We start from the raw sequence: 57,671 nt of genomic DNA, 5'->3' as shown, positions 1-57,671 counted from the left end.
GTAACCGGCATGATGACGAGTGTATTTATCTTTTCGCAGATAGGTATGATGGTATCGAGGTGGTACGTTGAAAAACACCGGGCTAAGAATAAACCGGTTTTTACAAAAAAAAGCCGGAAAATTGTCCGGATTTGGCAAAAGTTTGGTATCCAGGGTATTGCTTTTTTAACACCCGTTATATTTAGTCCGGTAATTGGTACTATCATGGCCACGGTACTGGGAGCCAGTCAGCGTCATATTTTATTGCATATGCTCTGGAGCGCTATTTTCTGGGGAGTAGCTTTTACTTTTGCACTTCATGAGTTAAGTCACCTTAATCTTCCATTTCTTCATCATAAATAATAAATATGCTTTGTAGCTGAAAAAACAGGTAAGAGTATAGTTCTCTTACCTGTTTTTTTTGCCCTAAATTTTTCTTCTCACACAAAAGTTACCATTCAGAATAATTTGCCTAGGTTTAATTACTAAACTTTTTGCTTTTCGGTGCCTCCCTGCGTTAAAGTATTTTAGTAAATTTTTTACCCTTTTCGATTCAGCTTTAGTTTCTTGTTAAACCGTTAGGGAAAGTCTGGCTTTCTTACATTTTACTTTAAAGATTGTTGTTGCTTGTTTTTGCCAAAAACCAGGTAAACAGTTCTGTATTTTCTGGTTTTGTATCTATTTATTTTTTAGCATTGGGGAGCCTTAGCCCGGAGCAACAGAACAGATGCCCGAGCTTGTATTATTTTAACTTTATAACTTTGCAGTTTAATTGCCTATGAATTATCGCAAACTTGGCAAAACCAACTTAAATGTATCAGTTCTTGGATTTGGTGCTTCGCCTTTAGGTAACGTGTTTGATGTAGCCGACGAACAAGAAGGCGCAAGAGCGGTGCATTATGCCATTGACCAGGGAATTAATTTTTTTGATGTTTCTCCTTTTTATGGTTTAACCCTGGCCGAAGAACGACTGGGTAAAGCCTTGGTAGGAAAACGCCAGGATATAATTTTAGCTACCAAATGTGGCCGTTACGGTTTACAAGATTTTGATTTTTCGTATAACCGAATTCTGAAAAGCATTGATGAATCGCTAACAAGGCTTAAAACCGATTATGTAGATGTTTTGCAACTCCACGATATTGAGTTTGTGGATAAGAGTCAGATATTAAATGAAGCTATACCGGCAGTTCAGAAAATTAAAGAATCCGGGAAAGCCCGCTTTATAGGCATTACGGGTTTACCGGTACGCTACCTCGCCGGAATTGCCCGGCAAGTAGAACTGGATACGGTACTTTCGTGGGCGCATTATAATTTGCTGGAAGATGAAATTAACGAAGAGTTAGTACCGCTTTCCAAAGAAAAAGGCTTTGGCTTAATGAATGCCGCCCCTTTAATGCAACGTATTTTGTCGGATGCGCCTTTGCCCGAGTGGCACCGCTCGCCGCAGGATGTTAAAGACGTGCAACCCAAACTGCTACAATTATGCGAAAGCTACGGCGTGCGGTTAAGTGATGTAGCCATTAAGTACGCCGTAGATCACCCGGCTATTACCACAACCATTGTGGGTATGTGGGAAGCGAAGCACGTAGAACAGAACATAAAAGCTCTGGATTTAGAGATTCCGGCTGATTTAATGGAGGAAATTTTAAAAATTGTAACTCCGGTAAAAAACCAGATGTGGTTCGAAGGCAAATCAGAAAATAATATCCCAAAATCATCTTCGGGGAAATAGAAAAATTTAAAAAATGAATATTGTGTAGTATCTACTGCGCTTAATGAGGAAATACTCTGCAATGGACTTACAACCTATTACTTACAACATACAACTTGCTAAACATGAAGGCTTTATTTTTAGTGGAACCCGGTAAAACGGAAGTAAGAACTATAGAACCCGTAAAACCAGCACCCGAAGAAGTTCTGTTACGGATTGGAATGGTGGGGTTCTGTGGCGGCGACTTAAATGGATATCGGGGTTTATTTGAATTGCAGGAGTACCCAAATATTCTGGGCCACGAAGTAGGGGCTACAATTGAACAAGTGGGCAACCAGGTACCGGCGGAGTTTAAACCCGGCATGCGCGTTACGGTTTACCCGTATTTAAACTGCGGTACTTGCGTGTCGTGCCGGAAAGGCCGCCCGAATGCTTGTCAGGATAATAAAACCATGGGCGTGCGCCGGCCTGGTGCCATGACGGACTACATCAGCATTCATTGGAAGAATCTATTTACATCTGATAAGTTATCGCTCCGGGAACTAGCTTTAGTGGAACCACTTACCGTAGGGTTTCACGCGGCCGCCCGGGGCCGGGTTTCCGAAAATGATACAGTAGCTGTAATTGGGTGCGGAATCGTAGGGCTGGGAGCGATTGCGTCTGCGGTTAACCGGGGTGCTAAAGTAATTGCCATTGATATTGATGATTCTAAAATGGAAATTGCTAAGAAGATAGGCGTAGCGCATACTATTAACACTACCAAAGTAGATCTGCACCAGGCTTTAGCCGAAATTACCGACGGCGACGGCCCCGATGTAATTATAGAAGCAGTGGGAAGTCCGCAAACGTATCGGGCCGCAGTAGAAGAAGTAGCCTACACCGGCCGGGTTGTTTGCATTGGCTATGCTAAAAAGCCAGCTGAATTTAATACGGGCATTTTTGTGCGCAAAGAAATTGAAATTCTAGGCTCCCGTAATTGCCTGGGCGAGTTTCCGGAAGTAATTAGCTACCTAGAGTCCGGCAAATTTCCGGTAGAGACGGTTATTTCAAAAACAGTTTCCATTGATGAAGCGGGCGCGGCTCTAGCCGCCTGGTCAGATAATCCGGGACCCATCACCAAAATAATGGTAGATTTTGAAAAGTAGAACTAAGTAGCCTTGCGGCTTAAGTTGTTATAAATATTAACTAAAGAATTCCCCATTTAAAACTTATAAATTACAACGTAGAACATCCTCCTTTCATGATAAAATCCTGCGTTACTATTGCCCTCGTTCCGCAAATAAAAACCGGACCTTGGATATATTGGGAAGATTTAGAGGCTAGCATTACAAAAGCAGCCCAACTTGGGTTTGATGCGATTGAGCTTTTTACCGCTTCGGCGGATGCCGTAGATACAACAACTTTAACTCAATTACTGGAACGTTCCGGTTTAAATTTAGCGGCGGTGGGTACCGGTGCCGGAAAAGTTATCCAGGGACTTACTTTAACCGATCCCAATCCGGAAATCCGAAAACAGGCCGTTGCTTTTATCTCGGATATGATTTTGTTTGGGGCAAAATTTAAAGCGCCCGCTATTATTGGCTCCATGCAAGGTAATGTAGCGCCAAGCGGAGACCGGTCCCAAACGCTGGAATGGCTGGCAGAAGGATTGACCACTTTAGGAAAAATAGCCGAAAGCAACGAAGTAAACTTAATCTATGAGCCACTAAACCGCTACGAGACGAATTTAATCAATAATCTGAGCGACGGCGCTAAATTTTTAAATTCTTTAAATACCCGGAACGTAAAGCTATTAGCCGATTTGTTCCACATGAACATCGAAGAAAGTTCTTTGCCGGAAAGCATCCGTAATAACAGAGCCGCTATTGGGCACATTCACTTTGCCGATAGTAACCGCCGACCAGTTGGCTACGGTCATACTTCGGTACCTGAAATTGCAGCGGCATTGCAAGAAATAAACTACGATGGCTATTTATCTGCCGAGGCATTTCCCTGGCCTAACCCGGACGATGCCGCCCAACAAACTATAACAGCTTTTAACCAATTTTTTAAAAATTAGTAAGTATTCAAACCACTCCCAAAATATGCAGCGATTTTGCTTTGCTTTAGACTTAGTAGATGATCCGGAGTTAATCCGGGAATACGAAAATTACCATAGCCCTGGTAACGACTGGCCCGAAGTAACGAAGAACGACCTAGATGCCGGCATTATTAATTTGCAAATTTACCGGACTGGTAACCGCATGTTCATGATCATGGACACCGACGATGATTTTACCTTCGATAAAAAAGCAGCATTAGATGCTACGGTGCCGAAAGTGCAGGAATGGGAAAAACTCATGTGGAAATACCAGGTGCCTTTGCCTTGGGCCAAAGAAGGTGAGAAATGGGTATTAATGGATCAAATATTCCAGTCCGGTGCAAAAAAGGCTTGAGTTTTTTACTAAATAAAAAAGCTGGTTAAACACTTCCATCTGTTGAACAATGTTTAACCAGCTTTAAAAATTAAAAATTTATCTAAACAGTAGCCTCGGCGTGGTGCCGGAGTTGTTCGATGGCGGCAATCATTAACTCGTTATCAATTTCGTGTACTTCTACCCCTTTGCCAATTTTAGTAAGCAGCATAATAGTTAACTGACCACCCAAGTGTTCGCGGAACTCCTGTAAACCGCGCAGTAAACTTTTAGGATGTGTATCATCTTCGAGGTGCGAAAGCATTTCGGGGGCAAATAATTCAAAACCAACACCGGTAATTACTTCCAGAATTTGTTTTAATTCGTCTTCGGTAATCATGCCTTTGAGATACGAATACGTTGAGTCCAGGGCAATGCCCATAGCAACAGCTTCGCCGTGGCGGATACGGTAATTACTTAATTGCTCCATTTTATGCGCCGACCAGTGACCAAAATCTAAGGGGCGGGAAGAACCTTTTTCAAAAGGATCGCCGCTGGCAATGTGCTGTACGTGCATTTCAGCGCACCGATGAATCAGGTACTGCATAGCTGGCATATCGCGTTCAGCCAGTTTATGCGTATTTTCTTGTATAAATTTAAAAAATTCGGCGTCTTTTATGAGCGATACTTTTATGGCTTCGGCAATACCAGCACGCCATTCCCGATGCGTTAAAGTACGCAGAAAATGAAAGTCGTTGATTACGGCAAAAGGCGGGGTAAAGGTGCCCAAGAAGTTCTTTTTACCGTAAGCGTTAATGCTGTTTTTTACACCTACCCCCGAATCATTCTGTGATAATACCGTAGTAGGAATCCGGATGTGGCGGATACCCCGGTGCGCAATACCGCATGCATAACCTACCATATCTAACAAAGCGCCACCACCAATAGCTAATACGTAGGAATGCCGATCGATTCCTTTTTCGTTAATGGCATCAATTACTTGCTCCGTGTAAATCGGATCGTTTTTACATTGCTCGCCACCCGGAATAACCATAGGCTCGGCAGCGAGTTGTAAAACATCGGCGTACTGCGACGTATAATTTTTTATATCCTGTGTTAATGTGGGAAGCGCTTCAGCTACGTGATGATCCAGGACAAATAAAACCTTCCGGCCTTCTCCACCGCCCGATGCAATTACATCACGAAGCAATAGGTTCCGGAGTGAAAATAAGTTTTCGGTAAAGTGAACAGTATAATTATACGTTACCTGAAATGTTTGCTGAATGGGGTATATCTGCATGAATAAAAATTCTAAAAAATGCCGCTTGCTTTACGGCTTGTTATTGTACAGATAACAAATTTAAAAATAAAAAAGTGGTTTTATAGGAAACGTTTTTTTAATTAAAATTTAATCTGCTAGCAACCGCTGGGTTTATAGTTAAGTAACAGCAAATTGTTTAGCCATAAACCGCGATACCGGAAAAAGCAATAATACTGCCAGTCCGTACAACCATCCTGCAAAGCCCGCTGCCAGAGTAGCATCCAGGATAATTAAAGATAAAACGCCGGCTTTTACCGCTAATCGTATTTCTTTTGGTTGCAAGGTTTTTACGGCTTTTAATAAGGGCAGCATTATTAAATAAGCAAAAAGCAAGGCAAAAGGCAAGGCCGTTATTAGAGAAAAGTGCGGTAAGAAGGTTAAAGCACCAATACTTAAAAAAACTAAAATGTATAAAGCCACGGTGGCCTGTAAAATAGGCCGGCTACCGCCATGCACTTCACCCCGGCTGATGACCGTTATATTGGCAATATACACAATCGGAATAAAAGCCAGATACCAGTAATGCTCCAGACTGGCCGTAATAGCGCTCATACCTAGTAGTAAATTGCCGCCCCGGCAAGCGCCCATGTTAATCGGCCCGAGAAAACCCTGGTGTTTGCCCCAGGCATCGTACAACAAAGCCAGACCAGCCACCACTGCCGCAATAATACCGCTGGTGGTAGACACGATAAAAGCCGCTCCAATGCCGAGAATAAGTAATAAAGCCCCCAGAATGGTAGCGCTGGCCTTCGAGGCTGCTCCACTAGGTATAGGTCGTTCCGGTCGCTCTATCTTGTCTAAATCCGCATCAAAAACATCGTTAAAAACTATCCCTCCGCCGTATAAACCAATGGTAGATAAAACCAGCCAGCCCAAGTCTGACGCAAGCGGGTGGTACAAAGAACCGTAAGCCGAACCAACTTCTTGCTGAATCAAGCGTACGGCGCCTGCTGCGGCAAAACCCGCCAAGATATCTGCCACAGCGGTAACAATATTAGCCGGGCGCATAAGCACCAAATGCGCAAAAATGCGGTTCATAAGCGAAAAGAGTATGAAAGTAGTAAGTTCTAAGTAATAAGTTTTACGTTTATCCTATTCCGGATAGAGCAAAAATTAGAATAAGCTTTATGCTGTAAATATTAAGTTTATCCTTTAATAAGCAAACTTAATATTTACAGCATAAAGCTTAATTACATGGCTTAGCGGATGATGTTAGAAGTAGGCGTATTCGGCTCATCAATACGAGGCGTTTGGCCCCCGCGTAAAATCGAACTTCCGGAAAACTTCTGACTTTGGTCAACTGGTTGCGCTTCGAGCCAATCGCTTTCCGGCATTTGTCCGCTTTGGCCAAAAGCAGCCAAGGCATTGCCGTAACTTACCAAACGCACCTGTTCTTCTGGTATCCCGCGCTCCAGCATTAAGGCTACTGTTTTAGGTACTGCTAAAGGATCGCTGATGCCCCAATCGGCCGCTGAGTTAATCATGATTCTTTCGGGGCCGTATTGCTTTACAATTTCTACCATGCGTTCGTTGCCCATTTTGGTGTGCGGGTAAATAGTAAATGCGGCCCAAAAACCCCGATCCAAGACGTCTTTCACGGTTTCTTCGTTGTTGTGGTCCACGATTACCATACCCGGATCAATGCCGTGCTCCAGAGCTACTTCCATGCTGCGCAGGGTGCCTTTTTTCTTGTCGCGATGCGGCGTATGGATTTGTACCGGCAGGTTTACATCTTTAGCGATTTCGAGCTGCAAGCGGTAGTATTTATCTTCAGCGGCAGTTTGGTCGTCGTACCCAATTTCACCCACGCCCACTACGCCTTCTTTGGCTACGTACAAGGGCAACAATTCCATTACTTGTTCGGCTAGCGCTTCGTTATTGGCTTCTTTCGAATTTAAACCAATGGTGCAGTAATGTTTAATGCCAAATTGGCTCGAACGGAAACGCTCGAAACCAATTAAATGGCTATAATAATCTTTAAAGGTGCCGGCTTCGGTGCGGGGTTGCCCCATCCAGAAAGCTGGTTCAATAATCGCCACAATGCCGGCTCGGCGCATAGCCTCATAATCGTCGGTGGTGCGCGAGGTCATGTGGATGTGGGGGTCTATTAGCGGGAAAGGACTAGTAATGTTCATATTATTTATATTATAAGATGATAAATAGATAAGAATCAGGAAAATTTAAAAAATACTTGCCTGAAGTTTAATTATACAGATTGAGCAGCTACGGCTTCGCCGATGGTATTCCAGGTAAGTTCGCCGCTGGCAATTTTAGCTTTTAAATCCGGCACCGTTTCGAGCATGGTTTTAGCCTCCGGAAAATTACTTTCAGCGCAAACTAAAGCAGCGGCTTGTTGTTCCAGTTCGTTGGGTTGCGTAAATAATTTCTGAATATCCGGCCAAATAGTTTCGTCTACGAACGGCCCTACGTTGCGCCAAACTTCCGGGCTCAGGGTACGACCGGCGGCCCAGCGTTCGTGAGCAAAATCCGAAAGCGTTTGCGTTAATTTTAAATTCCGGCGATTTTCTAGACCATAAATCCGGTACAAAGGCCTGCTGGTAAAAATAGATTTTAATACCAACTGGTTCCAGGCTTCTTCGGGCAAGTAATCGTGCGGATACGGATTCTGCAACGCTACGGCTTCAAAAACCAAAGTCATGTTAGTCCGCACGCCTTCGGCCATGCGTGGTACAAGTTTCTCCGGATAAGGCAAAATGGGCAAAGCAGCGTATAAGGCTACCAGCTCGTTTACATCGGCGGTGGCAAACAATTTATCCAGCGTTTTTACATATTCTTCCGGCGATTGGTGCGGCAACGATAAAGCTAATAAAGTACGGGCGACTTGGTCGGCCGTCCAGCCTTGGGGATTAAAACCCGGGCGTAAAGCTTCGGCAGTTGCTATATCGGTTTCAGTAACTTCTAATTTCTTTTTCCCAACAAAACGGGGCACCGTACTAAAAGCCTGGAAAAATTTGCTTTCGGTTTGCGCTTCGGCTAATTGTTTTTCGAGCCAGGTAATTCCTTGGGGCGTGGTGGCGCGGGTAAGAAGTTCCGTTAAAAAGTTTTTTACAGATTCTTGGTCAGCTGTTGGCATATCAGAAAAGAACAGTTTTAAGTGAAAGCAGCTTTTCAATGGTAAATGCATACGCATTTTGCCACCTAAAAGGTATTGATTATTTACTTTAGCACTTCAAATGTAATAATATTTACTTCATTTACTTTGGAACGGCAAAATATTAGGTTTCTTTTATATTATAAATGATCTTTATCATTGTCTTTAGGCCTGGGTTCAAAAACCATAAATTATTAAATTTTTTGATTTTTGAATCCTTCTGGTTAGTAAGCAACAGAATTAGTTTTGTGGTCACATAGCTGATTGAATAACTTTATTTTCTACTATGGCCCTACTATGGCGCGGAAGTTACTTCCGTGACTTACAGATTAATGCAGATAGGTAAACTTAAAAAGTTCTCGTTCGCATAGCAGCAGCAGTTGCTTTGATTGCTTAGTGGAGTTATTTCATTGCTTGGGTTCTGTTCTTTTTGTCTTGACACAAAAAGAACCAAAAAAGTCAAGACGCTAAAAACTCGCTGACCGCTCAAACAGTTTAGCGTCAGTTCTTGCACCAGGCAACAGCCGTTTGTTTTATAGCTAATAGAATTTTTAACATAAGTAAATGAAAGAATAATAAGGTTTACTTCTTTGAATTGATAGTTGTTTTTTAATTTAATCAGAGATTTAACCTTGTTCTTATACTCAGTACAGTTTTCTTCTTTTTAGAACGTTCCGGACTAGAAAGCAAAAAGCACTTACCTTAGAAAGTAAGTGCTTTTTGCTTTACTAGCCTGCATATAGATTACTATACCAGGTATTTAAAAAATTACTTTATAGGAGAGTAATCGGTAGGTTTCATGTAAACCGATTCTACTTTGGTGGTTAAAGATCCGCCGCCTTTTACTTCGGAAGCTGCTTTTACTTTAACCCATTCTGGGTCGTTCCGGAAAGCTTCAAAAGAGGCTAAACCGGCTTCCTGACTTTTATGCGCTAATAGATAAACCAACGTATTATCCGCGCCGGGCTGACCTGCTACCGGATGGAAGTAAACAATGTTCTCCATACCGTATTTACTAAACAAGCCCATGGTATGGTCCCGGAAACGGGCATCCAGGTTTACTAAGTTATTAGGTGTAGTGGTGTACGTACGCAGCTCAAAAGTACGCTCTGGACTAGCTTGCTTTAATGTAATAGCCGGCGAGTAATCGGTAGTTTCCATGAACAATTGGTCTACTTTGGCTACCAATTTGCCATTTTCTTCCGATTTAGAAGCTACTTCTTTCCACTCTGGATCGGAGCCGAAAGCTTGCCAGGAAGCATCGCGCGCTTCGCGGTTCGGGTAAGCCAGAATGTAAATCAGTTTATTGTCCGGATTTTCCAGCGGCAACCAATAGCCAATGTTGGTCATGCCGTGTTTTTCAAAAATCCGGGTAGTATTGGTTCGGAAACGGTTTTCCAGATCGGCTAATTTGCCTGGATGCGCATAATAAACCCGCATTTCAAAAATCCGGGTATCGCGGGCAGCCGCGGGCACAGCAGAAGTACCAGCGGAGGATTGTGCTCCCGAGCCAGATTTACAACCAGAAACAATTAAAATACCAGCAAAGGCCAGTAGTAGAAAAGAGTGCAATTTACGCATACGATTAAAAGTGTAGAAATTTAAAAATGAGCAGGTTTTTAAGTGTGAGCAAATTAATTACTTACTAAACTATGGTTGAAAAAAAACGAACCGGTACAAGTATAGTAATTATTCCGTTAGAAAACTTAGGCACGAAGCTGCTATTTATACTGATTTTTTCGGAGGTGAATTTTTGAGGCTGGTTCAGACCAACAGCCAATAAGCCAGGCCAGCCGCTGTAAATTGCATCGTTAAATTATCGAGCCCGTGGTTGCTTACAGATTCAATGGCGGCTCCGCCTAATCCACAAACTACGGCGGTTTTTAAACAATCCGGCAAAGAGTAGCCAATAAAGTAAAGCCCCATAAACGATACTACAATGCTCACAACTGCCACCGCCGCTGAACCTTCTAAACTGCGGGTGGCTTTTACGCCCAGCAGCGAAGGTACCTGGTAGCGGTGTTTGCCCCAGCGCGAACCCACCGGTTCTCCTACGGCATCGCCCCAACCACCCACTAAGTACCCGATAAAAGCAAATTTTAAAAAAAAGAGGTTAGATAAAACGCCGCCTAATGCCGTTGTTACCAAAGGGATTAAAATAAACAATGTGCGATGCGGTCGATCCGATTCGCGGGCCATTACCTCGTAAAACGAAAAGTTATCGCCTTTAACAACCGCGAACAACACAAATAAACTTACAATACTGCCGAACAAAATAACGGCGGGTAAGCCGTACTTTACCTGAAAAATGCTGGCAGTAGAAAAAATTAAAAAATGAAATATTTTACGCGTATAAGCCGTGCGGACCTGGTGCTGTTTTTTTAAATAAGAAACCAATATAGATACCACCAATACGTAGCCAAAGATAAATGGCCCCAATTGCCAGATTAATTCCGAAGTTGGAATGGCGCGGTTAATAAAGTTTTGCAGCATAATACAGCTCGGGTAAGTGCGTTTTATCGAGTACTTATTATGGAGGGTAGAAGTTGTAATAGATTGTTTAGACGAAAGGAGGACATGTTTTTCTTTGGAGTCTTTTCAAGCTTTACTTAGAGCCGGTGCCCGCCTCCATGCATTGGTGATATCTAACTGGCGAGCTTCAAGTTTTGCCTCCTGGCCGGCGGGCCTCGTTTGGCTCTTTCGCGCGGTGTATCCCTCCTTTCCTCGCTCCGCTGCGGAATGCCTCGTTCCTCGGCACCGGAAGTCTACAAGGCGCTCAACAGCCAAACTGGTGTCTTTGCTTTTAGCTTCTGCTGCTGCCAAATTGGAAGTAATAGGATTTGTCTTTAAGCAGAAAAGGCAGGTATTCTGGTGGATACCTGCCTTTTGTAGAGTTACGTAGAGATAAATTTTAGCGCCTTGGTTGGTGTCTTCACCAAACAACTGTGTTCTTAAGCCTGCAAGAAATAAATTTTTAAAAAATTTCTTTAGCGATGGCCGCGGTAGCTTCCGATTTACTCATGGTATAGAAGTGCAGGCACGGAACCCCAAACTGTACCAATTCTTTGCATTGCTGCGTAGCCCACTCAATACCTACCTGGCGAACAGCTTGTGGCGTTTGCGCTTTATCAATGGCCTGCACCAAATCATTAGGAATATCGATGTGAAACAAATTAGGCAACATGCGCAACTGGTTCTTCACGGTAAGTGGTTTGATGCCCGGAATGATAGGTACGTTGATGCCGTTCTCGCGACAAGCTTTTACAAAGTTGACATACTTTTGATTATCGAAAAACATTTGTGTGATGATGTACTGGGCGCCCATGTCTACTTTCATTTTTAAAAATTTTAAGTCGATTTCCAGATTGGGGGCTTCGCTGTGCTTTTCGGGGTAACCGGCTACTCCGGCGCAAAAATTTGTAGGAACCGGGTTCGCAATATCTTCGTCGAGGTAAAGGCCTTGGTTTAGGTTACATACTTGTTTTAGTAGTTCAGAGGCGTACGCATGGCCATCGGGGTGCGGCCGGAACTGGGTTTCGGTTTTAATGGAATCACCGCGTAATACCAGCACGTTATCAATGCCCAGAAAGTTAAGGTCCATTAAAGCGTTTTCAGTTTCTTCTTTGCTGAAACCCCCGCAAATAATATGCGGCACGGCATCTACATTGTATTTGTGCATAATAGCGGAGCAAATACCAACGGTACCCGGCCGTTTGCGAATACTAATCTTTTCGAGCAAGCCATTTTCCCGTTCTTTAAACACGTATTCTTCGCGGTGATAGGTAACGTTAATAAACGGCGGCTTAAACTCCATGAGCGGATCGATGCCGTTGTAAATAGACTGAATGCTGGTACCTTTTACCGGCGGTAAAATCTCAAAAGAAAAAAGCGTTTTTTTCGCGTTTGCTATATGTTCGGTTACTTTCATGTCGGGAATTAGGAATCGGGCATTAGAAATTAAGAATGGCCTAAATTGTTGTTATAGTAACAATCTTCCAGCAATTCTAATTTCTAATTCCCAATTTTTAATTTATTTAATTATCGTACCCCAAGTTAGGCGCCAGCCAGCGTTCGGCTTCACTTAAAGTCATGTTTTTGCGCTTGGCGTAATCTTCGGCCTGGTCTTTATCTATTTTACCTAAGCCAAAATAACGCGCTTTCGGGTGCGAAAAATACATGCCAGATACTGCCGCAGTTGGGTACATGGCCATGCTTTCGGTTAAGGTAATGCCGGTATGTTTTTCGGCTTGCAGCAGTTCAAATAAGGTAAGCTTTTCGCTGTGCTCGGGGCAGGCCGGGTAACCGGGTGCCGGACGAATACCCTGATATTCTTCAGCAATTAACTCATCGTTGGTCAATTGTTCCTGCGGGGCGTAACCCCACAATTCTTTCCGTACTTTTTCGTGCATTAACTCGGCGAACGCTTCGGCCAAACGGTCGGCCAAGGCTTTAATCATGATGCTATTGTAGTCATCGTGGTCGGCTTCGTATTGGGCAATCAATTTGTCGATACCGAGTCCAGTTGTTACCGCAAAGCCACCTATGTAATCGTTTAATCCGCTTTCTTTCGGAGCAATAAAATCAGCAAGCGCTAAATTGGCTACGCTGCCGCCCTTCTTGCCTTGCTGCCGTAAAGTCCGGAAAGTTACCTGGCTTAGTTCCCGGCTTTCATCGGTATACACTTCAATATCGTCGTCGTTAACGGAATTTGCCGGGTAAATGCCAACTACAGCATTGGCTTGCAATAATTTTTCTTTTACTACTTTTTTAAGCAGTACCTGCGCATCTTCGAAAACCCGCACGGCTTCAGCTCCTACTACTTCGTCCGAGAGAATTTTAGGATATTTTCCGTGCAGTTCCCATGCCTGGAAAAACGGCGTCCAGTCGATGTAATTTACAATTTCGTTGAGCGGATAATCGGTAAAAACCTGAGTGCCCAGTACTTTAGGCGTGTACACGTCTTCGGCGCGCCATTCAATCGGAAACTTGTTAGCGCGGGCTTCGGACAACGTCACAAACTGCTTGTCTTTCTTGCGGTTCAGGTAGCTGTCGCGCAGTACTTCGTATTCAGCCTTTACATTTTTAGCGTAGGCTTCTTTTTGTTCGGGTTGCAACAGGTTCCCTACTACGGGTACCGTGCGCGATGCGTCCAGTACGTGTACTACCGGTCCACTGTAATTCTGATCAATTTTAACGGCCGTGTGCGCCCGCGAAGTGGTAGCGCCGCCAATAATGAGCGGTGTTTTAAAATTCAGTCGTTCCATTTCTTTGGCTACGAACACCATTTCGTCCAACGAAGGCGTAATTAAACCGCTTAAACCAATAATGTCCGCGTTAATATCGATAGCCGTCTGCAAAATTTTATCGCAGGATACCATGACGCCTAAATCCACGATTTCGTAGTTATTACAAGCCAACACCACACCTACAATGTTCTTTCCGATGTCGTGTACGTCGCCTTTTACCGTAGCCAGTAATACTTTACCGGCATTCTTACTTTCGTCGCCGGGTTGTTTGGCGGCTTCAATGTAGGGCAGGAGGTAGGCCACTGCTTTTTTCATTACACGGGCACTTTTTACTACCTGTGGCAAAAACATTTTACCTGCCCCAAATAAATCCCCAACCACGTTCATACCTGCCATTAACGGGCCTTCGATTACTTCCAAAGGACGAGCGTATTGTTGACGCGCTTCTTCAATATCAATATCAATGTAATCGGTAATACCTTTTACCAGCGAGTGCGTTAAACGTTCCTGCACAGGAGCGTTGCGCCAGGCTTCGTCCTTTACAATTTCTTTGCCTTTGTTTTTTACTTTTTCGGCGTGTTCAATTAAACGCTCAGTGGCATCGGGCCGGCGATTAAACAATACATCTTCTACTAACTGAAGCAGGTCTTTCGGAATTTCTTCATACACTTCAATCTGGCCGGCGTTCACAATGCCCATGTCCAAGCCCGCTTTAATAGCGTGGTATAAAAATACCGTGTGAATCGCTTCGCGCACCAGATCATTACCCCGGAAGGAGAAGGAAACGTTACTTACTCCACCGCTTACTCGTACGCCCGGTAAATTTTCTTTTATCCAACGGGTAGCATTAATAAAGTCGATGGCGTAATTGTTGTGCTCCTCCATGCCCGTAGCCACGGTGAGTATATTGGGGTCGAAGATGATGTCTTCGGCCGGGAAGCCCACGTCTTGGGTGAGTATGTTGTAAGCGCGCTGGCAAATTTCGATGCGGCGTTCGTAATTGTCAGCCTGACCTTGTTCGTCGAAAGCCATTACCACCACGGCGGCGCCGTAACTCAAAACTTTGCGGGCAACTTCTTTAAATTTTTCTTCGCCTTCTTTTAAGCTGATGGAGTTAACAATGCCTTTACCTTGCACGCATTTTAAACCCGCTTCAATTACACTCCATTTGGAGGAGTCAATCATGATGGGGACGCGGGAAATATCGGGCTCGGAGGCAATTAAATTTAAAAAATGAACCATGGCTTTCTCCGAATCGAGCATGCCTTCGTCCATGTTCACGTCAATAATCTGAGCGCCATTTTCAACTTGTTCGCGGGCAATGGCCAAAGCTTCTTCGTATTGCTCGTTCAGAATTAAACGGGCAAATTTCTTGGAACCAGTTACGTTGGTGCGTTCGCCAATATTTACAAAGGTAGAGCCTTCAAAAATAGTGAGTGGTTCCAGACCGCTGAGTTTAGGCAAGGGCGGCAATTGCGGAATGGCGCGGGGTGGGTATTTAGCGGCTTCCTGAGCAATAGCTTTAATGTGTGCCGGCGAGGTGCCACAACAACCACCAATGATATTTACAAAATTATTTTCCAGAAAGTCATGAATATGCGCGGCCATTTGCTCCGGCGTTTCGTCGTACTCGCCAAAAGCATTTGGTAAACCAGCATTTGGGTGCGCACTCACGTAAAATTTAGCTTCTTTAGCCAAGGTTTGTAAGTGCGACCGTAATTGTTTGGCCCCTAAAGCGCAGTTTAAGCCTACACTCAATAAAGGTAAATGCGAGATGGAGAATAAAAATGCTTCTACCGTTTGACCTGATAAAGTCCGGCCGCTGGCATCGGTAATCGTACCCGATACCATAATCGGAATGCGTTTACCGGTACGTTGCGAGTATTGGTCAATGGCAAACAGCGCCGCTTTCGCGTTGAGTGTATCAAAAATAGTTTCTACTAACAAAGCATCAACACCCCCGTCTACCAAGCCTTCTATCTGGCCAGTGTAGGCTTCTACTAATTCGTCGTAAGTAATAGCCCTGAAAGCCGGGTTATTTACGTCCGGCGACATGCTGGCCGTGCGGTTGGTCGGGCCAATAGAACCAGCCACAAAGCGCGGCTTGTCCGGATTTTGCGCGGTATATTCATCGGCTACTTCCCGGGCAATTCTAGCCGACTCGTAATTGAGTTCGTACACTAGGTCTTCCATGTGGTAATCGGCCATACCCACGGTAGTAGAACTAAAGGTATTGGTTTCGGCAATATCGGCGCCGGCGGCAAAGTAATTAGCGTGTATCTCCCGGATGATATCGGGCCGGGTAATGGATAGTAAATCGTTATTGCCTTTCAGGTCGTGCGGGAAATCCCGGAAACGTTCGCCGCGGTAATCTTCTTCGGTGAGTTGGTAGCCTTGAATTTGCGTACCCATAGCGCCATCCAGCACCAGGATGCGTTTTTTAACTTCTTCTTCTATGCGTGTCATCGTGTTATAAGCAAAAAAAGATTAACCCTTCTGGAGGGCGTAATTTTTTGCTTATCAAGAGTTTTGAGCTGAGTTTTTCAGGCGGAAAGCCTTTTCTACCCTCATCTTCCCCCACGGTGTGCACCGTTCGGGGCTGGAAGTAGCACCCTGCCAGCCAGGGTTGCTAAGACATCAACGGGCCAAGTCCCTCCGTCTTTCTTGATAAGTTTGGCAAAGATAACACGCTGATTTTTATTGTGCAAATACCAGATGTATTTATAAATAATAGGAGCTTAAGGTATATTCTTGTGAAAAATTTAAATATCAGGCTAATATTAACAAATTAACAACCGCATCAGACTTTTGATTTTTTTAATTATGCTACCAGGTAAAAGGTTAAACTTAGATGAGATTGGACAAACCCGGAATGCTATTCAATCTGTTTGTAAAATAGAGGAAATAAGCCCCGAATCAATAAAAGAGGCTATCGTAATTCGAGGCTTATTTTCAGGAAGCTGGCATAATAATTTACTCAATAAGTAACTTGCCGCTTTGCAGTACCTTACCATTGTCAGCTAAAATCCGGTAAAAATAAATTCCGGTGGTAACGGGCGGTAGTTTAATGCGGGTATTGCCGGCGTTTAATTTGGTTTGCAGGATAACCTGTTGCAGGGCATTATACAGCCGGTACTGCACCCGGGGTACCTCGAGTTTATTCTTTACCCAAACAAAGTCCCGGGCCGGATTAGGATAAGCCGTAAACAACTCACCTGTGCCTGGGTCAGAGATGCCAGGGCCTTCCCCAAGGCCGCCGCTTACTAATGGGGGTGTAGCTACCAGAGTAAGGGTAAAATCTTGCTGGATTAAAATGCCATTTACTTCGGAAATACCGCGTAAAACTAATATATACGGCTGGCTTCGTCCCCACGATTCTTCGGGGTTTAAGGTTATTTCAGCTAAAATACCATCTTCCGTAGCAATGGTGTCCATTGGTATAGAGGCAGAATCAAAAAATAACTCGGAGTAAGCATACAGGTTTTTTGCCTGGCCGGTAGTTTTGTATTTTACTTTTATTTTAATAGGCTGCCCAGCAGTAAGAAAGATCTGGTTTTCATCGGTAATAGATAATTCCGAACGGTTTTCGATGGAGAAGGAATGAGTGAAATTATCCGGGGCGGGAGTAACGTTAATAATAAAATCGCGCATAATGGTGCCCACCAGGAGTTTGTTCCGGTATTCGTTTACACGCACCGCAAAACTGTATCTTCCTAATTGCTCCGGTTTGTCCCAGATAAATTCGCCGGTTTTTGCGTTAATACTTACTTGCGGTGGTAAGGTGTAGCCTTTTACATTTTGTATTAGGCCAATGCCATTGTCGTTTAAAGCGCCACTTAAAGGAGTTATAAGTTCGTATACTAAGCTATCACCATCTAAATCAAAGGTAGCCAAACTGTGCCGGAACGTTTGATTTTGCACCGCGCACGGAATCATACCCATGATAAAAAGCTGTGAATGGTTTGTAACATCAAACGGATCGATTGAGAACTGCGCTTTAATGGTTAAAGCTTGCTGATCAGAATTAGTAAGATTAACTATATTATTGGTACGGCTAGGGGAATAGTAAACTGCTGTAAAGGTGCCTGGTCCGGAAAAAGTATATTCAAAGAAATACAAATTTTGATAAATAGAACCACAGGAATTAGAGATCGCGATTTTACTTGTTCGGGCGGAAGTAATTTTAATTCCATCGCCTAAATACAAGGTAGCCGCCGGTTCGTTTGCCTGACTATTCCTGTCAGTAAAAGTTACCAACTTAAAGAAATAGCGGAGCGGGTTAGCTCCAGCCGTAGTATCGGCTTGATAGGTAAGCTGACCACCCAATAAATGCGTAGCCTTGGCGGGTAGAACCACCAGGAAAAATAACAGCAAACAACCTGATAAAAAGCGGAAAGTAGCAGCCATAATTTAGTAAAATTTAGAGATAGTAGTGCCTTGTTACTATTAATAAAATAAAACTGCTTCCCTCTTAGTCAACACCAAGACCTTTACTAGAAAACAGTAATAAAAATAATTCTGGTTAATACTAAATTAAAAGTGTAATCACTGCACCAAGGAAGAAAAAAGTCTGTAATGATTTTACTTAATGTACTTTATCTTGTTGATTTACAAAGAAGTAAAATGCTTTCTGGTTATCTTTTTTATTCCTGTTAGGTAAGTTTAGTAAAAGCAATTATTAGTGCTTATTGTAATTCAAGATCGAAACACTATTTACTATTTGCCACCAGGTTAGCCAACGTAGAGTAACCTTAAAGCAAGGAATTTATTTCTTCCGTTTAATATAAAAAGCTTAGGTTGAAAATAAGCTATGCCTGGGCTATGAGGTAAGAATTAGAGGAATCCAAGTAGCTAAATAGCTAACGGATAAAGTACTAGAAATAAGGTAGGTTTGAAAAAAATATTTAGGGCTGGGTAGGTTCTACGTGAATGAGTACATCGTACACCGAAGGTTTCTGGCGCATAACTTCGGCTTTTACCGCGTGGGCAATATCGTGTCCTTCACGTACCGATAAATCGCCATCTACAATAATATGTAAATCCACGAAATACTCGAAGCCCATTTTACGAACTAAACATTTATCTAAGCCTTGTACTTGAGGAACTTTAGCCGCAATAAGGCGCACTTCGTTCGCAAACTCAGAAGGAGGTGCCGCATCCATGATTTCGGTAAAAGCCGGCATAAAAATGCGATACGCATTTATAACAATTATCGCTGAGGCAATAAGAGCCGCCCAATCATCGGCGCTTTCGTAGCCTGGCCCCCCGATTAAAGCAATAGCAATACCAATAGCAGCCGTTAAAGAAGTAATAGCATCGGAGCGGTGGTGCCAGGCATCCGCTTTTACCGCCGCACTTTCTATTTCGGAGCCTACCCGGTTGGTATAACGGTACATGCCTTCCTTTACTAAAACAATAATTACTAAAATAATTAAGGTAAAGGGTTCCGGCGTAACGTGGGGCGTAAGAATATGTTCCACGCTTTGGATGGCAATAAAAATAGCCGCTGCAATTAAAGATAAAGCTACTACAATAGCTGTTAAGGGTTCGGCTTTACCGTGGCCGTACGGATGGTTAGAATCTGGTTTTTTAGAAGCCGCTTGCAAACCAATCCAAACAATAAATGAAGTAAACACATCTGAAGCCGATTCAATGGCATCGGCAATAAGCGCGTACGAATTCCCAAAATAACCTGCTAAGGCTTTTATAGCTACCATGCCCAGATTAGCTATAATACCCAACAAGGTAGATCGTAAACCTTTTTCGACGGGATGAGCAGAAGTGGTACGCGGTTGGGTCATGGGTGTTTATTCCGGAGCAAGGCAAATTTGGTTACAAAGGAGTGCAAAGGTAAGCTTTTTTATTTTCAACCGGGAAGAAGAGAGAGTATTTGATAAGCTTATAAAAACCTTGCTCCGTAAGATAGATAAGGCGGCGCATTACTCAGGAAAAAACTACCTGAATTAGTAATTCACAATTGCCAGAAATAGCAGAAATTACATTCTCGGATATCGTATTGTACTTTCCAAAAATATGACGCAAGTATTCATCCTTGATTCTTTTAGTAAATCCGGATGGTAGTGTTATTTAATTGTCCCAGCTCGCTGACGAATACCCGCCTTTACATAAGCAAATTACCTGATCCGTTCAAAGATCAGGTAAATAGAAATTTAGTAAGATTGAATAGCCGCACGGAACTTAACCAGAAATAAAATATTAAATAAGGGAAATGCCTTTTATTGGCGGATGTAAACTAAGAGCCGGCGCTTATTTGTTTAACCATGCCCGAGATACCGTTCTTTTCTAATTGCGCTTTCACTTCTTCGGCTTCCGAGCGATTGGTAAATTTTCCTGTTACTACCCGGTGTACTTTTTTACCATTTACGGTATCTTCGTTCATGATAGTGGGTAGCTGTTGAGTAAAGTTTTTGATTTTATTGGAGTGCAACTTAGCCTTATCCGGATCGGCAAAAGAACCGGTTTGTATAACAAAGTAATAATTTGTAAGAAGAGGACTTGCAATGGGAGTAAGTAATTCTTTTTCTTCAGTATCATCTAAGGCCATTAAATCAGTAGCCTCTTCATTATTTAATACCTGAACTCTTACCTTACTGGTACCCGTTACATTTATCCGGCGGGCAGCAGCTTCTGATAAATCAATGATATGGCCTCTTCTCCAGAAACCACCCCGATCGTTTATACGCACCACAACGCTTTCATTGTTGGCTATATTGGTAACTTTTACTTTGGTGCCGAAGGGGAGAGTATTATGGGCGGCGGTCATTTCATTTTTATTAAATCTTTCCCCGCTGCTGGTTTTTCTGCCTTGATGTTGAGAGCCGTACCAGGTGGCAGAACCCGTAACGGATGAACCTTTTTTTTGAGCAAATCCCTCGCTCGTCAGGCCACAAAAAACGATAATAAGAAGGCTGAATACATAAGGTAGTTTGTTTAACATCATGTCTTCATTAATTGGTGTAAAAACAAAGATAGAATAAAATTTTATAAAAACTACATTATAGCCCTTTTGCGTGGCTTTGTGAAAAGGGACGTGGTAGATACGGCACTTTTTAGATAGCGCATTGTACGGGTTTAAATCCAGTATTTTTATTAGATAAGAGCTATTTAGAAGCTTTTTTAAGGTAAATAGCGCCTAAGAAGTAATCTTAAACGTACTATTAGTATTCTTGTAAAAAAAGTAAATTTATTTTATAAATGAAGAATTTGTCTGGTGATAACGCCAGATTTTATCGGCCGCTTTCAGTTATAAATCTATGGATTTTGGTAAAGTATCGCACCCTGAAATAGTAAATTTCGAATTACCACCTGCTTCTCCGGCTACTCCAACCTTATTGGCGCAACTAACCCATGCTACTTACCTAAAACCGAAAATTTATTTAGGCTGTCCTACCTGGGCGAATAAATCTTGGTTGGGAACCTACTATCCGGCCGGATTATCGGCCAAAGATTTTCTGCCTTACTACAGCCAACAATTTAATACGATTGAATTAAACACTACTCATTACCGTATACCCGACGAAGCTACCGTAGCTAAGTGGTGCAATGCTGTTACCCCGGAGTTTAAGTTTTGTCCCAAATGGCCCAAACAAATTAGCCACGAGCAGGAACTACAAGGCGTAGAAAGTGCCACAGAAGCTTTTTGTACCGCTTTACTGAACTTTAAAGAAAATCTGGGAGTATCGTTTTTGCAACTGCCACCTAATTTTGGACCAAATCAATTTGAGGTATTAGATAAGTTTTTAACTGGTTTGCCGCGGGAAGTTCCATTGGCGGTGGAGTTACGCCATCCGGCGTGGTTTACCGACCAGGTGGCGTTTGCGGAATTAGGCGCTTTATTAGAAGCTTGCGAAGTAAGTACAGTTATTACGGATGTGGCTGGGCGCCGCAATGTGCTGCACCAACGCCTGACTACCGCTACGGCTTTTATTCGTTTTAATGGGTATTTGCATACTGCTACTGATTATGCCCGCGCCGATACCTGGATAGAACAATTAACTACCTGGATGGAACAAGGCTTGCAAACTCTGTACTTTTTTGTGCACTACGAAGAAATTATTCATTCGCCTAAATTAATCCGGTATATGTTGGAGAAATTGGCTGCGGCGAGCGGCGTACCAGCCGAAGGCGCTAAACCCATTCCGCAACCAGTACAGGGCTCTCTTTTTGACTGAATAAAAAGCAATCAGATTTTAAAAGTGTGAGTATTGGTTGGTATTAAATCTGCTGCATTAGATAAACAAAAAAAGGAGTCAATTTTACATCGACTCCTTTTTTTGTTCTTCAAGAAAACTAAAAAACTACAGTTTAAATAAATCGTCTTTCAGGTTCTTGTTAACTTCTACGCTTTGCACCGTGGTACTGATAAGTTGGTTGCCGGCGTGCAATTGGGTTAAGTACGGGAATTTTATGCCATTTACATCGCGGTAATCGGTTACTTCGGTTACCTGGGTGGCGTTGCCTAAATCGGTAGCGGTAACCACAATTTCGCGCATCTTTAAACCAGTTTCTAAATCATAATACTGAAGAAGGTGCTGACCGCTCGGTAATGATAATTCTAAGCGATAGGCCCGACGACCATTGATTCGCTCCAAAGTAGATAAGTTTTTCTTTACACCTAAAGCATTATACCGCAAAAAGTTGTTCAGGCCGTATTGTATTTTTTGCTCCTGTACTTCTTCCGGGCTCATTACTTTCGTACTGTTCTGACTTATAACTTTGCCTTTGTTACCATTAATAATGGTTCTCTGAATTTCCAGATCCCCTACTTTAATAATTTGCACCATTTTATCCGGACCTTTAAAGTATTGTGTATAAGTTAAATTTGCCCCCGTAGAAGTAATGGTGCTTTTAATAGTCATGTCTTTTACTTTATCCAGATTGGCGCGACCGCCTAAGGCTTGCACGTAGGCATCTAACACTTTATCTGCGGTAGCTCCAGCGGGCAATGCCAGAGTAGTACGCTCGGCCTTTTCGCCCAAAGGTGAATAATATTCTAGGGTTCCATCTTTGTCAAAGCGTTTAATGCGGTCTTCTATCTGGTCGGCGTTACCAACTACCAAAATAACTGTCTGGTCGGGGGTAATATATTTTTGAGCTACCTGCTGAATGGCTTCGGGAGTTACGGCTGCTACCTTTTTGAGGTAATCGCGGTAATAATCTTTAGGCAAATTGTAACGGGCCGTATTAATCGCAAATAAAGCTACCGTATTAGGGACTTCCAGAGAGCGGGCAAATTCACCGGTTACAATATTCTTGGTTTTTTGTACTTCCTCGGCACTGGCCTTTTCGGTACGCAAACGGTTCAATTCAAACAAAATCTCCTGTACGGCACTATCGGTTACGGCATTGCGCACGTTGGTACTCGCCGAAAATTCGCCAATGTATTTACTAGGGGATAAATCGGAATAAGCACCGTACGTATAGCCGTGTTTTTCGCGCAGGTTCTGAGTTAAACGCGAGAAACTACCGCCCAATAGATTATTTAGAACGCGGCTGGTAACTGCATCTTCCGAGCCTGGTTTTAAATTAGCTGTATTCGCTACCGAAATAACGCTTTGCACGGCTGCTGGTCTATCGACAATGGCCACGCGCGTTCCCGCAGCCGGAGTTGGAGTAGGTAAAGTGCTGCGTTTAATTTCGCCTTTTTTCCAGGAACCAAAATATTTCTTTACCAAAGATTTAGCTTCTTTCACCGAAATGTCGCCCACAATGGCTAAATAACCTACATTGGGTTTGTAGTAAGTATTATAATATCCCTGAACATCGGCTAAAGTAATATTATTAATCGATTGCTCGGAAGGAACCTCACCAAACGGATGATCTTTGCCATACAGCAAAGAGCTACGCACCAAACCTTGGATTATATTAGGGTTTGCTTTAGAATCTGCTAAACCAGATAAGGTCTGTTTTTTAATTTTATCCAGTTCTTCTTGTTTAAAGTTAGGGTTGAGCACTACATCCGAGGCCAATTCCATTAATTTATTCAAGTGTTTCTTTAAAGATGAAGCCGCCAAACCGTTGGCCGAAGGAGCTAAACTAGCTCCAATGTAGTCAATTTCTTCATCGAGTTTTTCTTTGCTGCGGGTTTTGGTACCGGTACGCAGCATAGTGCCGGCAATATCTACGTAGCCGTTTTTATCGCCTTGTACAATAGGATCATTATCTAACACCAGCGATAGAGAAACGACCGGTAGTTTATGATTTTCGACTACAAAAACTTTTAAACCATTTTTAAGTTGAAACGATTCGGCTTGCCCTATTTGGATGCTGGGAGCCGGACCGGGAGGAGGCGGGGTTTGATTTTGCGCTTGTAACGCCGATGAAAAAAATACAGAAAGAAGTAAACCGAAAAATATGCGTTTCATTTTTATTTAATTGAGTAATGAGAAGGCTCTCCTGGCAGAAGAACAAGAAGGCTAAGAAGAGCCAAATACTTTTGCTAAAAATTAATTATTTGATTTTGGTAAATAGTGCAATACCACCCGATTCTCGCGGGTAAAATATTGGTTCGCTACACGAGCCAGATCTTCTTTGGTTACTTTTAAAAAGTTTTGCAGCTCGGTATTAATCAAATTGGTATCCTTGTAGAACAGGTAGTAATTGGCTAATTGCTCCGCCCGGCCGGCGGCCGTAAAGTTTTTCTGCACAAAAGTGTTTTCTATTTGGTTACGCAGCTTCTGAAACTCCTCTTCGCTAATTTGTTCTTTCTTTACACGTTCTATTTCGGCATCCATGCTTCTTTCTACTTCATCAATGTTTACCCCAGCGTTAGCTACGGCAAATGCCAGAAATAAACCTGGGTCTTCGAGCTGCATCGGAAACGCACCCACGTACACGGCTTTTTGCTGTTGGTCAACTAATGCTTTATTCAGGCGGGAGCTTTCGCCACCAGTAAGCAAGTTGGTGAGCATGGTAATAGCGTAGTAATCCGGGTTGGTTTGTTCCGGAATATGGTAGGCTTGTACTACGGCTGGCAACTGAACATTATCAAATACAATCTCGCGTACTTCCTGGGTTTTAGGTTGTTCTTTTACAGTTAACCGCGGAATTTCTTTTGTGCCTTTGGGGATGGGGGAGAAGTATTTTTGAATTAACTCTTTGGCCTGGTTAATATCTATATCGCCGGCAATACTTAGGGTAGCATTATTGGGCACGTAAAAAGTTTTGTAAAAATCAATGAACTCACTCAGCGAGGCCTGATCAATGTATTGGGCGGAGCCAATAGGAACCCAACGATACGGATGTTCCGAAAACGCATTGGCAAAGGTTTTCTCCAGAATGGTGCCGTAAGGCTGGTTATCAATGCGTTCTTTTTTTTCTTCTTTAATTACGTTACGCTGGGTTTCCACGCCAGCCTCGTCAATTTTGGCGCTCCGCATCCGCTCCGATTCCAACCATAAGCCCAGAGCCAACTGATTAGAAGGTAATACTTCGTAGTAATACGTGCGGTCCTGGGTGGTATTCGCGTTAAAAGATCCTCCTGCGGTTTGTACTAAGTTGGCATACTCTCCGCGTTTAATATTTTCGGAACCCTCAAACATTAAGTGTTCAAAAAAATGGGCAAACCCGGTACGGTTCGATTGTTCGTTTTTAGAACCTACGTGGTACATTACCGATACAGCCACAATAGGGGTTGATTTATCGGGTTGCAGAATTACGTGCAAACCATTATCTAAGGTATATTCAGTAAAGTTAATCTTATTGCTTTGCGCCTGCGCCAAAAAAGCTGTGCAAAGCAACAGACAGGTAATAAATTTTCTTTTCATAAAAGCGTTGGAATAATTAAAAATTTAAAAGTGGGCTGAAGATAAATAAATTAGTATTGTAGCTGATAGTTCTTCGGGATTGGATGGGAAACAAATTTACACAAAAGTGTATTTATTTACGCATAGCATAAAGTGAGTAAAGTTTAAAAATAGTGATTAACTCAAGTAATTTCAAATATTTAAGCCTGGATAGATTTGTCTTCGTAAAAAAAATAATGATTTAGTAGTCAGAAACGATGGTGAATTTTAGAAAAAGATAGGGTAGATCTATATAAATTGCCGGTTTACTACCAAAGGAAAAGTAATTCCGTTTACTAAACGGGAATAGTTAATTTTCCTTGTTTTACAGCAATAATATTTTTATTCTAATTATGAATACTGAAGAAAATAATCAAAGCCAGATAGAGCAGTTAAAGCTAAGCCAAAGTCTTAACCGGCGAAAGTTTATTTTTAAATCGGCGCAGGTAGCGGCATTATCCCTGGGTTGGGGAATGTTAGGAAAGCAGAAGGCGCTAGCGACTGAAAGAAAGGTCTCTCCGGAATTTTTGCCTGATAAATCGCCCTTACCCGCTGGCAAACATCCGGATTTAATACTATTAAGCGATAAGCCTTTAAATGCTGAAACGCCGCCGCACCTACTCGACGATGCTATTACGCCGGCGGATAAATTATTTATTCGGAATAACGGTTTGGAGCCCACTAATATCGACGTAAAATCCTGGACTCTAACCATAGACGGGGAATCGGTGAAAAAGAAAACTGTATTTACCCTGGAAGACCTGAAAAAGAAATTCAAGCATTATACTTACCAACTGGTGCACGAATGCGCGGGCAATGGTCGTTCGGAGTTTAGCCCAGCCGGCAGAGGAAATCAATGGACTACCGGAGGCGTGGGTTGCTGCGAGTGGACAGGAGTACGCTTGCGCGATGTTTTAGAAGCGGCTGGTATAAAAGACGATGCCGTGTATATTGGTTATTACGGAAAGGATACCCACCTGAGCGGTAAGCCCGGTGAAGTGCCTATTTCGCGGGGAGTACCCATGCGTAAAGCCTTAGAAGACGAAGCTTTAATTGCCTGGGCTATGAACGGAAAAGATATTCCGGTCGTGCACGGCTATCCGTTGCGGGTACTATTTGGCGGCTGGCCGGCTTCTACCAGCGGTAAATGGTTAACCCGTATTTCTATCCGCAATAAAGTACACGACGGCGCTAAAATGAATGGCCATGATTACCGCTTACCTATTCACCCGATTGCGCCCGGCGCTAAAATACCGGAGGATAACGAGCATTTCCGGATAATTGAAGCCATGCCGGTAAAATCGTTAATTACTTACCCTAAAACCGGAGCGCAAGTAATTGCCGGAAAACCTTTAGAAGTGCGCGGTCATGCTTGGGTAGGTGATTTGCAAGTGAAGGAAATGCATGTTTCTATTGATTTTGGGGCTACCTGGCAAAAATGTAGTTTAAAAGAACCGCGTAACCGCAATTGTTGGCAACATTGGACTGCTCAAATAGATTTTCCGGATAAAGGGTACTACGAAGTTTGGGCTCGTGCTACCGATAGTAAAGATAAAATGCAGCCCATGTTGGTACCCGCCTGGAACCCGGGTGGCTATTTAAATAATGCCTGCCATCGTATTGCTGTTCAAATTATTTAAGCATTTAGATGCAGGCAGTAAAACAGGATAGGAAAGAGAAGGAATAAATATGAAAGAAATAAATTATCAAAGGCTTAAACCGAAACTAGCTCTATTTTGGGCAGCAGCTTTACTTATAACTTTATCTAGTGTTACAACCAGCCATTCCAGGGAGCAAGAATTAATGCCCCTTAACGGTTCTATAAGTCGTACGGAAACAGTAAAAGATAGCCTGGACACTAAAACCGGTTTAGTTTTAGCTCCCGGCTTTGCAATAATAAGTACTACTTGTGTTCGGTGTCATTCGCCCAAGCTGATTACCGAAAAGCGGGCTACTCGCGAAGGATGGCTCGCTACTATCCGGTGGATGCAACAAACCCAAGGTCTGTGGGATTTAGGTAAAGACGAACCGGTTATATTAGACTATTTAGCTAAAAATTACGCACCTAAAAACGAAGGTCGCCGGCCTTTGCTTAAAACGCCGGAATGGTATAAACTAAATAATTAAACAATAAAGAAAAGAGTAATAATCCGCGAAGAAGGCATTCTCTCCTATGGCTTCTTCGCGGATTATTTAATTTTTTTATGGCTATTTAAGTCAAATCAAATGGCAATAAGAAAAAATAATTTACTAATTCAATCTCCGTTACTTGTTAAAATTAGATAGTCACAAATAACTGACACCAGGTTGGTTATGGAGCACTCGCTAGCGTTCTGGTCTTGGCAAGTTGTCATGGTTCCATGGACAAAGTCGAAGAAAGGAAGAACAAGTGCGAGAGAATTAAATCAGGCCTACCAACAGCAAAGCATACTAGCTACTAGCAAAGTCGCATTAGTACTGCTAAACGGAAGTTTGAAAAGCTTTAAAGTAAGAATTTTAAGATACCTGAAACAAAGTAGTATTAGTTCACCGAAGCTAAAGACAAATACATTTTATGCTGTTTGGCCGAAATGGCTCCTGCTAATTGCTGATTGAATTGGTCTTCAATCAGCAATAATTTTTTGGCCTTTATTTCCGGATTATTCGCGTACATTTCTTCTACTTCCTGAGTAGCTACTAGTTTCTGAAAAGTAATGTTTTTAACCCGAATATAATCGGCTTCATTTAACCCGATTTTAACCGCTAACTGGCGGGTTTGATCAATTGCCTGAGTTTTTAAGCGTTCTTCATTCCCTCTATCTTTTTTTACAAAAGTAAACGCAGAGGCTTGGGCAATCGTGAAGGATACAATCAATAAGGCGGTAGTAAAAAATTTCTTCATTGGTAAGTTGGTTGGTGTTTGCTGGTAGCGCTTGTTACAGAATAATCGGGTAATTCTTTATTTAGAAAACAAGGACCAAAACAAGTAAATTAAGTATTGCTTTTTGGTAAGAGTAATTGTTCTGGTCATAATAGAGTTATTTAAATCTTTAATTTTTATGGTTTAAATCCTAAACATTATATTATCCATGATACTGCTATCAGCACTTATATAATATTTGTAATAATAAATATAGTGTAAAATAGATGAATATATTTATTAAAGTCAATATATATTCAACTTATTTTATATTTAACTGGATTAATTTAGGTTAACTGCTTACTTAACTCGCTGAATTAGTGAATCAAGCCGACGAATGAAAAGAAGCTACCAGCCTAAGTTGTTTCTTATTTTATCTTTCAAAAATGAAATTATAGTTATTAATCTCTTAGCGGGGAGAAACAGGAACAATCGATTTAGTAAAAAAGAATAGCAATTTAAAGGCAAAGAATCCTCTTTAGTTTTTCGGAAAAGAGTAATTGTCATTCAGTTATTCAGGGTCAGAATAAAATCAGCTACGTTTAGTAAATAATTTCTAATAAGGGAGGTTTTAGCTTTAAATTTATCTTACTACTTTAAGCAATTGATCTTTAAAAATTACTGCATGAGAGTAGCGCTTTGTTTATTGTTACTGTTTTTGCCGGTGCGCCTTTGGGCGGCAGATTCCGTAAGTGTTGTTTCGCCGGATGGAGCCACCCGAGTAGTCGTTGAGAATAAAGATAAGCTGTATTATGCTGTTTATTATAAAGATAAAGCGCTGTTGTTGCCTTCGGCTATTAAATTAAATGTAGCCAACTTATCTCCCCGAACCCATAAGCTAACTGTCAAGAAAACTTCGGTACGCACGCAGCAATCAACCATTGAGCCACCGGTACCGGAAAAGCGAAAAATTATTCCGGATGTTTACCGCGAACTCACCGTCCGGTTTCAGCAACCATTTAGCTTAATAGTGCGCGTTTATAACGATGGAGTAGCCTGGCGGTGGCAAACCCATTTTAAAAAAAGTATCCAGATTGAGAGTGAACTGGCCGAATTCAATTTCCCGGAGTTGGAAGAAGTATACTTTTCGCCGGTAAAGAAACGAGACGATGCGGATATCTACCATACCAGTTTTGAGGAGCTTTATCAGGCTAAACCCCTGGATAGTATTACTACCGAACACCTGATTTTTACGCCTACTTTAGTTGCCCCGGAACAAGGCCCAAAAATCAGCATTACCGAGTCAGATTTAGAGACATATCCTGGCATGTTTCTGCGGGGTACCGGTAAAAATAAATTAACCGCCGATTTCGCGCCTTACCCGCAAGAAGAAAAAATTACTGCCGGCGAATTTCCGCAAGCCATTGTTACCAAGCGGCACAACTTTATTGCCCAATCAATTGGCAGTCGTTTTTTCCCGTGGCGGGTGTTATTAATTGCACCCGAAGACAAAGATTTACCCGTGAACGATTTGGTTTATCGATTGGCTTCGCCTTCGCGGGTAAAAGATGTTTCCTGGATTCAACCGGGTAAAGGAACCGACGAATGGATAATCGGGATTAATTTATTTAATATACCATTTAAGTCAGGAATAAATACGGCTACCTACAAATACTATATTGATTTTGCTAAACGATTTGGTTTTGATCGGATTATGATGGATGCGGGTTGGAGCGATAACCAGGATTTGTTTAAAATTAATCCGAACCTGAACATGAACGAGCTGACCGCATATGCCCGCGCCCAAGGCATTAAAATATGTATGTGGACGCTTGCTCTAACGTTAGAAAAACATCTGGAACCTGCCTTATACCAATTTAATAAATGGGGGGTAGATTTTATTATGACTGATTTTATTGACCGCGACGATCAGAAAGCAGTTGATTTCTATCATAAAATTGCTGCCGCTTGTGCGAATCATAAAATTATGCTCATGTTTCACGGAGCATTTAAGCCGGCTGGTTTTACCCGTACCTGGCCCCACGCGCTTACCCGCGAAGGAGTATTAGGTTCCGAATTTAATGGTTGGAGCCACAAACCTACTCCGGAACATAACGTGCAATTGCCTTTTATCCGGATGACGGCCGGCCCGATGGATTATGAACCCGGTTTACTGGATAACGCTACCGCTAAAACCTTCCGGCCAATAAATGAAAAAGTTATGTCGCAGGGAACGCGTTGCCATCAGTTAGCCATGTTTGTGGTATACGATAGTCCTATGCAATTCTTCTCCGGTAATCCTTCGCAAGGGCTCTTGGAGCCTGCTTTTATGGAACTACTGGGCAGTATTCCTACGGTTTGGGATACTACCAGAGTACTGGAAGGCAAAGTAGGCGATTTTATAATAACGGCACGTAAAAAAGGCGCTGATTGGTACATCGGCGGCATGACCGACTGGACCAACCGGCAATTTACTGTAAATCTGGATTTTTTACCTGCTGGCACCTACGAAGCTACTATTTGCGAAGATGGAGTAAATGCCGACCGTTACGCTTCTGATTATATTTTACGTACTCAAACCGTTTCTAATACTAGTTCGCTTCCTATTAACATGGCACCGGGTGGTGGTTATTTGGTTCGTTTACGAAAAAAGTAAAATTATTTTTAAATTACAACTTCAGAAACTTCTCCTGGCGGGTTTGGCGGCCATCGGCGTAAACCAGCACGTAAAGCCCTGGCTGCAAGCCTGAAACATCTAAATCAATTAAATCGCTGTTTGCCTGATAGGCTCGGTTATAGATTCGGTGCAACCTGCCTACTACATCGTACACGTAAATTTGTAGCTGACCACTTTCCTGGGTTACGTATTGGAGCCACAAGGTATTGCCCTCTACTGGATTGGGAGCAATGGCTACACCCGCTTGTACTTCCCGGCTAATACGGGCAATGGGCGAATAAGCAAATATTTGGTTGGCACTAACCACTTTTAACCGATAATAACTTACGCCGGGCAAAGGTTTAAGATCGGAGTACGAGTAAGGAGTAGAAGTGCCTGAAACGTTAATGGTGCTTAGTTCGTGCCAGGTAGCGGCATCTTTGCTGCGCTCCACCACAAAATAAGCAGCCGAATTATTATTGAGAGTCCAGGTGGTACGTACTTCTGTTTCGGAAATTACTTCGGCAGCAAAGGTAAGCGACTCCGTTGCAGGCGAACAATTAGTAACTGGTTGCGGAATCATGCGGCCCGGACCACATTGGTTAGAAATTACGTTTTGAGCCATTGTAAACTGACCCCCGGCAATATCGGTACGGGCATCCAGAATGCGGTTTTCCTGGCCGCGGTTTACGGCGTAGTGCATAACCGTGCCAGGTTTGATAACGTGGTTTAACTGATGACCATGGCCCATTTCGTGCAGCGTAACTGTTTCAAAATCTACCTGCAAGGATTGCGGCGAAGCAAGACTGTAATTCCAGCGGGTTGATTGATTAAAAACTACATCCATTTCGGCCACCCGCCATTGGTCAGCCGTTTCATCACCGCAGCCGGAGTACCTACTAATACAGCGGGCCAGTACTCCGCGGGGCAGCTCATCATCCTCATCGAAACAAACTAAATTAATATCATCATCGGCAGCAACGGTTTGAGAAGCCACTGTTCCGGTGTTCCAGTTAATGCCCGTATGGCACGACCAGGTATTTAAAGCCCGGGTAAAGGCGCTTTTAGCAGGTTCATTCTGGGCAAAATCAGGAGCAAACTGAAAAGTATAACCGCCTAAACCATTGCTATTTACTAAACGAGGCGAAAACAAGGCATCCTCATGCACTACCTGCGATATAGAATATTCAATTACCAGGCGCTGAGTGCTGTTAACAGTAAGTCCTTCATTATTAGTAATTTGAATATCGCCGCTACCCGGAGTATTATTGCTTCCATTCTTGCCCGGTACCCGCACCTGGATTTCCGTATCGGTCCAGAAGATGTAATCGGCCGCCAGAATATCAATAAAGCTGCCGCCACCATCATCAGCATTCCGGAACTGCACCGAACCAGCACCGCGGGTACTACCAAAATTTGATCCCCGAATTGTAAGCAAACTACCAGTACCAGCCGTAAGGGTATCCGGGGTAAAACTGCTGATAGCCGGTGCAGCCTGGGTACGCAAAGCGCCTGAGGGTGCCTGCGTATTGCTAGATCGGTTGAGACCAGGCATTTTTACGGAAGGATTCGGGCGAATACTTTTAAAATTAGGTTGGGTTACTTGCCGCAGAGCCGGGTACAACTCCTGCATGATAGTAGAATAAGTTTTAAAAGGCTCCGTGGCTTGCTGAGTAAGTACATTGTACCGGATAAAACCTTGTGAACTACTGTAAACCGTGTATAAAGCTTGATTTTGGCTAGCTGGTAATACTTTAGATGGAGCCGGGTTCAGGAAGAAAATACCCTGATCATTGGTTTTTAACTGTAAAGTACCGGAAAAAACGTGGTACGAATCACCTAGTTTACCCCCCTCGGTAACAATGGCCAGAGTTTCGGGAGCACTCCCTTTTATTAATTTATAAAGTTGTAACGTATGGCGGGTGTATATATTTCGGTGCGCCGCATCCCAATACGCCTGCTGGCCTATTACTTCGGCTTCTACAATTAAACTGGCTTCGCGGGAGCGTTCTTCTAAAGTAACCGGTGTTAGCAAGCAGGTTTCCTGGCCGAAACCAGCCAGCGGTAGTAGCCAAGCCATGACCACGTAAATCCAGAAATAAGCTTGCCAATTAATATTTATGAAGGATTTTGATTTTTCGGAAACAGAGACCGGCATGAGCAATAAGTAGGTTAAATTAAAGTAAAATACTTAATATGCCTGCCCTAATGGCGAGCATAAGTAAAGCCAGCTTTATAAAGTTAAAATACCTGTGCCTTAAAATATTGTACGTACGATAGATTGACAGTAAAAATAATAAAGCGTCAAAAATAAGTAAATTATACTAAGCAGCACCGCAATAGATTCGGGAAAATCAAGATTTAATAGCGGATTATATAAGATAGTACCCTTAAAGAGTAGAATTAAAAAGTAATAAAAGTAATTAGAGGAGATTAGATGCTGGGTAAAATGTCTTTTTTTGCGCAAGCAGGCAAATTTTAGGTTAAGTCAAAAACCAGTATAAAGAGGAACATTAACAGCAATACATTTTTGTAAAACCAGGGCGTTGGTTCTTCTTTAAAGTAAGATATAAAGATAGCTCCTCTCTGCAAAGTACGGCAACGCTTGCACCAACATATTAAAACTCAAAAGGAGAAACGTTGGGTTTCTCCTTTTGGGCAAACATTAACTATTAATAAAGCTATCTTTAATCTTCGTTGATGTTGATAGACTGGTTAAAAGAACCTGACCAATCTTTCCGGTCCGGGAAGAAGAGTTTTTTATATTTTTCGAAAACGGCAGCGGGTTGTTTTACGCCGTTCAGAGTAAAGCCATCCTGATTGATGTTAATCGAAAGATTTTTACTATTCTCATCAATCAATTTATCTTTTATTAACTCTTTCTTTATTTTTTCGAATTGCGCAGCCCTAGCTCTGTGTTCTTTTTCCCGCTCTTTATGCTCTTTCATCCGAATTTCGTGTTCTTTCATTCGGGCTTCATGTTCTTTTAACCGTCTGCCTTCATCTGCCTTCATGCGGATAGCGAGCTCTTTCATGCGGACTTCCTGTTCTTGCATGCGCTTTTCGTTTTCTTTAGTTTGTAGTTCCAGGTGTTGACGCATGCGGGCTAAATGATGCAGTCTTTCTTCTTCGGCACGACCGACATTAGCCGCGTGTTGCCGTAGGGTTGTGCTATCTGCATCAGAATTATAATAGAAAAAGTGGCCTTTTCCTTTTCCGGTATATACTTCCACTACTCCATCTTTGCCTTCGTCGCCGTATTTGCGGGTAGCATCTTCTCCTTTTAAAATGTTAATTCCCCGGATATTATCATCGGTAAGTCCCGGAAGCGAATTTTGGCCTTTGGCTTTGTGTGTTTTTTTGCCATCAATTACCACCAGGGTTTTATCTGTTACCTCATCGGAACGTAAGTATTCTAATGGATTTTTTACCTTAGCGGGAAAAGGCGGAACAGGTGGAACAGGTGGAATAGGAGGAAAAACCGCATATACAGGTGATGCTGGGGGCACCGGGGGAACGGGTACATCAGAAAAGTGATCGAAATCGCCGCTATAAGAGAAAGAAAGCTGGTTGCGATCTAATTCTAATCTTTCTAATGCCTTCTTGGTTTTGGCTAATTGCTGCGGTACGGCGGCGGGTTTTAAAACCGGCGCTTGCTTGGTAGCTTCTAAGGCAGCATCAATTTCTTTCCGGAAATCGGCAATGTTGGCTTTTGGTATCTTTTGGCCGTCTACGTAGAGCTCGGTAATATCGCCTTTTTTATTTTTTATAATTACCAGATCACTCTTTTTACCACTTACAGAATCAGTAAGGCTGAGAATGGTAGCTTTTAAATTACCGGCTGCTTCCTCGGGTTGGGTAGCAAGTACTTTTTCGGGGGCACTTACTTTTGTTAGAATGGGTACGTTTACTTTTTTTACTGTTTTAACCGCTACATTAAAACCAGCTACGGCACTAACCGAAATAAGCGTTAAGCCAACAATAAGAACGCAAGCCGCCAGAAAACCTTCCGAAAAAGTAGGCCGGCGACTAGGTTGCTGCACCAGCCGTTTAATGCGGCCAAGCAGAGAGCCATCTTTACCGGCAAAAGCTAAAGTTAAACGCGGAGCTTTTACGGCAATGGTTTCGAGGTTAGCCAAAGCCCGGGCGTAAACAAGCGGATTACCACATAAAGCAATGGCCTGATCGTCGCAGCAGTTTTCGCGTTCTACCCGCACGTAATCGCTCATCCACCAAATTGCCGGATTAAAGAAAAACAAAATTTCGATTAAAGTCTGCAGCATGTTTAGCAGGTAATCTTTCCGGTAAATATGAGCTAGTTCGTGGGCCAGAATAGCTTCTACCTGGTCGGGGCTTAGACTGGCAATGGTACCAAAAGGTAATAATATAATAGGCTTTAAATAGCCAATTACCAACGGTGTTTTTACTAAAGCCGATTCAAATAATTGTACGGGCTGATTTACGCGCAGGCTTTGCGCCATATTTGCTAACCGGGTATTCCAGGTGGTTCCTAAAGCATACGTTTTGTAATGTTTTAACCGTTGCACGTAAGCCAAACCACCTAAAAATTTCAGTAGCATGGTTAGCATACCCAGCAGCCAGATAAGTACTACTACCGGTAAATGCTTACTGAAATAATACTTAAAATTTACTAAAATAGCCCCCCGCAGCACCGATTTTGCACTACCAGGATTTGAATTGGTTATAGCCGATGTTGTTTTGTCGGCCGGGTTATTTACCAGTGGCTGCGTAACTTTTTGGGTGGGAATAGTAACTGTAACGGGTTGTTGTACCTGCTGATAAGTACGAATAAATGTAATACCGGCTATAGCCAACGTGGAGAATAATGCGGTGATTGCTACGGCGTAACGAACCCGGGCCGAGTGGCGATGCAGCAAGATCATGAGTACCGATAAAGTTACGGCAATTAAAGCACCTTGCCAGAGTGAGTGCAGAATGGTCCAGCCTAGGGCTTCTACCAATCGGGGAGTGATAAATGCGGGTAAGTAATTCATTTTTGACCCCCTTCCAGTTTATCTAATAAATGGCGGATTTGATTTAACTCATCTTCGGATGTGCGATGATTGCCCAGAGCTTGTAACACTAACTTACTCGCCGAGCCCCGGAAAGCTGTGTCCAGAAACTTATCGAGTAGTTGTTTTTGGGTATCTTCTTCGGGGAGCAAAACCTGGTATACATGGGAGCGGCTACTTTTATCGGCGGCGATAAAGTTTTTCTCGGCCATAATTTGCATGATTTTGAGCGTGGTTGTGTAACCGACTTCTTTGGATTCGTTTTGTTTCTCGTTTACAAAGCGTACCGTGTTAGGTCCGTGTTCCCATAATATTTGCAGGATTTCCAACTCGGTTTCGGTGGGTTTTACAGGTTGATTATCAGCCATAAATAACAATGTTAAAGAGTGAAGAACTACTTTGATTCAAACATATACGAAATAATTCGTACTTCCAAATAAATTATACGAAATTTTTCGTACTTCTTCGCCTACTTTGATTTGGACGTTTTATTAAAGCTGATTTTTGATTGACTTACCTATGGCGAATAATGCTTTTACAATACTATCATATCCTGTCTTTTACACTCTTAATCAACCAGAATAAAACTTCTGCTGAATAAAAAGTACTTGAACTCTTTTTTAAAGTATTCCTCTACCCAAGCACATGCTTCTTATTAACTACCTACCTTAAATAGGGCAAAAACTAAATTGACCTATTTTAAGAAACTTGCTGTGTTTTTAAAAGCTTATGTTAGTGATGTAATGCTTTTTACCTTTTTAGTAAACAGGTATTTGTAAAGGCGTTTTACCTTTGCCTGAGAAAATTATTAAAATAGCGTTCATTAAATTTTATGAAGAAATTTTTACTATTCCTAGTGCTGATTGCTGCTGTAAGTGGTTATTTCTATTATCAGAATCTAGTATCTAGCCCTAAGTATTCTTTATTGCAGGCCCACGAAGCTCTGCAAGACCATGACATGCCTGCTTTCGAAAAATACGTGAATGTTGAAAGTATTACCGGTAATCTGGTAAACGACATGTCGAAGCAGAAAGGCTGGATCGGTATGTTAAATCCAGGAAGTATGGTGTTAAAGCAAGCTTTGCAATTTATGAAACCGCAATTAGCGGGAGTGGCCCGTAAAGAAGTGCAGAAATACGTAGAAACAGGTTCTTTTGCTAAAGATCCAAGCCGGGATAAAAAAGTAGATATTTCTTTTAATGGTTTGTGGAACAAAGTAGTAAGCGAAGACAGTCAGTTTAAAGGAGTAAAATATACCCGCGAAGAAGGCGAAACAGCATTGGTAGGCTTAGAATTTACTCAACCTCGTTACGATACTACTTTGGTGTTGGAAGTGAAAATGCAGGACAAAGGCGACTACTGGCAAGCTACCGAAATTACTAATACTAATGACATCCTAAAAGGCGTGGCTCGTTTGCAAGCACAAAAGCTGAAAAAGAATTTGTTGGATTAATATTTTGGTTAGCTCTGATTTATAAAACCAATGAAATTGAAATCTTACTTTTTACTTGTTGTTTTAGTTTGTATCTTTTTTGTAACGAAGGGACAGAATATAAAATCTTTGGAAGCTGTTTCGAAACAAGATGCTAATCCGGAAAACCAAGCAATTATTTACGGGAGTTTTGTGCAAAGACTAGGCTTTAGCAGCGGCGGGTTTGCGCAGGATATTCGGATAATGAACGTAGAAACTAAAGAAATTTTTAGCTTCCGGGTTAAACCAATATTTAAGTCAGCGAAAGAAAATGCTTTTTGTTTTTACATTAAGCCAGGTAGTTACAAAATCCTGAATTACTGGTGGACGGAAAGCAAATGGTATGGTGGAAAAATGTTTACCGAATATATCTTCAAAGGCATAGAATCATCAAAAGTTGCGGATAAGCTTAAAAAAGGAGAAATTCAGGTAAACAATTTAGAGCAATACTCCTTTAGAGTTACGGATAGTTCCGTTCATTATTTAGGCACCTGGCATTTTGATAAGGAGCTTGTTTCTTTTAGTAATAACAAGGAGCAATTAGATATAACTATCCAAACAGAGTATCAAAAAATTAACTGGGTTCAGGCTAAACCAGAAATCCCGGAATAGTAAATAATTAAATCATAATACGTATATCCATGTAAAACCTCTTGCTTACTAAAAGCAAGAGGTTTTTGTTTATTGGCATAGTTTAATCCGGTTTGTGAAGACACAAACTGTGGCGTAGTAGCAGGCCGTTTATAATTGCCTAAAGCCTGCTGTTAGTGCCCTTGCTGCCAACTTTTGCGTGGCTAAATACATTAACTTTGAGTTAGAAATTGTATGCTGCCAGATATAAGTTCTGTTGTAGCTGGTTTAATAGCTGCTAAAAATAAGTTGCAGGTGTTGCCATAAATACGCGCTTAACATCCAAACGCCATAAAAAATTAATCCCAGCAAAATCAATAAGGTTAACCCAATCAGAATGAGAATACCGGTGCCACTGCCCGCGTGTTTACCTTCCTGATAATGGCGGCGCAGCAAGCGCACGTTCCTATCATTGGCTTTGTACACAAAATCAAAGATGTTCCCGATTAACGGAATACTGCCGATTAAGGCGTCCAGAAAAATGTTAATCAGCATTAAAACAACTACTTTCCGGCTAACACCGTGTCGAGCCATGGTAAAGACCAAAGCTCCCGAAACCGCGTATGTAGAAAGGGTGCCCGCTAAAGGTATAAAACCTAAAATAGGGTCTAAGCCAAATTTAAACTGGGTACCAGGTAATCTAAATTGACTGTCCATTAAACGAGCCAGGGATTCTACCCATTTTAAGCGCTCGTCAGAAAGTGTGGTGGTTGTGGTTGGTGTGGGCCGCATTTTTACTTTAACTATTTATCTTTTATAACGTTTTTTGTATCGCAATGGCTGAAGCATAAACCACAAGGTTACCTGCCTGGCTTACTTACTTTATGAAGCAACTACTAACATCTGTACGCATTACGTTTATAACCGGAAATATTTTTTTAAAATCGTTATCACAAATACTTTTACTTTTTAGCTTTTTATTGGTTACTCCGTTAACCAAGGCCAGCACCGTCGCCGACTCTAGTTCTATTAATCCTTCTAAGCTGTTTTACTTTATTTTCGATAACGATGCCACGTTTAAGGTAGATTATTATTATACGCAAGGAATTGGCGTTGTGCATTACAATCCAAGTTTTCGGAAGTCGTTGTTAAATAAAGTATTACTACAGCCGGGTAGTGCCTACGCCGAAAAATTTTATGGCCTGGCATTTAAACACGATAGTTTTACTCCAACTAATATTCGCGATTCTAACCTTCGAATTGGGGACCGTCCGTATGCTTCTTATATGTTCGTGAGTCAACTGGCGGGTAGTACTCATAAAAGTAGTCACGAAAGATTTATTAGTTCTCTTGATTTAGGGGTAATGGGGCCAGCCACCGGAGCGGGTAAATTTCAACGGGTAATTCACGAATACCTGCACCATGGGATACCACAAGGATGGAAATACCAGATTAAAACCGATATAGTTTTAAATTATAACCTGGAGTATCAGAAAGGGCTCGTGCATACCCAACCGCTGGAATTGATTGGCGAAGGAGGAGCCAGTTTAGGTACTTTGTACACCAATGTGAGAGCAGGCACTTACCTGCGATTTGGTTGGATGAATAGTAATTTCTCCGACTTAGGCATTAGTAACAAAACGGCTCGTAGCCAGGAAAACTTACGAAAATTTCAGTTTTATGCCTTTGGGCGGTCGCAAGGAAAGCTGGTAGGATATAATGCTACCATGCAAGGCGGAATTTTCAATTCAAATAATATTTATACCTTGTCAGCCAAAGAAATTTCCCGTACGGTGTTAGAAAGCCAAGCTGGTTTAGTTTGTATTATTAAAGGCTTACGCCTGGAAAGCGCCGTAAATTTTATGTCCCCGGAATTTAAAGGCAGCCGTCGCCACAAATGGATGCACTTTAACGTGGGCTTTGCTTTTTAGACACTGGATGTTAGATACTAGATACTAGACGCTAGACATTAAACTGTTAAATACAAGATAATTATTTTAGTAAAATTTCCATAACACTCAGGCCGGTTTAGAATATCTAAAGTCTAGTGTCTAATATCGAGTGTCTAACTTCTTACTTCGGCTCGTACGTACGAACAATTTCTTGCAGGTATTTAAAAAAGGGAGCGGCAAATTCTTTGCGTTTTAAGGCAAACTCCACGTTGGTTTTTAGAAAATCGAGTTTATTGCCAATGTCGTAACGTTTCCCTTCGATAGAGCAGGAGTACAGTTTTTCGGAATTTAGTAAATGCAGCATGGCATCGGTTAGCTGAATTTCATTGTTTTTCCCTTTGGGTGTTTCTTCGAGAGAACGGTAAATTTCGGGCGTTAAAATATAACGTCCAGCAATGGCCAGATTGGATGGGGCTGTTTCTACGGCTGGTTTTTCAATTAAAGTATTTAATTCCATAATGGAGTCGCTGATATTCTGGCCACCCACTATGCCATACCTATTTACTTTATCGTGCGGCACCACTTCCACGGCAATTACGGTAGCCTGGTATTGCTGGTAAATATCAATGAGCTGTTGCGTAACCGGAATAATAGAATCGATTACAGTATCGCCGAGTAATACCGCAAATGGCTCGTTGCCAGTGTGGCTTTTAGCGTGATAAATAGCATCGCCTAAACCGTTAATTTCTTTTTGGCGAATAAAGTAAATATTAGCCATTTCAGATAAACGGCGCATTTCTTTGTACAGCGCTTCCTCGTTTTTTTCTTCCAGGCGTTGTTCCAGCTCAAAGCTGCGGTCAAAATGATCGGCAATAGCGCCTTTGCCTTTGCCGGTAATAATTAAAATATCTTCAATGCCGCTATCCACGGCTTCCTGCACCACGTACTGAATGGTAGGTGTATCAATAATTGGAAGCATTTCTTTGGGCTGCGCCTTGGTAGCCGGCAAAAAACGGGTGCCGAAACCGGCTGCGGGTATTACTGCTTTTTTTACCATTTTATTTTTAGTCCATAGTCCATGGTCGGCAGACCACAGCTTGTAAATGTTTAGTATAATATTAGACGATAGTCAAGCTTTGAATCTTTAAATGTTGAAGTGTTAAATGGTGTAGAAAAACGTACAGCGTAATGCGTTTAACCTAACGTTAAAGAGCCTTTCAACTTTCCAACCTTCCAACTTTTAAACCTTTAAATCTTTAAACCACCGTCGGTTTTATAACCCGGGCGTTTACCTTGCGCATTTCGGCAACGAGTTTATTTAGCATGTCGTCGTTTTCGTATATGCCAATTACTGAGCCGCCAGAACCCGTAAAAGTAGCCGAAGCACCGCATTTTCGGGCAGTATTAACCAACTCCATATTGCTATCGCTAATTTTCATAATCTGGCAGCGCTGATCAAAATTCTCGTTCATTAGTTGGTGCAGGGCGGTATAATCGCGTTCGAGCAAAGCCGTTTTGCCCGCATCAGCGAGGCTGGCAATTTGGTTTAAAGTATTAATTACGTGGGGGTCGCCTTTATCGTAACGGGTTTTAATGTCGTTCAGCACTTTGCCCGAAACTTTACCTAGTTCCGTTTTATAGGCAATATATAAGTTAGGCAGCAAATCGGGATCCAATGGTTCGTACAAGCCGTGTTTTTTCTCGGCAATTATATGCTTATCAAAATTCATGTACACGCAGCCCTCATACGTTTGAATAACGCGGTCCTGTAAACCTGCATTAATGCCTAATTCTTCCGTTTCTACGGCCAAGGCCAGATTAGGTAAAATCTCCTGCGGAATATGAACGTTATAAAACTGCATTAAGCCCCGCAACGTGGCAATAATTATGGCGCTACTGCCTGCTAACCCAATCTGGCGCGGAATAGAAGAATTATACCGGATAGTAAAGTTTTTATTGTCGAGCTTTATTTGTTGCTGCTGGCAGTATTCCACAAATTTTTTAATAGCTGCTTTCAATAAGGGTGCGCCGCCGTGGTAACCCGTTAAGTTTACCTGGTCTTGTAACTGAAATATATTTTTAAACTGATTAATGTCTTGGGGTTGAGGCTCAATTACCAGTTCCGGCGTTTGATAAAGTAAAATATGAGCACCAAAATTTTTAACAATCAGCGAAATTGTTTTACCAAAATAACCATCCGAGGGATTTCCTAAAATAGCGGCTCTGGCATAAGCGCGGGCTTCAATAATCATATCGTAAATAGCAGTATAAATAACCGGAAGCAGAAAAGTACTACAAAAGAGCCTAATTTACCGAATAAAATCAGGTAAAAATATTTTTGAGGTTTTTAATAAGCTACGGCGTAAAAAGCAAAAGCACGTAAAGTTGATAGTAAATCGAAAGTAAAACAGAGGTTTTTTCTTGTAATATTATGAAAATGCGCTAGTTAATAACTGTTGATTAATTTTAATAGCTTCTAAAGCTACCTATTTTATATATTTTATTCTCCTATACTGGTGTATTTAGTAAGTACTCCCACCGATTGGTGCAGTTTATAAGTAAAAAGATAAAAATATTAAGATAGAAGCTAGTAGGTTTTTATGTAGTTAAACAATTGAATAACAATAAAATACTACAATAATCTCCATAATATGTGTAATAAATAAATTTTGTCCAGTTCCTTAACAGAAAAAATAAAAATAAATTTATTGTTTATTAAAAATTTTTATTACTTTAATCCTATTATAATGTACAGCAAATAAGAATTGGCTGGTACTAATGACTTTCTTCTCTCCCCAACTACACCATCAGGATACACTAAAACCAGTGTTCTTGATTTTTGTAGCTATTTAACAAGAAATACTATGCTAATTATAAGAAAATTATACTGTTAATTAAAATTCTACCCTTCTTTCTTAACCTCAATTCTTAACTAATTTCTAATTATTACAGAATTAATTATTATTATCATGGAACAGGCTTACCTCTATTTCTTACGCAGAACACCGCAATGGTTTAAGATTTCTCCTGCACTTTTATTAACAGGGCTACTATTTTTTCAAGCTACTTTTTCTTATGCTCAATGGACCCGCAAAGCCGATGCTCTTCGCAAGCGCTCCGAGTGCCCCAGTGTATTGTACAAGAATAAAATTTACATTTTTGGGGGGTTTGGGGAGTATCCCAATTTTGAGCCAGCCAGCGAAGTATACGATCCTGCCGCAAATAAATGGACCTTACGAGCTTCCTTTCCTTCTGGTAAAGCAGTAAGTCACCAGGGAATAGTGTTAGTTGACGATAAAATCTGGCATATTGGTGGGCGGGCAAGAGATACTAACGGACCAGTAACCAGCCAGGTAATTATTTACGATATTACGAATAACCGGTGGCTAAATGGTCCGCAACTCAAAGATCCGGCTACGGGAAGTGCTTTGCCTCTCGGTGGTGGTGGAGCCGCCTTAATTGGCCGAACGATTCATGTTTTTGGAGGATTTGCCCCTACTATTTGCGTAGATCAAAGTAAATACCACTTAACCTTAGATGTAGATAAGTGGTTAGCTAACCCAAGTTCTACTAAATGGGAAAACAAAAGTGCCCCTATGCCTATTCCGCGTAACCACTTTAGTACCGTTGTGTTGGGAGGTAAAATATATGCTATCGGCGGCCAATACCGGCACGATTGCGATGCCACCGAACAAGTTTACGTTCACTCATACAATCCGGTAACCAATGCCTGGACCCGGCTTACTAATTTACCCGCTCCGCGTTCGCATGCAGAAATGGGTACTTTTCCGGTAGATGGTAAAATATACATGGTGGGTGGGCAAGGACCAGGAAATGCAGGACAAAATACGGTATTTGTGTTAAACCCAGATGCTAACAATGGCCTTGGTTCCTGGACAAATGCTACTCAGTTTAAATTGCCGAGTAACTATTTTGGCATGTCCGGGAAGGTGGTTGGTACTAAACTAATAATCTCGCATGGAGCATTAAATGGTAGTGTTTCTAACGAGCGCAGAGAAACATATTCGGCCTCTTTTACCCGTAACACTTCCTATAAGTTTGGGTTTGTGGCCAAGTGCTTGAGCAAAGCGGTAAATTCTAATACCAAAACCACCATCAAGAATTTGCTTTATACCATTGAAGGTCAAAAAACCTATAGCTTATCTTCTAATGCCAGTTGGCTAAAAATATCAAAAAATGCTACCGGTTTAGCGGTTCCTACCGGAGTAGATATGGAAGCTATTATAGATGCTACCAATTTAGCAAAGGGCAGTTACTCGGCTACTATTACAGTTAGAGGAACCGGAACGGGTACTACTTTTACCAGCGCCAGTTTTTGCGTAACCGTAACCGTAGGTGGTGGCAGCACCACTGGTCAGCGTATAATTAGCTACACTTTAGTAAATGCCGATACAGATAAAGACATTCAAACCATTTCCAACGGCGCAATTGTAAACCTGGCTAACTTTTCTACTAAAAACTTAAACATACGGGCCAATACTAATCCTAGTACGGTGGGTAGTGTAAAACTGGTTTTAAGCGGTGCTCAATCCCAAAATAGAATAGAAAATGGTGCCCCGTATGCCTTGTTCGGAGAAAACAATGGCAATTACACGGCTTGGGTACCCCGGTTAGGAAGTTATAGTTTACAGGCTACGCCGTATTCTGGGGCCAGCGGTAGCGGAACGGCGGGTACTTCCTTAACTATTACGTTTAAAGTTACTAATTCCAGCGGAAGCCAGCCGCTAAGTGCCACACAAGCGCAGGCTAGCCGAAAAGTAACCGGTACTGGCAATTTAGTAGCACCGGAAAAACAGCAATTAGAGTTACAGGTGTATCCTAATCCTACTGCCGGAAGTGTTCTTCAGGTGCAAGTGCGCGGATATACCAGTCAGGAAACGGTTAACATTACTCTGCACGATGTTCTAGGCAGAATTGTTCAATCCAAAACGTTAAACGCTGACGTTAATGGGGCTGGCAAAATTGAAATTCAGGTCGTAGGCTTTAAACGCGGCTATTATATTATAAGTGCCCAAGGCGTTTCTGGTCGAAAGCAGATGAAAGTACTGGTTGAATAAAAGGGATTGGAGCATACAAAATAGTAAAAAGCGACTTCCTTCGTTCAAACCCGGCAGGTTTTCAAAACCTGCCGGGTTTATACCGTTATTGTTTAAACTTCATTTAATAGGAAACCTCTAAATACGATTGGGTATAAGTTTTAAGAACTACAGACGAGTAAGCTAGGCGGAAACTTATTTTTCTACCGAAAAAAAGTAAATTAAGTATCTGCCGCCATAATACTTGTGTTTCTAATCAGCGTCTCTTAGTTTTTGCAAGGTTTGGTAGGTTTGCTCTAAAGCTTTTTTTTGCCGTTCTACCATTTGGTGAATCGGTTGCGGTAAATTGGTTTGTTGTAAGGCGTTGTTATAGGCTTTTTGGGCCCACTCTTCGCCGAAAAGGTTAGAATCTAGTATGCTGTTATCGTCGCGGTTAGTAAGTGCCGCTTTGGCATCTATCCATTGTCTAAAAATTTTGCCTTTGGTGGTTGTACTGGTTTCGGCCGTACCTCCGTGGTTTTTAATTATTTCATTTAACTCCTGCGCAAACTCCGCCCGCTGTCCCGCTAAAGTTTGGTAAAGCTGCCGGAGTTGCGGATTAGTCGTTTCTTTGGCGGCATGCTCGTACCCTTTGTGGCCATCGTTTATAAACTGCGTTAATTCTTGGAGTATATCCACTACTTTTTGATCGGCGGTTTCCATGGTAGTAAGAATAGGTTTAATTTTGAAAACGAGAACCGAAATAAAGAGTTGAGTTTTGTAGGTTGGCTTTTTTATTTTCAGAATAATTTCTATTTGGGATGAAATAGCAGAATAGCAACAAAACCGCCCTCTAGGGTAAGGTAAGCACTAATTCCAGTAGTTCCGATTGCCCATCGTCATTATCCGTAACGGCCAAAGCCCGGTACTGATTATTTTCTATTTTCTGCAAAATACGAACAGATTCTACTTTACCCAGGTAAAACTGACCGGTTGTATCTGTCAGGCGAGCGGTGTAAAGGGTTGGGTCGGATGCTTGATTCATCGGAATATATCCGGCAAAACTGCCCAAAACTTCGCCATCTAGGTAAGCATCATTCGTGTTTTCTACGGAAGCAGTAATAAATAATTTGTCATCGAAAAAGCTGGCACCCGAAAACCCTGCTTTGTACCCATTTATTTGGGGTAATTGCAGCGGAACTACCGTATAATTGGGTAAGTTGCCGGTAGGCTGCAGCAAGTACGTTATAAAGGCTGGTAACGAAAAAGTAAGCAAAACATCTGGCCCGTTATTTATGGACCGTTGCAGTAAATACAAGTGCTCCGAAGAAGTGGCAGCAGCTTCCAGGTTTAAACTGCCACCTGTGGTAATGGTAGTATCTGCTTGCAAAACCTGGTAGAGGTTCCGTAATGAAATTTCCTGAACCACTGGTGGAGTTTCTGAGGCATCGGCGAGTGGAACCAGATAAGCCATATCACGCTTAGAAGTAGAACCAGAACCAAAAGCAAGTAAATAGGTGGTATTATTAAAAGTAAAACTGGTTAAGCATTCTAAATCGGGTTTAAGCGATTTGGGAATACGGCCGGTAATAAAGTCTTCGGTTTTCAGTAAAGAATAAGTGGTAGTTAAGTCCCAGGTATTAACTTGTAATTGGTAGAGCAGCGGACTATCATCGCCAATTATAAATAATTTATCCCCAATTACTTCTAAGCCCGATGCTGAAGGTAAATTAAGTAATAATTGCTGGCGGATAAGGGTGCTTTGCATAGCAGACAGATGGTGATGCGGATTAGTTTTTTCTACTGCAGGAGATTTCGTTTTGGGTTGGCAAGCAGAAGCAAGCAGCATAATTATTAACCAAATACTTACGAAATTTTTTAAATAAAGAACCTGCATAAATCAAAAATTAACCTATTACTATTTTACTCCTATGCGAAGTAATTCCTTAAAAGTACTGGGTGCTTGCAGTAAGATACTCTTATGCAAATTACTTTGTTGTAGAGTTTAAGGGAAGTGGATATATAAAGCGCAAAAGGTGAGATATTTAAGTGCGAAATTTTACCCGAAAGCAGCCATTAATGGCATAAACTTGTGACGAGATGCGGCAGGCAATTCATTTTAAAAAGTAATTAGTTCATGGTTAGAAATAACACTATGAGCGGAAAGAATTTTTTCTTAGTTTATTTGGACTAATTCTAAACAGTGATTACATTTGTATCATTCCGGTACAAGCAGAAGAGACCGGTTGAGGTAAGTGTATGGGTACGAAATGTAATTTGATTGAAATATTCCGGACAGCGCAAGGTGCCGTTTACCAATGTAACCGCCGTAACTGTTATTGGGTGGAGTTTGCTGGTGGAATATCGCCGTTTTCTTGTCAGGATTTTAAATTACTCAAAAAGCATATCGAAGCCATTAACGTAAACGAAATGGTTCAAAACCCAGATCGTACTGCCGATGTAGTAATTTTAATGCCGCACCGTTCAGAACGTTGTTTTGTTTTAACCCTTACCGATGTTTTGCAATTCCGGGACTTACTGCAAGGGGCTAAAGTTATGATTGAGCTTAACAGCTTAGTTTATGAGAGCCTGCACGCTATGGCGGTTTAAACGGGACCTTACTATCAAATACCTCTATTACCAGTACTTTACATAGTTTCTTTTATTTAGATTAAATCTGTATTTGGTCAAAACCAGAGGGTTTTAAAACATTTTTCAAAAAAATAAGTTAAATTTAAGTCAGGACTTTAGGTAGTACCTGACTTTTTTTATGAAAATAGAATAATCATGAAAGACTTACTCAGACTTAGAACTTCGCTTACCGAAGAAATAGAAACGCTCTTAAACGAGCAAATAAAAGTAGAAGCACACTCTTCAGCCGTATACCTGGCTATGTCGTCGTGGTGTAACCGCAACGGATTTGATTATAGTGCCGGTTATTTCCAGAAACAATCTGGCGAAGAACGGGAGCACATGCTTAAGTTATTTAATTTCGTGAATGATATGGGCGGTCATGCAATTTCGCCGGAAATAGTAAATATTCCGCAGGAATTTGAATCTTTCCGGACGGTATTTGAGCAGGCTTTGCAGCAAGAAATTTACGTAACGCAGCAATTTAACCGGATGGCCGATGCTTGTTTCAAGAGCAAAGATTTTATGACTTTTCAGTTTATTCAATGGTTCTTGAAAGAGCAAATTGAAGAAGAATACGTTGCCCGTCGTGCCCTCGAATTATTTGATGTAATTGGCGAAGAAGGTACCGGTCGTTACGAAATTGATAAAGCCATACCTAAAGTTAAATACGAAGATTAATTAAGGTATTGCTTTAATAATGCTTTTAAGCCTGTTTCCAGCAAAGGAGACAGGCTTTTTATTTGCCGGTTTTATTTTTTTGATTTTCTGTTGATTAGCTTTTCCTTACCAAGCACTACTTGCTTATATTAAACCATGGCAAACGGCAAATTGAATAAGACCAGTCGTGTTTTTGGTATGGGTTTTTCCGATAATGTTTTGTCGGTGGGTGTTTACCGTATGAAAACTAATAAACAATTTATCGGCGATGTATTTACTATTATATCCTTCGGCAATCAATTTAACAATTTCCCGTTCCCGTTTGCTGAGTAAGGCCTGCGGTCTGAAGTAGTCCTCTTCGGAGGAGCAGAAAAAGGACGTATCATCTTCGGTGCAAACCACCGAAGCAACTACATCGTCGGTTTTTTTCCAATGAGTAATATCCGAGCCAGTACCGAGTAAATGCGTAATATTTCCTTTGCGGTCGAGTTGCAATATGCTATTTTGTTCTAAAATTCGGACAATTGTGCCATCGGGCTTAACCACGCGATAATCGCCACTAAATCTGTATTTTTGCCGTTGTGTAACCGGTAAGGCTAGTAAAAAGTCCCAGATAAGTTTAACTAGTTTTAGCGTTTTGGGCAGGTCGCCGGGATGCATAATTTGCGAAATAAACGGAGCTCCTTTATTTAAGAAATAGTGCGCTTCGTAGCCTAGTACTTGTTTTACATTACTACTGATAAACGTATAATGCATGGTGCGGACATCTAAAATCCAGGTTAAACAGGCGCCCATGTTCAAAAACTTTTGCAGAATAGAATTGCTCTGAATAAAGTCGTCGTAATTTATTCGTACATCATCGTACGATTGGTTTTGCCATATTTGCAGTAACTCGTCAAAATTATTCGGGTGCCGGGGAGCGGCAATGGTGGTATCTGCCAGAAAATCGCCAGTTGAAGTTTTCATCAAAGAAGACTGATAATTTGTAAATGCCTCACTCCAGTATGGCCGGGCGAAGTAGTTAAAAAGAACACCAGATGTGGAAACCCAGATTAAAACTTTAACCTGGGAAAGGGAAGCAAACCATTAAACAAGCAACAATACAGTTAAGAACAGTATATTACTTCAGAAGAATCTTAAAATTTAATAGTTAACCGTGATTAAAATCACCGAAGAGAAAAGTAGGGTAATAGTACAAGTTGCTCGTTGTAGTAAAACAGCAGAATAAAAATATTTATAAAGCTTTAAGTTACTTAGGGTTAATATACTAAATTAAATACAGATAAGTGTTTAATAAGTAAATATTTATTCCGGGAAGGATGCTACTTTAGTAGTAAGCACCCGTTTAAGGTTTAAATACTATTATGTTGCAGTAAAACTTAGTTTTGAAAAGTTTTAAGTAATTATTGTTCAATATTTCCTTCCGGTGCGTTACTTGGGTGAGATACAGGAAAAGTTGGTGTATGGGAGGGGGTTTTAGGAGATGTTAAAAGGTATTGCCGAAATAACTGGGGTACCTGGTATTCCATTACATCGTGGAGCCAAACATTTTGCGGCTGAATGCTCACGATAGGGGCAAATTTGCAACGATCAGTACATTCGGTTTTAATAATTTCTATAGAATCTTTCAGGCCGGCACTTTTAGCCTGCTCCCGAAAAAGCTTGCCTACATCTTTTCCACCGTGCTTTTTGCATTTACTTCCGGCGCATACGTAAATAACTTGTTGCGGTATATCAAAAGGTTTACTCATAATAAAAAAAGATAAACTTGTAAACTGTAACGTAAACTAGCAGTTTTAATACAATTGTTTTTTAATTTTTGTTTTCGCTTTAGGTAATTGATTTTAAAATCAAGATAAAGTGAACAACAATTTACTAAATGGAATTAACGCAAAATTCGCCTGAATAGCCTTACATGATACAAACGAGTAAACACCGGGATTTTTATCCTGAATTTATTTTTCAAACGTCGCGCAGCGGCGGCCCGGGCGGCCAGAACGTAAACAAAGTGGCCTCTAAGGTAGAACTGCGTTTTCACGTAGCAAATTCCGAACTACTTACTCCTGAAGAAAAAACAATGTTGCTGGAGAAACTAGCTAATCGTATTACCGGTGACGGATATTTACAGATAATCTGTCAAACCGAACGTAGTCAGTTAACGAACAAAGAAATGTGCGTGAAAAAGTTTTACGAATTATTGCAAAAAGCTTTTACCCGCCTTAAACCCCGTAAAGCTACTAAACCCAGCCGGGCAGCCAAACAACAACGTTTAGAAAGTAAAAAACACCACGCCGAGAAAAAAGCCACTCGCCTTAAACTAAAGCCCGGTGATATTTAAAATTTACTTTTTTCTGCTTTAGTAATTCTTTGATCTAATTGAGTAAATGAATGGGGTATATTTTTATCTGAAAAATAGCTTTTAGCTAAAATCTTTAATTGCCTCGCTTAAATCATACACCGGTTGATTCTTGATTTTTCGGGCGATAATGGATGCGCCGGCCGCCGAACGGTAACCACCCGCACAATGCACCATGATAGGTTTGTCAGTTGGAATTTCACTGATACGTTCGCGTAGTTCCGGTAAAGGAATAGGAATTGCCGTCGGGAAAAATTTTCCTTCTTTTACTTCGTTGTGGTTCCGAATATCAATTATAGTAAAAGCATCCGGATCTGATTTGAAAACATCCGTATCTGTTATTTCCGATTTTTCGGTTTGGTTCTCCGGATTTACTAAAGCGCCTTTAATATTGCGTTCGTAGCCAATCTTAGCCGTTTTAGCAATAATAGTTTCTAAAGTTAAAACAGAATCAACAATCAAATAAAACTTTTCCTCCGGCCCAACTACCGAACCTAGCCAGGTTTCAAATTTTGCTCCATCCTGCAAGTTTATAGCCCCTGGAAAATGGCCTTGCTTAAATAATTTATCTGGCCGGGCATCAATTATTAAGGTATTTTTATCTAGTTGGTATTGAGGAGGCAAGTGGGGCACTTGATTTACAGCTTGCTTATAAGTAGGAGCGCCATGTTTATTTAACTCAACAGCATGGCCAAAGTATTTAGGCACAAAGAGCTGATCTGCGAGTAAATAATTTACAAAGTCTGCTTCACTAGTAGTCTGCAAGGCCGGGTTGCTTTTTTTCTCTGCTCCAATAGAACTGCGCTTAGCGTCGCTCATGCCTTTGCCGCACAACGAACCTGCTCCATGGGCAGGATACACCACTACAGCGTCGGGTAAAGGCATAATTTTTTCACGGACAGAATAATACATTTGCCGGGCCAGTTCTTCGCGTTTCGCCGTAATGCTGCCCACGTTTTCCCGTAAATCAGGACGCCCCACATCGCCGATAAATAAGGTGTCGCCGGAAAATAGCGCTACAGGTTGGCCTGCTTCATCTTTTACCAGCACCGAAATGCTATCCGGCGAATGCCCCGGAGTATTAAGGGCATGCAAGGTAATTTCTCCTACCTGAATACTATCGCCCTCGTCAAAAGCCTGGTGTTCGTAAGTGGCACCGGTAAGTTTACTGGCATAAATAGTTGCTTCTTTGGTATGCCCAATTTCCTGGTGACTGCTCACAAAATCGGCGTGCGGATGCGTCTCTATTACGGCTATAATACAAGCATCGTGCAAATTTGCATATTCGTAATAAGGCTGCGGATTACGGGCCGGATCAATTACTGCCATCTGGCCTTCGCTACTTATTATATAAGAGAAATGGGCCAGACCTTTATCTTCGAACTGCTCTATTTTCATAAATAACCGCTTTACATTACAGCGGCAAGATACGACTTATGAAAATAATTTGCCGAATAAGCTTTTCTGTTCTTCTATTTTAAAGCCGGCTTGCTTTACTTTTTCAACCACTTCCTCCGTAGAAACTCCTTCGCCCTGTACTGTTAGTATTTTCTCGGGGTTAGTTGTATCTACTTTCCAAGTGGTATTATCTGGTAAAGAATCTAAAAATGGCTTGGCGGTAGCTACGCAATTACTGCAATTGATATTGGTTTTAAATTTTAAAGTTTTCATAAGGTGTTCTATTTTGTATTTTCTATCACAAAGATAAGTTGTCCCCTAGCCCTAACTGTTACATTGTTTTAACGAAAATGTATAAAATTAAGGTGTCCTATTTATAGGAAGTAGTAAGGCAAAGTGATATTACTATTACTGATAAAAGTTATTAGTGAAAGTTGCTAAACTTTAAAATTTGTGAATTGTCTCTGGTTGTAGCCAGAGGAAGTAGAATTATAGTTTTACTATTTGAACCGTCAGATTTCCTTCGGCATTTACTACGGCTTTTATCGAAGTTGGCGTCAGGTAAATATTATCCGGGGTAAAGGAGCGGATGTTACCTTTAAGCAAAATAGCATCGTTTACGCGGGCCGATTGGTCGAGAGAGTTTTGTAGCAAGGTACGGGCTTGCTCGAGTTGCGTTTTAACCGGAAAATTAATTTGATCCTGAATGTTCCGGATAAATCTGCCTTTGGCCAGCCAACTAGCTGTTTTTAATAGTTGATCTTTCGTTTGCAAATCGTAATCCACATCGCGGATGCGGATACTGGCAGTAGCAGCATCGTAGTAAGGGATACCTTTTAGAAATACTTTACCAACAATTTTTTTAGTAAATAGGCCGGTTTTTGCTTTACCGTTCACGTCTAGCATTACTACTAACTTATCGCCGCTACCGCTTATCTCGGCGTTGTTGATTGTAATTTGTTGTTTGCCGTTCTCGAAAGTAAACGTTTTACCAGCAACTTGTTCTTGTATTAATTTGGTAGCGTGCGGGTAAGGTACTTCGCCAATCAAGCCTATTTGTACATTATCGGCCAGGCGGTTGTCTGTAATAAGCTTGGGTAAATTAGGATTTACTTTTACTTGCGGTTTGCCATTCGTTACCGTTTCGATAAACGAGTTAAAACCAATGCGCATATTCATTTCACCATTCGCAGCCTGCAGCGGGGAGATTCGGATGTCTTGCGGGGTAACGGTAAGCCAGGCATTATACGTTTTATCTAACTGAATGGGCTCTTGTAATTTTAACCAGGCTTGCTGTACGTACTGCCGGATGTTGAGCCGGTTCTGAATTTCCTGATCCAACATTCCCGATAAGCGCGCCATCTGGTTCTGCATGGCGGGTTCTATAAAACGGGCTAAACCAATTTTTAATGGACCTATCGTTAGAGTAGGTTTGGTGGCACCCCAATCAAAATCGCCGGTAGTAACGGTTTTAACTTTATAATCTTCAGTAAAAGAAAGCAAACTTTCGGTTTTTACTACCACATCAAATTCCGTGCTTTCGGTTTTATCAATTACCGGACATATTTTGCAGGCTTCCCATTTCCAGCGTCCTTTTGCGAAAATATGCAAGGGCAATGTAAAGTAAATTTTATTCTGCTCGGCCCGCATACCTAAATTACCCATTTTACTTACAGTTATGGCCATATTATCGCCTTCCAGGTTATCGTCTTTATACAAAATACCACTTAGTTCTTGATTCAGCTTGGTTTCGAGGGTAGTAGCCTGAAAAGAAATGGGCACCGTAATCGTGGACAGTTTCCGTTCAAAAGCCGGCGCAGCCGTTACCTTCTGATCGGGAGCCGTTGTTTTGATAGTTGCCGTTTGCTGACAACCCGAAATAAGTAAAGCGCTGGTAACGAGTGAAAATAAAAAAGTATAACAATGAATGATAAATCGCATATTATTTATGTTCAAAAAATGCTGCAAAGGTAAAATAGATTATAAAATCCTGGTGCAAAGATAAAATGAAAACACCAGGCTGAACAGGATGGTTTAGTTTTTAACAGGAAGGGAATATTATAAACATAAAAAAACCGGTAGTTTTCAGGCTTACCGGCATTGCAAAGAATAATATTTACTTTTTCTAGAACACAAACCCCGCTCTGATACCAGAATTTGCATAAGCACCCGAGTTCCAGGAGGAATAACCTTTAAACGTTACATCGGTAGCGGGTTCCTGCTGCACTATTTTTACATCTTTATACTTGCTGTAACTCACAGAATAGCCAAACTCCAGGCCAAGGTAAAAGCGGGTTAATACATAATAATCTAAACCTACTAAGCCACGTAACCCAACTGCATTAAAATTTCTGGCATATAAATACCCTTCATCATAATTATTGGAAGCGGCGTAATTATACCACCCTTTTCGTACTTCAATTTTGTCTGAAGTATTAATATCCGTTAAATTCTCGTGGTATCTGCCGGCTGTAAGTGCGAGCTCTGTACCAATATAAGGAGATAATCTAGAAGTGCCTTTAAAATGCTTTTCCAAGCCAGGATTAATAGTGAAAGTGTTTCCGGAACGAGTGGATTTGTAATTATTTGAATAAGCATTGTTATTTGAATTATGCTCATAATTAAAGCTAAGACGAAAGGCCTTATTATTTTGATAAAAATAGCGTCCTCGGATTTGCGATAGTATATTTCCTAGTGAGAATACATTGTTTTGATAGCCATAAGATCCATTATAGTTATTAAAATAATTGGTTGTAAATAACCCGAGAGTCAGTTCTGTGGTAAAATTACCAGCTTGAGGTTTTCGGGTCTGGGTGGAATCTGATTTTCCCTGTGCGTGAGCAAAGGAAGTAAAAGTGGCTACTAGAACTAACAGCATTAATGCTTTTTTCATAAATTTTTTAAGGTTAGGTGAAAAAGTAGGCAAAACGAAGTGTTATTCTTGGTTAATTACAAAAATTAAGCCATTCATCTACTTTACCAATTCCCAATAATTTGTACGGATAGGAGCTTGCCGCAGCGCTGTATCTAACTCTGCTTCCGATTCAAACTGCAGTTGCGCTAAATAAGAAGCCTCTACCTCTACAGTAAATTTATTTAGTTCAAACGGCCAAGGTATTACCTGAACACTGCCGTCTTTTTGTTGCCGCACATCGTAGCGTACGCCATCAGGCCCAGCGCTAATTTCCAGCGCACGTTCGGATTCGGGCAATTCGCGCCGGCACAAAATCAGCGATAAGCGATCGCACCATTGCATTAAATCGTAAGCTTTTTGAGCTTCTTTTTTCGTTACTTTTATTACTTTGCACCAGATGGCTTGGTTTTGTAATTGTTCATCCAGAAAAGCATCGGTGGTTTTGTTCTGACCACGTAACTCTTCGTACAAAAAAGAAAGATGCATAGAAGTTAGCAACGACCGCCATTGTCCCTGAAACCGGGCTTCTTCCATTACTTGCCGGGCTTGTTCCAGCGAAAAAGGCAACATGGTAAAATTAGCCGGCGCTCCGGCAGCAGTTAACCCCACTTTACCCGCCCAAGAGCGTTGTCCATCGTCGTGTTGAGCAATAGCAGCCAAGGTATCTACCCAGCGCCTTGGGCGATCAGCGGTGCGCCAAGCAAAAGCAATTTGAGCAGCTAATAAAGCATGGGCCTGCTGGTAGATTATTTCCCATCCTTCTTTTACCAAATTTACGATCATTTATAGATACTAGATGCGTGCGCTATTTAATCGTATTTTAGGCTTTAAGGTTATTACTTTTTCCTATAAATCTTAATAGATTCCTAAATTATGTTCCAACAATCTATCCATAATCCGGTAAGAGTATGGATTACTAAATTAAATTTATAGTAAATAAGTGTCAAAAATACATATATAATTTACTAAAATTACGTTCGATATTTTATCTTTTAGATTCTAAAAGATTGCCAGCTTTTAGAATCCTGATTTATTTTTTACATTTTATTGAAAAGGGTGCAAGTCAGTCTATTAAATCAAAGTATTCCTTCTTTACACAATATTATTAATGAAGAAATAAAACCTAAATAAGGCAATATGTAAGGAGTGTATTTTAAGTGCTCTATTAAGTAAAATACACGCAGTTTAGTTATTGAAAAAGATATAAGTATTTTTGACACTTATTGCAAGTATTAAAAATATTTAACAGAGTTGTTTAAATTATACTATTTTTTGTTTTACTTATTGTTTCTCGTTTAAAATTGCTTTAGGTTTATTCGTCCTATCTCTTTTAGTTAAAGGGAAGTAAACTATTGCTTAGAGTACCAGTTTTTACTTGCTTTCACTTAAAATCAATTATAATATGCAAAAACAATTACTTAGGAAAATGAAGTATTTTATACTACTTCATCTTTTGTTATTTTCAATTACCGAATCCTTTGCCCAGGTATCGGTAAAAGGTAAAATAACCGGTGAAACTGGGGAGGGATTACCCGGCGTAACTATATTGCTTAAAGGAACTTCTACAGGGGCTACTACTGATACCGATGGTAATTTTTCTCTTAATTTACCAAGTGGCACGGGTACTCTGGTGGTTTCCTTTATTGGATACCAAACGCAGGAAGTTCCGGTAAATAACCGTACTACAATTAATTTATCTTTAGCTCCCGATACCAAAGCCTTAGAAGAAGTGGTAGTAGTAGGTTACGGCGAGCAAAAGAAAGTTACCGTTACGGGTGCAGTTACTCAAGTAAAAGGAGAGGAACTGGTAAAATCGCCGGCTGTTAACCTGTCTAACTCCATTGCCGGTCGGATGCCTGGTGTTATTGCCACTAACCGCAGTGGGGAACCCGGCTATGATGGTTCTTCTATCCGGATTCGGGGTTCTAACACCTTAGGAAATAATAGTGCTTTGGTCGTAATTGATGGCGTACCAGATCGGGCTGGTGGATTCGAACGTTTAAATCCGGCCGACATTGAAAGTATATCTGTATTAAAAGATGCGGCAGCGGCTATTTACGGATCGCGGGCAGCTAATGGTGTTATTTTAGTTACCACTAAACGTGGCAAAACCGGAAAACCAGAATTATCTTACTCCTTTAACCAAGGCTGGGCACGACCTACTATTGTGCCTAAAATGGCTACCGCCTCTCAGTATGCCGAAATGGTAAATGAGATAGACTTATATAACTTGCCTGTACAATACTGGAATGCGGCTTCAGAAGCTTTTAAAACTACAGGTACCTTTACTCGCCCTGATAACGGAGCAGTTACCAATGCTACTTTCAAGCCCGATGATATGCAAAAGTTCCGGGATGGTTCTGATCCTTGGGGGCACCCCAATACTGATTGGTTTGATGACGCTTTAAAACCCTGGTCGCCGCAATCTAAGCATAACCTGCAATTATTAGGCGGTTCAGAGAATGTAAAATATCTGGCCTCATTAGGGTATCAGAACCAGGACGCCTTTTACCGGAATTCGGCAACTGGCTATAAGCAATATGATTTGCGCCTGAACCTGGACGCTACGGTTAATAAATATATTACCACTCAATTAGGAGTAGTAGGCCGTCAGGAAAATCGCTTTTTCCCTACCCGGTCAGCTGGTTC

General features: G+C 41.5%; 46 protein-coding genes and 1 riboswitch (2 of these 47 cut by a window edge). Of the genes, 17 read left to right on the top strand and 29 right to left on the bottom strand.

Going from position 1 to position 57,671, the window contains the following annotated elements; translation table 11 throughout:
* The 5 genes from HUW48_RS23355 to HUW48_RS23335 form a co-directional block, all read left to right on the top strand.
* Window positions 1–342 carry the 3' portion of a hypothetical protein gene (locus HUW48_RS23355; RefSeq protein ID WP_182413228.1) on the top strand. 105 nt of this gene lie to the left of the window's left edge, so the window shows 342 of its 447 coding nt (coding positions 106–447); the start codon falls outside the window, past its left edge; it ends in the stop codon at window positions 340–342.
* A 415-nt stretch (window positions 343–757) separates the two neighbouring features.
* Complete coding sequence (locus HUW48_RS23350) at window positions 758–1,711, top strand: aldo/keto reductase (RefSeq protein ID WP_182413227.1); 954 nt, start codon at window positions 758–760, stop codon at window positions 1,709–1,711.
* 104 nt (window positions 1,712–1,815) lie between these two features.
* Window positions 1,816–2,835, top strand: coding sequence for a zinc-binding alcohol dehydrogenase family protein (locus tag HUW48_RS23345; protein ID WP_182413226.1), 1,020 nt, complete (start codon window positions 1,816–1,818; stop codon window positions 2,833–2,835).
* A gap of 95 nt (window positions 2,836–2,930) precedes the next feature.
* Complete coding sequence (locus HUW48_RS23340) at window positions 2,931–3,749, top strand: sugar phosphate isomerase/epimerase family protein (RefSeq protein ID WP_182413225.1); 819 nt, start codon at window positions 2,931–2,933, stop codon at window positions 3,747–3,749.
* 25 nt (window positions 3,750–3,774) lie between these two features.
* A complete protein-coding gene (locus HUW48_RS23335) occupies window positions 3,775–4,125 on the top strand; it encodes an L-rhamnose mutarotase (protein ID WP_182413224.1) in 351 nt (116 codons plus the stop codon).
* 82 nt (window positions 4,126–4,207) lie between these two features.
* Here HUW48_RS23335 and HUW48_RS23330 read toward each other — a convergent pair whose 3' ends face one another.
* The 11 genes from HUW48_RS23330 to HUW48_RS23280 form a co-directional block, all read right to left on the bottom strand.
* Window positions 4,208–5,383, bottom strand: a complete 1,176-nt coding sequence (locus HUW48_RS23330) for a 3-dehydroquinate synthase (protein WP_182413223.1) — start codon at window positions 5,381–5,383, stop codon at window positions 4,208–4,210.
* Between the two features lie 138 nt (window positions 5,384–5,521).
* Window positions 5,522–6,442: a UbiA-like protein EboC gene (gene eboC, locus HUW48_RS23325; RefSeq protein ID WP_182413222.1), complete on the bottom strand. Its 921-nt coding sequence runs from the start codon at window positions 6,440–6,442 to the stop codon at window positions 5,522–5,524.
* A 161-nt stretch (window positions 6,443–6,603) separates the two neighbouring features.
* A complete protein-coding gene (locus tag HUW48_RS23320) occupies window positions 6,604–7,539 on the bottom strand; it encodes a TatD family hydrolase (protein ID WP_182413221.1) in 936 nt (311 codons plus the stop codon).
* A 71-nt stretch (window positions 7,540–7,610) separates the two neighbouring features.
* The gene (locus HUW48_RS23315; protein WP_182413220.1) at window positions 7,611–8,498 is read right to left on the bottom strand and encodes an EboA domain-containing protein; all 888 of its coding nucleotides are present in this window, start codon (window positions 8,496–8,498) and stop codon (window positions 7,611–7,613) included.
* A gap of 786 nt (window positions 8,499–9,284) precedes the next feature.
* Complete coding sequence (locus HUW48_RS23310) at window positions 9,285–10,097, bottom strand: NIPSNAP family protein (RefSeq protein ID WP_182413219.1); 813 nt, start codon at window positions 10,095–10,097, stop codon at window positions 9,285–9,287.
* Window positions 10,098–10,280: 183 nt separating this feature from the next.
* On the bottom strand, window positions 10,281–11,009 hold the full coding sequence (locus HUW48_RS23305) for a diacylglycerol/polyprenol kinase family protein (RefSeq protein WP_182413218.1): 729 nt from the start codon (window positions 11,007–11,009) through the stop codon (window positions 10,281–10,283).
* A gap of 481 nt (window positions 11,010–11,490) precedes the next feature.
* The gene (metF, locus tag HUW48_RS23300; protein ID WP_182413217.1) at window positions 11,491–12,444 is read right to left on the bottom strand and encodes a methylenetetrahydrofolate reductase [NAD(P)H]; all 954 of its coding nucleotides are present in this window, start codon (window positions 12,442–12,444) and stop codon (window positions 11,491–11,493) included.
* Between the two features lie 106 nt (window positions 12,445–12,550).
* Window positions 12,551–16,228 carry a methionine synthase gene (gene metH, locus HUW48_RS23295; protein ID WP_182413216.1) on the bottom strand — a complete coding sequence of 1,226 codons (3,678 nt, stop codon included), beginning with the start codon at window positions 16,226–16,228 and terminating at the stop codon, window positions 12,551–12,553.
* 98 nt (window positions 16,229–16,326) lie between these two features.
* Window positions 16,327–16,436, bottom strand: a riboswitch (SAM riboswitch).
* A gap of 299 nt (window positions 16,437–16,735) precedes the next feature.
* Window positions 16,736–18,169 (bottom strand): T9SS type A sorting domain-containing protein, encoded by a 1,434-nt coding sequence (locus HUW48_RS23290; RefSeq protein ID WP_182413215.1) that lies wholly within the window; start codon window positions 18,167–18,169, stop codon window positions 16,736–16,738.
* A 497-nt stretch (window positions 18,170–18,666) separates the two neighbouring features.
* Window positions 18,667–19,563: a cation diffusion facilitator family transporter gene (locus tag HUW48_RS23285; RefSeq protein ID WP_182413214.1), complete on the bottom strand. Its 897-nt coding sequence runs from the start codon at window positions 19,561–19,563 to the stop codon at window positions 18,667–18,669.
* Window positions 19,564–20,015: 452 nt separating this feature from the next.
* Entirely contained in the window at window positions 20,016–20,723 is a 708-nt protein-coding gene (locus tag HUW48_RS23280) for a septal ring lytic transglycosylase RlpA family protein (RefSeq protein ID WP_182413213.1), read from the bottom strand.
* A 313-nt stretch (window positions 20,724–21,036) separates the two neighbouring features.
* Between HUW48_RS23280 and HUW48_RS23275 the strand changes: the two genes are divergently transcribed.
* Entirely contained in the window at window positions 21,037–21,954 is a 918-nt protein-coding gene (locus HUW48_RS23275) for a DUF72 domain-containing protein (RefSeq protein WP_182413212.1), read from the top strand.
* Between the two features lie 126 nt (window positions 21,955–22,080).
* Here the strand turns inward: HUW48_RS23275 and HUW48_RS23270 are convergent, their stop codons facing one another.
* On the bottom strand, window positions 22,081–24,147 hold the full coding sequence (locus tag HUW48_RS23270) for a M16 family metallopeptidase (RefSeq protein ID WP_182413211.1): 2,067 nt from the start codon (window positions 24,145–24,147) through the stop codon (window positions 22,081–22,083).
* Between the two features lie 81 nt (window positions 24,148–24,228).
* A complete protein-coding gene (locus HUW48_RS23265) occupies window positions 24,229–25,548 on the bottom strand; it encodes a M16 family metallopeptidase (RefSeq protein ID WP_182413210.1) in 1,320 nt (439 codons plus the stop codon).
* A gap of 371 nt (window positions 25,549–25,919) precedes the next feature.
* Between HUW48_RS23265 and HUW48_RS23260 the strand changes: the two genes are divergently transcribed.
* Window positions 25,920–27,206, top strand: coding sequence for a sulfite oxidase (locus tag HUW48_RS23260; protein WP_182413209.1), 1,287 nt, complete (start codon window positions 25,920–25,922; stop codon window positions 27,204–27,206).
* 49 nt (window positions 27,207–27,255) lie between these two features.
* The gene (locus HUW48_RS23255; protein ID WP_220463961.1) at window positions 27,256–27,693 is read left to right on the top strand and encodes a hypothetical protein; all 438 of its coding nucleotides are present in this window, start codon (window positions 27,256–27,258) and stop codon (window positions 27,691–27,693) included.
* Between the two features lie 394 nt (window positions 27,694–28,087).
* On the opposite strand, the gene HUW48_RS23250 is transcribed toward HUW48_RS23255, so the two are convergent.
* Complete coding sequence (locus tag HUW48_RS23250) at window positions 28,088–28,447, bottom strand: hypothetical protein (RefSeq protein WP_182413208.1); 360 nt, start codon at window positions 28,445–28,447, stop codon at window positions 28,088–28,090.
* Window positions 28,448–29,090: 643 nt separating this feature from the next.
* Between HUW48_RS23250 and HUW48_RS23245 the strand changes: the two genes are divergently transcribed.
* Window positions 29,091–31,061, top strand: coding sequence for a glycoside hydrolase family 97 protein (locus HUW48_RS23245; RefSeq protein ID WP_182413207.1), 1,971 nt, complete (start codon window positions 29,091–29,093; stop codon window positions 31,059–31,061).
* A gap of 13 nt (window positions 31,062–31,074) precedes the next feature.
* Here HUW48_RS23245 and HUW48_RS23240 read toward each other — a convergent pair whose 3' ends face one another.
* From HUW48_RS23240 to HUW48_RS23230, 3 genes are all read right to left on the bottom strand, one after another.
* A complete protein-coding gene (locus tag HUW48_RS23240) occupies window positions 31,075–33,219 on the bottom strand; it encodes a T9SS type A sorting domain-containing protein (RefSeq protein ID WP_182413206.1) in 2,145 nt (714 codons plus the stop codon).
* 529 nt (window positions 33,220–33,748) lie between these two features.
* Window positions 33,749–36,076: a M56 family metallopeptidase gene (locus HUW48_RS23235; RefSeq protein WP_182413205.1), complete on the bottom strand. Its 2,328-nt coding sequence runs from the start codon at window positions 36,074–36,076 to the stop codon at window positions 33,749–33,751.
* Window positions 36,073–36,462 carry a BlaI/MecI/CopY family transcriptional regulator gene (locus HUW48_RS23230; RefSeq protein WP_182413204.1) on the bottom strand — a complete coding sequence of 130 codons (390 nt, stop codon included), beginning with the start codon at window positions 36,460–36,462 and terminating at the stop codon, window positions 36,073–36,075. Before HUW48_RS23230 ends, HUW48_RS23235 begins: the two co-directional genes overlap by 4 nt.
* Before the next feature lie 464 nt (window positions 36,463–36,926).
* Between HUW48_RS23230 and HUW48_RS23225 the strand changes: the two genes are divergently transcribed.
* Window positions 36,927–37,547, top strand: coding sequence for a hypothetical protein (locus HUW48_RS23225; protein ID WP_182413203.1), 621 nt, complete (start codon window positions 36,927–36,929; stop codon window positions 37,545–37,547).
* 30 nt (window positions 37,548–37,577) lie between these two features.
* Complete coding sequence (locus tag HUW48_RS23220; protein ID WP_182413202.1) at window positions 37,578–38,177, top strand: hypothetical protein; 600 nt, start codon at window positions 37,578–37,580, stop codon at window positions 38,175–38,177.
* Window positions 38,178–38,423: 246 nt separating this feature from the next.
* On the opposite strand, the gene HUW48_RS23215 is transcribed toward HUW48_RS23220, so the two are convergent.
* Entirely contained in the window at window positions 38,424–38,927 is a 504-nt protein-coding gene (locus tag HUW48_RS23215) for a DUF4112 domain-containing protein (RefSeq protein ID WP_182413201.1), read from the bottom strand.
* 92 nt (window positions 38,928–39,019) lie between these two features.
* Between HUW48_RS23215 and HUW48_RS23210 the strand changes: the two genes are divergently transcribed.
* Window positions 39,020–40,066, top strand: coding sequence for a lipid A deacylase LpxR family protein (locus HUW48_RS23210; protein WP_182413200.1), 1,047 nt, complete (start codon window positions 39,020–39,022; stop codon window positions 40,064–40,066).
* 142 nt (window positions 40,067–40,208) lie between these two features.
* Here the strand turns inward: HUW48_RS23210 and galU are convergent, their stop codons facing one another.
* A complete protein-coding gene (gene galU / locus HUW48_RS23205; protein ID WP_182413199.1) occupies window positions 40,209–41,084 on the bottom strand; it encodes a UTP--glucose-1-phosphate uridylyltransferase GalU in 876 nt (291 codons plus the stop codon).
* Between the two features lie 199 nt (window positions 41,085–41,283).
* A complete protein-coding gene (locus tag HUW48_RS23200) occupies window positions 41,284–42,279 on the bottom strand; it encodes a mevalonate kinase family protein (protein ID WP_182413198.1) in 996 nt (331 codons plus the stop codon).
* 717 nt (window positions 42,280–42,996) lie between these two features.
* On the opposite strand from HUW48_RS23200, the gene HUW48_RS23195 reads away from it, so the two are divergent.
* Window positions 42,997–45,105: a T9SS C-terminal target domain-containing protein gene (locus tag HUW48_RS23195; protein ID WP_182413197.1), complete on the top strand. Its 2,109-nt coding sequence runs from the start codon at window positions 42,997–42,999 to the stop codon at window positions 45,103–45,105.
* 231 nt (window positions 45,106–45,336) lie between these two features.
* Here the strand turns inward: HUW48_RS23195 and HUW48_RS23190 are convergent, their stop codons facing one another.
* Together HUW48_RS23190 and HUW48_RS23185 are read right to left on the bottom strand one after the other, a co-directional pair.
* Window positions 45,337–45,786, bottom strand: a complete 450-nt coding sequence (locus tag HUW48_RS23190) for a ferritin-like domain-containing protein (RefSeq protein ID WP_182413196.1) — start codon at window positions 45,784–45,786, stop codon at window positions 45,337–45,339.
* Window positions 45,787–45,916: 130 nt separating this feature from the next.
* A complete protein-coding gene (locus HUW48_RS23185) occupies window positions 45,917–46,912 on the bottom strand; it encodes a DUF6929 family protein (protein WP_182413195.1) in 996 nt (331 codons plus the stop codon).
* Window positions 46,913–47,322: 410 nt separating this feature from the next.
* On the opposite strand from HUW48_RS23185, the gene HUW48_RS23180 reads away from it, so the two are divergent.
* Window positions 47,323–47,673 carry a hypothetical protein gene (locus HUW48_RS23180; RefSeq protein WP_182413194.1) on the top strand — a complete coding sequence of 117 codons (351 nt, stop codon included), beginning with the start codon at window positions 47,323–47,325 and terminating at the stop codon, window positions 47,671–47,673.
* 177 nt (window positions 47,674–47,850) lie between these two features.
* Window positions 47,851–48,375 carry a ferritin gene (locus HUW48_RS23175; protein WP_182413193.1) on the top strand — a complete coding sequence of 175 codons (525 nt, stop codon included), beginning with the start codon at window positions 47,851–47,853 and terminating at the stop codon, window positions 48,373–48,375.
* A gap of 123 nt (window positions 48,376–48,498) precedes the next feature.
* On the opposite strand, the gene HUW48_RS23170 is transcribed toward HUW48_RS23175, so the two are convergent.
* Window positions 48,499–49,320 carry a LuxR C-terminal-related transcriptional regulator gene (locus tag HUW48_RS23170; protein WP_182413192.1) on the bottom strand — a complete coding sequence of 274 codons (822 nt, stop codon included), beginning with the start codon at window positions 49,318–49,320 and terminating at the stop codon, window positions 48,499–48,501.
* Window positions 49,321–49,757: 437 nt separating this feature from the next.
* Complete coding sequence (locus tag HUW48_RS23165; protein ID WP_182413191.1) at window positions 49,758–50,105, bottom strand: (2Fe-2S) ferredoxin domain-containing protein; 348 nt, start codon at window positions 50,103–50,105, stop codon at window positions 49,758–49,760.
* A 164-nt stretch (window positions 50,106–50,269) separates the two neighbouring features.
* Here HUW48_RS23165 and arfB point away from each other — a divergent pair, with 164 nt between their 5' ends.
* Window positions 50,270–50,692: an alternative ribosome rescue aminoacyl-tRNA hydrolase ArfB gene (gene arfB, locus HUW48_RS23160; protein WP_182413190.1), complete on the top strand. Its 423-nt coding sequence runs from the start codon at window positions 50,270–50,272 to the stop codon at window positions 50,690–50,692.
* A gap of 81 nt (window positions 50,693–50,773) precedes the next feature.
* On the opposite strand, the gene HUW48_RS23155 is transcribed toward arfB, so the two are convergent.
* The 5 genes from HUW48_RS23155 to HUW48_RS23135 all read right to left on the bottom strand — a co-directional run bounded on the left by HUW48_RS23155 (window position 50,774) and on the right by HUW48_RS23135 (window position 55,805).
* Window positions 50,774–52,108 carry a rhodanese-like domain-containing protein gene (locus HUW48_RS23155; protein WP_182413189.1) on the bottom strand — a complete coding sequence of 445 codons (1,335 nt, stop codon included), beginning with the start codon at window positions 52,106–52,108 and terminating at the stop codon, window positions 50,774–50,776.
* Between the two features lie 36 nt (window positions 52,109–52,144).
* Window positions 52,145–52,381: a heavy-metal-associated domain-containing protein gene (locus HUW48_RS23150; protein WP_182413188.1), complete on the bottom strand. Its 237-nt coding sequence runs from the start codon at window positions 52,379–52,381 to the stop codon at window positions 52,145–52,147.
* A gap of 216 nt (window positions 52,382–52,597) precedes the next feature.
* Window positions 52,598–54,049 carry a DUF4403 family protein gene (locus tag HUW48_RS23145; RefSeq protein WP_182413187.1) on the bottom strand — a complete coding sequence of 484 codons (1,452 nt, stop codon included), beginning with the start codon at window positions 54,047–54,049 and terminating at the stop codon, window positions 52,598–52,600.
* A 184-nt stretch (window positions 54,050–54,233) separates the two neighbouring features.
* Window positions 54,234–55,001 (bottom strand): hypothetical protein, encoded by a 768-nt coding sequence (locus HUW48_RS23140; protein ID WP_182413186.1) that lies wholly within the window; start codon window positions 54,999–55,001, stop codon window positions 54,234–54,236.
* Window positions 55,002–55,079: 78 nt separating this feature from the next.
* Window positions 55,080–55,805: a DUF3891 family protein gene (locus HUW48_RS23135; protein WP_182413185.1), complete on the bottom strand. Its 726-nt coding sequence runs from the start codon at window positions 55,803–55,805 to the stop codon at window positions 55,080–55,082.
* A 643-nt stretch (window positions 55,806–56,448) separates the two neighbouring features.
* On the opposite strand from HUW48_RS23135, the gene HUW48_RS23130 reads away from it, so the two are divergent.
* Window positions 56,449–57,671 carry the 5' portion of a SusC/RagA family TonB-linked outer membrane protein gene (locus HUW48_RS23130; protein ID WP_246343590.1) on the top strand. It continues 1,942 nt past the right edge of the window, so the window shows 1,223 of its 3,165 coding nt (coding positions 1–1,223); the start codon lies at window positions 56,449–56,451; its stop codon lies off the right edge, out of view.

Source organism: Adhaeribacter radiodurans (genome assembly GCF_014075995.1).
In the GTDB taxonomy this organism is placed as follows: domain Bacteria; phylum Bacteroidota; class Bacteroidia; order Cytophagales; family Hymenobacteraceae; genus Adhaeribacter; species Adhaeribacter radiodurans.
This window is presented reverse-complemented; position numbering and strand designations above follow the sequence as displayed.

What these genes read in the sequence shown, in the direction of transcription:
- HUW48_RS23350 (WP_182413227.1), top strand. Translation starts at nt 758, where the DNA reads ATGAATTATCGCAAACTTGGCAAAACCAACTTAAATGTATCAGTTCTT.
- HUW48_RS23345 (WP_182413226.1), top strand. Translation starts at nt 1,816, where the DNA reads ATGAAGGCTTTATTTTTAGTGGAACCCGGTAAAACGGAAGTAAGAACT.
- HUW48_RS23340 (WP_182413225.1), top strand. Translation starts at nt 2,931, where the DNA reads ATGATAAAATCCTGCGTTACTATTGCCCTCGTTCCGCAAATAAAAACC.
- HUW48_RS23335 (WP_182413224.1), top strand. Translation starts at nt 3,775, where the DNA reads ATGCAGCGATTTTGCTTTGCTTTAGACTTAGTAGATGATCCGGAGTTA.
- HUW48_RS23330 (WP_182413223.1), bottom strand. Translation starts at nt 5,383, where the DNA reads ATGCAGATATACCCCATTCAGCAAACATTTCAGGTAACGTATAATTAT.
- eboC (WP_182413222.1), bottom strand. Translation starts at nt 6,442, where the DNA reads ATGAACCGCATTTTTGCGCATTTGGTGCTTATGCGCCCGGCTAATATT.
- HUW48_RS23320 (WP_182413221.1), bottom strand. Translation starts at nt 7,539, where the DNA reads ATGAACATTACTAGTCCTTTCCCGCTAATAGACCCCCACATCCACATG.
- HUW48_RS23315 (WP_182413220.1), bottom strand. Translation starts at nt 8,498, where the DNA reads ATGCCAACAGCTGACCAAGAATCTGTAAAAAACTTTTTAACGGAACTT.
- HUW48_RS23310 (WP_182413219.1), bottom strand. Translation starts at nt 10,097, where the DNA reads ATGCGTAAATTGCACTCTTTTCTACTACTGGCCTTTGCTGGTATTTTA.
- HUW48_RS23305 (WP_182413218.1), bottom strand. Translation starts at nt 11,009, where the DNA reads ATGCTGCAAAACTTTATTAACCGCGCCATTCCAACTTCGGAATTAATC.
- metF (WP_182413217.1), bottom strand. Translation starts at nt 12,444, where the DNA reads ATGAAAGTAACCGAACATATAGCAAACGCGAAAAAAACGCTTTTTTCT.
- metH (WP_182413216.1), bottom strand. Translation starts at nt 16,228, where the DNA reads ATGACACGCATAGAAGAAGAAGTTAAAAAACGCATCCTGGTGCTGGAT.
- HUW48_RS23290 (WP_182413215.1), bottom strand. Translation starts at nt 18,169, where the DNA reads ATGGCTGCTACTTTCCGCTTTTTATCAGGTTGTTTGCTGTTATTTTTC.
- HUW48_RS23285 (WP_182413214.1), bottom strand. Translation starts at nt 19,563, where the DNA reads ATGACCCAACCGCGTACCACTTCTGCTCATCCCGTCGAAAAAGGTTTA.
- HUW48_RS23280 (WP_182413213.1), bottom strand. Translation starts at nt 20,723, where the DNA reads ATGATGTTAAACAAACTACCTTATGTATTCAGCCTTCTTATTATCGTT.
- HUW48_RS23275 (WP_182413212.1), top strand. Translation starts at nt 21,037, where the DNA reads ATGGATTTTGGTAAAGTATCGCACCCTGAAATAGTAAATTTCGAATTA.
- HUW48_RS23270 (WP_182413211.1), bottom strand. Translation starts at nt 24,147, where the DNA reads ATGAAACGCATATTTTTCGGTTTACTTCTTTCTGTATTTTTTTCATCG.
- HUW48_RS23265 (WP_182413210.1), bottom strand. Translation starts at nt 25,548, where the DNA reads ATGAAAAGAAAATTTATTACCTGTCTGTTGCTTTGCACAGCTTTTTTG.
- HUW48_RS23260 (WP_182413209.1), top strand. Translation starts at nt 25,920, where the DNA reads ATGAATACTGAAGAAAATAATCAAAGCCAGATAGAGCAGTTAAAGCTA.
- HUW48_RS23255 (WP_220463961.1), top strand. Translation starts at nt 27,256, where the DNA reads ATGAAAGAAATAAATTATCAAAGGCTTAAACCGAAACTAGCTCTATTT.
- HUW48_RS23250 (WP_182413208.1), bottom strand. Translation starts at nt 28,447, where the DNA reads ATGAAGAAATTTTTTACTACCGCCTTATTGATTGTATCCTTCACGATT.
- HUW48_RS23245 (WP_182413207.1), top strand. Translation starts at nt 29,091, where the DNA reads ATGAGAGTAGCGCTTTGTTTATTGTTACTGTTTTTGCCGGTGCGCCTT.
- HUW48_RS23240 (WP_182413206.1), bottom strand. Translation starts at nt 33,219, where the DNA reads ATGCCGGTCTCTGTTTCCGAAAAATCAAAATCCTTCATAAATATTAAT.
- HUW48_RS23235 (WP_182413205.1), bottom strand. Translation starts at nt 36,076, where the DNA reads ATGAATTACTTACCCGCATTTATCACTCCCCGATTGGTAGAAGCCCTA.
- HUW48_RS23230 (WP_182413204.1), bottom strand. Translation starts at nt 36,462, where the DNA reads ATGGCTGATAATCAACCTGTAAAACCCACCGAAACCGAGTTGGAAATC.
- HUW48_RS23225 (WP_182413203.1), top strand. Translation starts at nt 36,927, where the DNA reads ATGAAGAAATTTTTACTATTCCTAGTGCTGATTGCTGCTGTAAGTGGT.
- HUW48_RS23220 (WP_182413202.1), top strand. Translation starts at nt 37,578, where the DNA reads ATGAAATTGAAATCTTACTTTTTACTTGTTGTTTTAGTTTGTATCTTT.
- HUW48_RS23215 (WP_182413201.1), bottom strand. Translation starts at nt 38,927, where the DNA reads ATGCGGCCCACACCAACCACAACCACCACACTTTCTGACGAGCGCTTA.
- HUW48_RS23210 (WP_182413200.1), top strand. Translation starts at nt 39,020, where the DNA reads ATGAAGCAACTACTAACATCTGTACGCATTACGTTTATAACCGGAAAT.
- galU (WP_182413199.1), bottom strand. Translation starts at nt 41,084, where the DNA reads ATGGTAAAAAAAGCAGTAATACCCGCAGCCGGTTTCGGCACCCGTTTT.
- HUW48_RS23200 (WP_182413198.1), bottom strand. Translation starts at nt 42,279, where the DNA reads ATGATTATTGAAGCCCGCGCTTATGCCAGAGCCGCTATTTTAGGAAAT.
- HUW48_RS23195 (WP_182413197.1), top strand. Translation starts at nt 42,997, where the DNA reads ATGGAACAGGCTTACCTCTATTTCTTACGCAGAACACCGCAATGGTTT.
- HUW48_RS23190 (WP_182413196.1), bottom strand. Translation starts at nt 45,786, where the DNA reads ATGGAAACCGCCGATCAAAAAGTAGTGGATATACTCCAAGAATTAACG.
- HUW48_RS23185 (WP_182413195.1), bottom strand. Translation starts at nt 46,912, where the DNA reads ATGCTGCTTGCTTCTGCTTGCCAACCCAAAACGAAATCTCCTGCAGTA.
- HUW48_RS23180 (WP_182413194.1), top strand. Translation starts at nt 47,323, where the DNA reads ATGGGTACGAAATGTAATTTGATTGAAATATTCCGGACAGCGCAAGGT.
- HUW48_RS23175 (WP_182413193.1), top strand. Translation starts at nt 47,851, where the DNA reads ATGAAAGACTTACTCAGACTTAGAACTTCGCTTACCGAAGAAATAGAA.
- HUW48_RS23170 (WP_182413192.1), bottom strand. Translation starts at nt 49,320, where the DNA reads ATGAAAACTTCAACTGGCGATTTTCTGGCAGATACCACCATTGCCGCT.
- HUW48_RS23165 (WP_182413191.1), bottom strand. Translation starts at nt 50,105, where the DNA reads ATGAGTAAACCTTTTGATATACCGCAACAAGTTATTTACGTATGCGCC.
- arfB (WP_182413190.1), top strand. Translation starts at nt 50,270, where the DNA reads ATGATACAAACGAGTAAACACCGGGATTTTTATCCTGAATTTATTTTT.
- HUW48_RS23155 (WP_182413189.1), bottom strand. Translation starts at nt 52,108, where the DNA reads ATGAAAATAGAGCAGTTCGAAGATAAAGGTCTGGCCCATTTCTCTTAT.
- HUW48_RS23150 (WP_182413188.1), bottom strand. Translation starts at nt 52,381, where the DNA reads ATGAAAACTTTAAAATTTAAAACCAATATCAATTGCAGTAATTGCGTA.
- HUW48_RS23145 (WP_182413187.1), bottom strand. Translation starts at nt 54,049, where the DNA reads ATGCGATTTATCATTCATTGTTATACTTTTTTATTTTCACTCGTTACC.
- HUW48_RS23140 (WP_182413186.1), bottom strand. Translation starts at nt 55,001, where the DNA reads ATGAAAAAAGCATTAATGCTGTTAGTTCTAGTAGCCACTTTTACTTCC.
- HUW48_RS23135 (WP_182413185.1), bottom strand. Translation starts at nt 55,805, where the DNA reads ATGATCGTAAATTTGGTAAAAGAAGGATGGGAAATAATCTACCAGCAG.